Here is a 55,965-nt window from a genome sequence, read left to right as displayed (position 1 = left end):
TTTACGGCAGCGTGGGGCAGGCCGCCACCACCGGGCTGGGATTCCTTCCCATTTATCTGGGCCCAACCCTGGTCTTTCTTCTGGGGCCCTCCCTGCTCAAGCGCCTGGTCTCCTTCTGCCGGGCGGAAGGTGTCACCAGCCTGCCGGACCTCCTCGAAATCCTGTACGGCAAGGGCTGGGCACTGGGCGCCTTGGCCACCACCATGATGGTGATCGGCATCACTCCGTATATCGCCCTCCAACTCAAGGCCATCGGTCATACCTTCGACTTTCTTACAGGAAGAGCCGTGGTCTCGGGGATTCTGGATGATGCGTCCTTCTGGGCGGCCCTCGGCCTGTCCATTTTCGCCGGGCTCTTCGGGGCGAGGAGCCTGGTTGCCACCGAGCGGCACGAGGGAATGGTCGCTGCGATAGCATTCGAGAGCGCGGTGAAGCTGGTGGCCTTCCTGGTGCTCGGCTTCTATATTACCTTCGGCATCGGCGGCGGGCTGACCCAGGTTTTCGAAAGGGCCCAGGCCGACCCCGCCCTCTCTCGTCTCTTCCTGATGGGGGAGGTTTCCGGGACGTCCTTTTCCGCCTGGGTCTCTTTGAGCGTGCTCTCGGCGTCAGCCGTCATCCTTTTGCCCCGCCAGTTTCATATGCTGGCGGTCGAGAACGTTCGGGAGAGCCACCTGCGGACGGCATCGTGGGCATTTCCGGCCTACCTGCTCCTTATCAACCTTCTCGTCCTTCCCGTGGCCCTGGTCGGGCGCCTGTACGGGGGAGATCTGGACCCCGATTTCTACATGATTTCCCTGCCGCTGTTGCGGGGCCATACCGATCTGGCGTTTCTCGCCTTCCTGGGAGGATTCTCCGCCGCAACCGGCATGGTTATCGTTGCCTCGGTCGCTCTGTCGACAATGATACTTCACCATTTCGGGGTTGGACTCCTGGGGAAAATCTTCCCTGCCTTCCGCAATTTAGGGAAGTTGGATCTCGCCCGTCCTCTTTTGAACACCAAGCGGGCCGTCATCTTCGGCATCATTCTCCTGGGTTACGCCTTCAAGCGGTGGATGGGAGAGTCGCACACTCTGGTCGCCACAGGGTTATTGTCCTTCTCTGCCGTAATCCAGTTCGCGCCCGCCGTCCTTCTCGGCCTGTACTGGAAAGGTGGAACCCGGATCGGGGCCCTCGCCGGGCTGGTGGCCGGATTCGCTATATGGGCTTATACCTTGCTTCTGCCCAGTTTCGTCGATTCGGGATGGGCAAGCGCGTCGATCCTGACGGATGGCCCGTGGGGAATAGAACTGCTGAAGCCGCGGGAACTCTTCGGGCTGCAGGGTTTCGACAACTGGAGCCACGCCCTGATCTGGAGCATGGTATTCAATGTAGGGGCCTATTTCTTCTTCAGCTTCCTGACCGCAAAGCTTGCACAGGAGGCCTCGCGTTCCGAGTTGCCCGCGGCCTGGGCCACCAGGGCGGACATGGAAGGACTTCTGGCGCGCTTCGTGGGTGTCCGGACGGCCCGGGATGTGCTGGAGGCTCTTCCCGAGCGCGCCTCCCCCCAACTGCTCCTCGAAGCGACAGAGCGTTGTCTGGCCAGCGCCCTCGGTGCTCAGTCGGCTCGCATGATCATCAACGGCACTCTGGCCTGGCCCAGGGAACGCGCTGTGGAAATCCTGGACGTCTTCGGCGGCGTTTCCAAGACCCTGGCCGAGAGCCGGGATGCCCTGGAGCGACGACTTCGGGAGTTAGTGGTTCTCCACGAGGCCTCGCACGCCCTGTCTCGAAGCCTCGATATCGACACCCTGCTGCAGGAGGTGCTGCTCCTGATCAAGCGGGAGTTCGGCTTCGAGCACCTGGCGGTAAGGCTGCTGGATGAGGACGGAACTTTGAGGATCCGCAGCCACGTAGGCCTCATCTCGGGTTACGTGGCGGAGTCAGCGATGGTCCCCTCCAGGGAGACCTATTTCGGCATGTGTTTCCTGGATGCTCGACCGGTGGTGGTGGGGGACACCCGTGAGATCGACAAGCCCCTGCTCTTCTCCAAGCTGGTCAAGGATGTGCCGGTGAGCGCATTCATCCACGCACCGATGACCTATGAGGGGCGGGTGATCGGAGTGCTCACCGCCTATGCCACCCGCGGTCCCATGCACTTCACCGATGAGTTCATCGAGCTGTTTGCGGCTCTGGCCAATCAACTGGCGATGGCGGCAGTCAATGCCCAGCTCTACACCGAGGTTCAAGCCTACAGCCATGCAATGGAAGAAAAGGTGGCACGGCGCACGGCCGAACTCGAGAAGGCCAACGCCCGGCTCCGCGAACTGGACCGTCTCAAGAGCGATTTCCTCTCCACGGTGAGCCACGAACTGCGGACCCCGCTAACCTCGATCCGTTCCTTTTCCGAGATTCTGCTGCGCTACGATGTGGACGACGTGGAAAAACGCAGGAAGTTCGTGAGCGTCATCAATAACGAGGCGGAGCGGCTCACCCGAATGATCAATGACCTTCTCGATCTTTCAAAGATCGAAGCCGGCCGCCTGGACCTGCATCTAGAACCGATGGAACTTGAGCCGGTCTTCTCCAGGGCACTCGGCACCACTCACCCGCTCTTCGCCGAAAAGAACATCAGAGCGAGCGGCGAAGTCGCAGCCGGCCTCCCACCCGTTTATGCCGACGCGGATTGGCTCCACCAGGTGCTGACAAATCTCCTCTCCAACGCCGTGAAATTCTCCCCGGAGGGAGGGACGATCCGGCTGAGCGGCCGGCAACAGGATGATTTTGCCCTGATCAGCGTAGCGGATGAAGGTCCGGGGATTTCCACAGACCGACTGGAGCAGGTTTTCGAGCGCTTTCAGCAGGCACGGGACCCGCAGAAATCCCATCCGCTCGGCACCGGGCTGGGGCTGACGATCTCCCGGGAGATCGTCGAAAAGATGGGAGGGAAGATCTGGGTCGAAAGCGAGGTGGGAGGCGGCGCGGTGTTTTCCTTCACCATCCCCCTCGCCCGAGGGGCCGCATGACCGGTGACAGCAAAGTTGATAAACCGGGCAATTCTGCACGGCGGACAGCCGGTCGGGACCCGGATGGCGCCGTCGGCTCTTGCACCCCGCTTCTCTTCACTCTCTTTCGGGAGATTGAGACAGCCCCATCCATCGACGCCCTGCGGGGGCTCGGGGTCAGGATGCTCGATCTGGTAAGGATCGCCAGCCGCCCGGGCACCGACCTAAAAACCCTGGTGCCGAAAATCTCTCGACTTAACGACGCCATCACCTTACGCCTCATTGCCCTGCTGGAAAGCACCGAGGGTATTCGCCTCCCCGAGGGGGCCACCTTCCTCGCCCTCGGCAGTGAAGGGCGTGGCGATCAGGTCCTGCGCACCGACCAGGACAGCGCCATCGTCTTCGTCGACGACCTGCCGGAGGACAAACTCCCCGACATTGAGCGCTTCGCAACTCGGTTCGTCGATGCCCTCGAAGAAATCGGCGTCCCCCGCTGCCCCGGCAACATCATGGCCAGCAATCTCCAGTGGCGCCACAGCCTCTCCGAATGGAAGCGGCTTCTCGACCAATGGATCGCTGCCCCCACCCCAGAGAACACACTCAATTTCGGCATGTTTCAGGGCCTTCGCGCTCTCCACGGCGAAAAAGCCATGGAAAAACAATTACACGGCCACATCCTCGCCGCAGTCCGGCACTCCTCCTTATTTTTGACCTACATGGCGCTCCATGCCTTGCGCTTCCCGCCGCCACTCTCCATGTTCGGACGCATCAGAGTCGAGCGCAGAGGCGAACACGCGGGAAAAGTCGACCTCAAGAAAGCCGGTATCTTTGCCATTACCGTTGGCACGAGCGTCCTTGCCCTCGAAGCCGGCTTCATCGGCGGGAGCACCTGGGAAAAGCTGGAACTTCTTGGAAGGCTGGGAGTTCTAGCCCCTGACGACCTTGAAACGATAGAAAAAGCCTTCACCTTCCTGGTCCAATTTCGTCTGCAGTGGCAACTGCGAGAACTGGCCGCGAACGATAAACTCACAAACCATGTCGACCCGCTGGACATGACCGATGATGAGCGGCGCCAGTTCCGTCAAGCACTCAAAGGGGTCACTCCCTTCCTGCGGACCATGAACAACCGTTACCAACTCAACCTTATATCGACATAAGTCTTTCGTTCCGGTATTCCAGACACCTCGGAAAGAGGAGGTAAGCACATTGGCCGCCCTGAAGATGCTCAGGAGTGGTCAGCGGGATTCGACGGGAGAATCAGCAGGGGGTGGGAGGGCAGTTTCCCGCCGCAGATACTGAAGAATTTCCTTAAGGCTCTCGACGATGATCCGCTCGTCTTTGGGAAATTCGTTGGGGAGTAGCTCAAGGGTGAGGGTTTCGCCGTACCCGACGGCACTGAGGTGGTTCAGGAAACGTGTCAGGGGGAGACTGCCACGGCCAGGGAGGAGGTGCTGCCGGCCGTGGCTGTAATCGGAGAAGTGGATGTTCCTGACCCGGCCACTGCTGTAAAAAAGATAGAAGTCACTGATAAAACTGGTCTTCCCCGACCCCGCGTGGGTACAATCAAAAGTCTGGTAGAGGTTCCTCTCGGTGATGAATTGGACCATCTTCTCGCTTCGGGAAAGAATATTCTCGTTGATTTTGAGACTCCCCTCCCAGGGCATATTTTCCAGGGTAAGAAGCACCTCCCCTCCTCCTACCTCTTTCTGAAAGTCCTGGATTCGATACATCCAGCGCCAGAAACCAAATTCGAACTTGGCCCAGGAGGGAGGATGAAAATTGACCAACGGAATCCCGGCGTCGGCGGCCAGCTCCACGGACTTTTTGAGGGAGTCGACCGGGCTCCCCCAGCCGTCCAGGAACATGAATGGGGCATGGATGGAGAGGATAGGCAGGATTCTGGAAAGTTCTCCCACCAATTTCCGCGAATCGACATGCTCGAAATCCTGGTTGATGATCAGCTCCAGGCCGTCGAATCCAGCTTCTGCCGCCATCTCGAAGATCTTCGGGAGCGGAAAGATAAAGAGCGTACCGGTGGAAACGGAGAACAGCATTGTCCCACTCAATCCTGACCGGAAAAAATTGAATACACGACGATTTCCCCCGCATGCACGCTTTGGATGGCTGGATAAGGTCGAAAAGGGAATCAGCGGACGATGTAGACCGATTGACTGGCGTGCAAGGCGACCTTGGTCGAGACGCTTCCCATCAACGTCCGCTTGATACGCCCGGAACCGGAGGAGCCGATGACGATGACGTCGACCTCCTCGCTCTCGGCAAAGGCCATGATCTCCTCAGCGGCGTCACCGTAAACCACCACGCTCTCCAGCAGAACATCGGCCTCGGCGGCGGCCTTTTCAATCACGTAAAAGATCCGCTGGCGCTTCTCTTCCCAATCGGGTCGCTCGGTGGCCGGAGGAGAAGGAAAGAAATCGGTGAATGAAGGCGCCGGCATGCTGGGTAGAACCAGTACGGCAAACACCTTGCTTTTGAAACGCTTGCCGGAGGCGGCCGCCATTCGAACCGCCTCCTCGGCTGCCTTATCGGACTGGGGCGATCCATCGATGGCCACCAGTATCTTCTTACTGAATATCAGCATAAGACCTCATTCACCTGCAGGGCTGAATCAATCTAACGGAAACAAAAGGTACTGTCAACGGTCGGTTCGCAGCGGCATTTCTGAAAAAGCCTTTGATTTTTCGATGCCGATACGGCATCTTGGTTGAACACGTATTACGGGAGAGACGGCATGTTCGGCTTCGGCTATATGGAAATAGGCATCCTCGTCCTGATTCTGATTCTGATCTTCGGGACCCGGCGAGCCGGAAGGATACTTCGTCAGGGCTTCGATACTTACAGGCGGCTCGACAAGACCCGTCAGGACCTGAAGAAGTCCTTCAGCTTCACCAACCTGTTTCGGCGGGACGATAAATAGGCGCATCAATTGAAAAAGCCCCCGCCAGACAGCGGGGGCTTTTTCAATTGGAAACGACACATGCTACAGCAGCTTTTTCGTAGCCGCCAGAGCCGACTCATAATCCGGCTCATCGGTCACCTCGCGCACGATCTCCCGGTACGCCACTTTGCCGTCTTTACCGATGACGAATACCGAGCGGGCCAGCAGCTTCAGCTCCTTGATCAGAACGCCGTAGTTCAAACCGAACGAGCGGTCCTGATAGTCGGACAGAGTCTTTACCTTTTCTATTCCGGCATTGCCGCACCAGCGCTTCTGAGCGAAAGGAAGATCCATGCTGACGGTGTAAACGACGACTTCGTCCGGAAGGCGGGCCGTCTGTTCGTTGAATTTACGGGTCATGGTATCGCACACTCCCGTGTCGAGGGAGGGGACCACCGCGACGAGACTTATCTTCCCCTTGGAATCGGCCAGGCCGACGGGCTGCAGGTCGGTGTTCACCACCCGGAAATCGGGGGCCGAATCGCCCGGCTTTACGTCCGGGCCCAGAAGGGTCATGGGGTTTCCCTTGAAGGTGATTATGCCGGTTCTTTCTTCTGTCATGCACTATCCTCCTTGAGCAAAGATTGTCGGACCGGACATAAGTCTAGCCCGAGAGAGGGGCATGTCAAGGGAAACGGCAAAAAGAAGAGGGATAGGCACCGCAGCTCCGGCAGAACTTCAGGGCCCAAACTGCCCATCTGGGAAGCAGTTTAGATGGGGAGGGATAAAAAATTCAGGGCAGGATTGACGCAGGCTCTATCGACTTTAAGGAGTTCCTCTTGAAGGAAATACCGGATATAATCCTCCACGTAACAGACTGTCTCTGTTTCAGGTCGAGTAAAGCAAACGCCGACTCCCTGCAGATACTTGTTCTCCTCGTTGGGTTCGATAAGGTAAACGACGCGGCCTTCGATCTCCAACTCTTTATTCATTCCCAGAAGCGGGATGCCGATTCTGACCAGATCATTATTTTCAAGTTGGTGCCATCCGGTTTTAATAAACGCTCCACCGGTGCCAAGACTCATGATCTCGGCAACGTGGCAGCCTTCCCCATGACAATAGATTCCAGGAAGACTGGTCTTCAAACGCATATGCTCACGCCTGAAAACTGGTAGGTTCTCCTGAAAAAAGCGGAAAAGCATCGGAAGAACATAAGGGAGTTCAAAGTATTTACTGGGGAAATTTTGATAAATTTTCATATTTCCTGCTTCCGAAATTATGATCACCGGACGATTTTCGATACAGGACAGTAATCTCCCCGATTCAGTTAAAAGGATCAATGCTTCAGCCGATCGGCCGTCGAGAATAATCGCTTCGGACGATGTCTTCTCCGGGGCGGACATGAAATCGGACAGTTTTAAGAACATGCGGACCCGGAAACCAAGAGGCGGCAAAACGGCTTGGAGTTTAATCAAAGCCTCGTTTTCATCCACGATCGTGATCAGCGGCTTTTCCATGGAGGTCGTCCCATTGATAATTAGAACTATTTAAACATCGCCAGGGTGAGAGTCAAGGACAAATCACAATATTTCAAACCGAATACCGTCTTCGCGTTTCTGCAAACTGTTCATTTCCAATGATGAGCAAGGATTATAAGCCCGCTGGTCTGATTTTTCTTTCTCTATCCTGCTCGCTTATCCGCATACTCCGCAGCGCTGGCAGCCCTGCATGCAGCGGGGGGTGAGTTTCCCCTGCAATCCCCGCTGAAATTCCTGCCACAGGTACTCCCGGTCCACCCCGCTGTCCAGGATCTCCCAGGGAAAAACCTCGTCTTCTCCTCGTTCGCGGGTCACGTAAAACTCCGCATCCAGGCCGGTCTCGCGGCAAGCGGCTTTCAGATTTTTGCCCGAAGCAAGGTGCGGCAGCGCCCGCGCGGTCCGGCGATCCCCCCGGGAAAGAAAGGCCTGCACGGTGGCGGCGCGCGGAGATTCGAAGATCACCTCGGTGTTGGGGAGTCTCGCCACGGCGGAGCGCAGGACTTTCATTTTCCGTTCGAGACTTTTCCCTCCCTCCATGGGCGCCCACTGCAGGGGGGTCGAAGGCTTGGGAATAAAAGGGTTCACCGACAGCGTAATGCTCCCCAGCCGGCCCTGTTTTTTTCCTGCCTCCACCCAGATCTCACGAATGCGGCCGGTCAGCTCCAGCATCTCGGCGATGTCCTCTTCCTCCTCACCGGGCAGTCCGATCAGGAAATAGAGCTTCAGGTTGGGGATCCCGTTTTCCGCCAGCAGCCGCACGGCGCGGAGGATTTCATCTTCGGTGAGGTTCTTGTTGACCTGGTTCCGCATTCGCTGGCTTCCCGCCTCGGGCGCCAGCGCCACGGTGCGGTGGCCGGAGTCGCGCAGAGCCTCCACCTCCGGCAGGGTGAGGGAATCGATGCGCAGGCTGGCCACCGAGACCTTTCCCCCCCGCGCAAGGATTTCCCCTTCCAGTTCCCCGATGTGCGAATAATCGGAGATGGCTGCACCCACCAGACCCACTTTTTCACGGTGGCAAAGACCCTGGTCCACCTGATCGATCAGATGCTCCAGGTTTCGCTCCCGGGGCGGCAGGTAAAGGAAACCGGCGGCGCAGAAGCGGCATCCGCGGGAGCAGCCCCGGGAGATCTCCGTGAGGGCCATATCGGAGAACTCCGTCTCCTCCGTCAGGATGAAGGAACGGGTCTCGGCGCTGTTCAGATCAGCCAGCCACTGGCGGCGAACCCGCTCGGGAACCCCCGTCTCCGCCGTATATTTCCTGACGGTGCCGTCCTCGTTGTAATCGACCCGGTACAGAGAAGGGACGTACAGACCGGGGACGGCGGAAAGACGGCGGAGCAGATCCGTCCCGCCGGCTTTTTCCAGCGCCATGGCCTCAAAGAAGGCCGGAAGGAGGACCTCCCCCTCCCCTATGGCGAAGACGTCCATGATCGGCGCCAGCGGCTCGGGGTTGAGAAAAGCGCAGACTCCGCCGCACAGCAGGAGGGGGAAGCGGTCGGCGCGATCCTCGGCATAAAGAGGGAGGCGGCTCAACTCGAAAATGGTGGGCAGATGGATATAGTCGTTTTCGAAGGAAATCGAAAAGGCGATGACGTCGAAATCGGTCAGGTGACGCCCCGATTCTAGAGAGAAGAGAGGGTACCCGGTCTTTCGATGCTCCGCCAGATCCTCGGGATCGGGGAGGAAGAAGCGTTCGCACAGGGCATCCTCGCGGCTGTTGATGTGGTGGTAGATCGAGAGGAATCCCAGGTTGCTCATGGCCTGGTGATAGGTGTTGGGATAGAGCAGGGCCACGGACAGACGTCCGCCCCAGGGATTGGACCGGCAGCCGGTCTCGCCTTCCAGGCGACGGCGGGCCTTATCGATGAGCTTGCGGGACATGGATGTCGATCGCCTCGGGAAGTTGTCGCGCATTCAAATTCAGGAAGGCTCCCGTTCAAGCAGATCCCTGATCTGCTCCACCGAGAGAAACTTCCCGGAGGACTGCAGGGTTCCGTCGATCGCCAGCCCGGGAAGGGAGTGGACTCCGTAAACTGCCAGGACCTCGGGATCGTTGGTCCGCACGACCTCCATCTGTTCGCCGCTTTCAGCCACCGCCCGCAGGACGTTGTCATAGAGAATCCGGCATTTTTTGCACTCGTCGCCGAGAACCTCAATCTTCATGGTCGACCTCACGAAAGATTCCGTATTTTTTCCATTGTATCAGCACCAGGGGGTGTGATGCACGGGCAGTCATCAGAGCTCGGCACAATAATGGAGAACCTGGGCCACATCATAGGTCAGATCGATCACATGGACACATCCCTGCTCTCTGCCGAGGACGTTTGCAAGCTCCTTTTTAGTCATGCCTTTCAGATTGAGTCCCACGAGTTCCTCCATGAAAACAGCGGATTCCTTGCAGACTGCATCGGGGGCCCTGAGCAGGTTGCCTTCGGCCTTCTTCACTTCCATCTCCCGGTCAAGGGTCAGGGCGACCGATACCTGGTGAAAGGAATCGCTGAAGTTTCCGACCAGGAGGAAGGTGTCATTCCCTTGGGAGTAGAGGGTCTGGGTCTTGAAGCGGACAAACAGATTCCCTTCGCGCGTGGTTTCTCCTACATGTTCAAACCAGGTCTGGGTCAGGCGGTCCAGGTTGCTGTAATAGCGGCAGCTGCCTTTGTAAGACTCCTCCCAGCTCTGCTCATACTCCTCGGCCGAAGAGTAGCCGCGCTCTTTCCAGATAAAAGTCTCCGCCTGAATGATCCCCTTGACCGTCTCGGCAAACAGAGGCGCGAGCAGAGGATCGTCCGTGACCGCGGTCAGCTCCCGCAACGCCGGCCCCGCGTTGAAATACGCATCCTTTCCCGTCAGCATCGGAACGGGGTGAACTTTCCTTCCCTCGGGCACCGGCCTCTGTTCTTCCCATTCGGCGTCCCGGATGACAAAATCGGACACCCCGACCCGAAGGCGCGCAACGGATTCCCTGTCCGTATCCAGATAGCTGGTTTCACTTTCAAGCACGTCATCGTCGCCCCGGCGGACGGAGGTATGCCAGTTTCGCCTGAATAGACATTTCATAGTAGCTGCACCTCTTCGTTAAGGTCCGCTCGATCTTATTATGGTCTCCGTTTTATCTCGCAGTATGACGGCTTTGCAGGGACGGATCAAGGATTGAAATGAGGACGGGACGGAGTGGGCAGGGGTGCCAGCTGCCGGTCATGCAGCCTACTCAACAGCGCCAGCGCCAGGATCGCCCCGGCCAGGGCGAGGGCCATGTCGGACTGGGTGTCCCAGATATAGCCCTGCGTTCCCAGGAAGGCCTCCGCCCCCTCTCCTGACGCCAGTGCCACCCACCACTCGATAAGCTCATAGAAGGCGCTCAGGGCGAGGCAGATGCAGGCCACGAGAAAGTTCATCCATCTCCTACCCTTCACCACCTCCAGCCGCAGCAGAAGCTCCCTGGCGATCATGGCCGGAACGAATCCCTGGGCGAAATGCCCGAGCTTGTCGTAGTTGTTCCGCGCCCCGCCCGCCGCATCTCGCAGCCAGTCGAACAGCGGGACCTCGGCGTAGGTATAATGTCCGCCCACCATCAGGATCAGGCAGTGGATCAGGATCAGCAGGTAGGCCAGAGGGGTCAGACGAAAACGCCTCCAGGTCGCCGCCAGCACCGCCAGGCCGATCAGCGCCGGCAGGACCTCGAGGAACCAGGTGAACCGGTCCTTCGGCCCGATGGCGGACCAGAGGAGGACGGCGAAGTAGATCAGGAGCCACGGGAGGACCATGGATGGGAGACGTGATTGCATGGGCTTAATTCTATTGAGGATGATGTTCCCCGCCCCTTTGCTTGGGTTATCTGCCGCGAAATCCGGTCTTTGAGACCCTTCAGAATCTTGATCTCGAATTTATTGCTGGATTGCCTTGACCTCGAGAAATTCCTCGAGGCCGAACCGGCCCATCTCCCGGCCGTATCCCGACTGCTTGTAGCCGCCGAAGGGGGCCAGGAGGTTGAAGCGGCCGCCGTTGATGTCGATCTGACCCGCCCGCAACCTTCTGGCCACGTGCATGGCCCTCTCCTCGTCCCCTGACCAGACGGCCCCGGCCAGTCCGTAGGTGGTGTCGTTGGCGATGCGCACCGCCTCGTCCTCGTCCCGATAGGTGAGAATGACAAGGACCGGGCCGAAAATCTCCTCCCGGGCGATGGTCATCCCGGGAGCGACCCGGCCGAACACGGTGGGCCGCACATAGTAGCCCTTCTCCAGGCCCTCGGGGGGCTCGGGGCCGCCGAGGAGCAGCGCCGCCCCTTCCGCGGTCCCCTGGCGGATGTAGGTCCGTACCCGCTCCCGCTGCACCTCGGAGATCAGCGGCCCGAGGCGGGTCCGCTCGTCGCCGGGATCGCCCGGGGTGAAGGAGCTGGCCGTCTCCACCGCCAGCCGGGCCGCCTCCTCGTAGCGGCTTTCGGGGACCAGCATCCGGGTGTGGGCCGAGCAGGTCTGTCCGGAGTTGAGGAAGCAGGAGTTCACGGTCCCCTTGACCGCGGCCGCAAGGTCGGCGTCCTCCAGAATGACCGCGGCCGACTTCCCCCCCAGTTCCAGCGCCAGTCGCTTCACCGTAGGGGCCGCCAGTTCCGAGATTCTCCGGCCGGCCCGGGTCGAACCGGTGAATGAGATCATGTCCACTTCGGGATGGCGTGCCAGGGCCTCGCCCGCCACCGGGCCGGTGCCGGTGACCAGGTTGAAGACCCCGGGCGGCAGGCCGGCCCCGTCGACGATCTCGGCAAGGATAAAAGCCGTGAGAGGGGCCACCTCGCTCGGCTTGAGCACCACCGTGCAGCCGGCGGCCAGGGCCGGGGCCACCTTCGCCACCACCTGGTTGAGGGGATAGTTCCAGGGGGTGATGCACCCGACGACCCCGACGGGCTCGCGCACCACTAGGGAGTTGCCGACGCGCTCCTCGAAGGAGAAATCTTTGAGGAGACGGGCGTAGCTCTCCATGACCGCCGACGGCAGCCCCGCCTGGACCCGCCGGGAGAGTTTCAGGGGCATGCCCACCTCACCGGTGATGGTGACGGCAATCTCCTCTCCGCGCTCGGTCAGCCCCCGGTGCAGCCTTGTGAGGGCCGCCGCCCGCTCCTCGACCGGGGTGGCCTCCCACCCCTCGAAGGCGCTGCGCGCCGCAGCCACGGCGGCGTCCACATCCTCCGACGTGCCCGCGGGGATGCGCCCCATCACCTCCTCTGTCGACGCATTGACGACGTCGATGAAATCCTTCCCCGTGGATTCAACCCATTGGCCGTTAATGTACAACTTGTCGCGATTCTGCATCGGCACCTCCATGGCGATGAATATGTACTAAGCAGGGTCTGTGGAATGCTTTCGGTCCGATAGCGGACCAGATGAGGACGGCGGAGTAGACCAGAAGCCAGGGGATGGCCATGAGCGGAGTGGGTGACGGCATGGACGTTCGTATTCGACTCATTAATTCTACGACCTTCGCGTTGAGCGCCTGGAACAGCGACTGCGCACCAACGCCTAGGGTGATAACTGAGCAATCCTTATTTGACGTCAGCTCCTCTCTGAACGAGAAGCTCTCTCAACATTGACCGATGGCAACGGGACTCATCCTCGCAATAGCAGCCTATCGACATATTTGTCTGATGAGACAGGGCCGCCAGCAAATCCAGGTCCCTGCTCGTCCCCGGAGCCTTCAGCTCCGCCAGGAACTTCCTTTGGAATGCTTTCCATGACGTCTCATCACCGGCCGCCTGAGCTTCCTTCACCAAGGCCTCGCTGGGAGACAGATTCGGAAACCAGACGTCATAGATGTCCTTTGCGGAGTAGTCTTCCTTTCTCACTCCACGGGGAGGCCGTCTCACCGTTCCTATCCGCAGCCCTTCGCCTTCTTCCCTGGGAGCACCCAATCTCACGATCCTTATGGTCATTTTCTTCTCCGGTTTGGCGATTTGTTAACCAGTTTCCGGCACAGCGGTCACTCCTGCAGAAAGGGAAGTATATCCGTGTGATGGCCGATCATTTTCCATTTCCCATTCTCGTTACGAAAAAGATTTGTCGCGCGAATAGTAACTTTCTGAACCTTTCCATCTGCCGTCACGTTGTGACCTATCTCATAGTTGCTGACAATCGCAAGGTCACGCCCCACCGTGATCCGCATGTCCTTTGGCTCTACCTTGCCACCAAGTTTCAAGTCTGCTTGTGTCTCCCAGTCGGCCAATACGTCCTTCCAGCCGAGACGAAAGCCACCTCCAGGGCCCATATAAGTCACATCATCCTTATGCGACCATACCTCTTTCATTGGCAGCAATTCACCGGTAAACATCACATTGAGAGCAGAGTAGAATTGCTCTGCCGCTGCACGCACTCCTTCTATGTCCTTTTCCGCGGCAAACGCCGGACTCTCGGAAATTACACCGACAACTGAAAACACAACAATCGTGACAAAGATAAGCTGTTTCTTCATCGTTGACTCTCCCTGCTGGGTTCAGGTCGCCACCTTACTCTTAGAGGATATAACAGGGGGTGCCATTTACCAGGCTTCCGCCCCTGTTAACTGAAGCCTCTTAACCCCATTATCATCGCAGAACTTGGCGGATACACTGTTGCCCATCATGGACCGCTTCCCCCAGATCGACGGTATCTCTACGGGTACGGAAGTTGAGAGGTCGACAGAAAGTGCACCTAACTGCAGGGCGAGGAAGTCTCTCGCACCCCGACCTTTTGACTGGGCCGACATAAGGGCACGCGCGTGATTCCAGGCGGCGGGAGGACTCGAAAGAGCCCCGCACAAAAGAGCCTCGATAAGTGTTTGGTGCAGAATTCGTCTGCAACCAGGAAAAAATCCCAAGTCGGAATCGGCAGGTCTTTCGAGGATTCAGTCGCTTGTCAAAGAGCGGAAGGAGTTATTCTTTCTCGTGCGCGGTGGAGTCTACCCCTTGATAAGTGTTAGGCGTTTTTCTTATTAAAGTTGGCACTCTGCGACACCGACAATAGAAGTATTTTCGCCGATGGACATAACCATGTTCCATTTATATAGTTTTGTTAAACTACCATTTTGAGAATTTTCGATGTCTGCCAAATAATATAATTTCCCGGATATTTTTTGGGTAATGCAGTATCCGTTTTCTGTTGGGTGAAAATCGACGTCTAGGCTACCGCCAATAACCCGAGTATTCTCCCATTTTTCAGTTATACAAATAGCAATGTCTTTTGGTTCTTTATTGCTTGTATAAACAGAAACTGGTGCGTCAAGTCTCATCGCCTTGGGTGTCGGTGAGCATGCGGACATTATGATAATTGACACTGTTAAAATTAAGAACTTTGCCATGTCATAATTCCCTTTCGACTGAGTCGTTAATGATGACCGTATTATCTTTTCGACGCCTAACGGTTCGCGATAAGCGGTGGCGACGCGAAAGTTCGGCCTACTACCGCAATTTGATTTTGCTTTTCGAGAAGCACCCAGCTATTTTCCATCCGCTTGATTTGCTTGTTAGCAAGGCCTCTTATTTTTCAATTTCTTTTGGTCCGTAGAAATAACTTGTCTTGTGTTCTTTCTTTGAAACGTAGTCGATATTTGGTTCATTCGAATAATCGAAATGAATCGGTATGCTGTAAAATTCCAACCCTTCAGGCATGCGATAGACTAAATTCATCTCAATGCCTTTTGGCAGTTGAATGGCATTGCCGTTCTGTTCGACGCGGACACCTTCTTCAAGGATTACCGTTTCATTCATGTAGGGAAGGGAAGTTATGTCTACGTCTTTTATCGCCAAAAGTTTGAAGACGACAAAGGCCCCCAGTAAGAACCCGCAGGTGAATATTGATATGAATTTTATTGCTTTCATAATTCGACTTGCTAACGGTGGAGATAAGCGGCGGCGACGCGACCTTACGAACACCACCGAACTATTCAAAATTATTGCTCATGCCCCAACCGTCCGCTTGATTACATGGTTAGGTAATGATTATATTTCTGCTATATAAACCTTGGAATATATATAAAAATCAATGCGAAGATAATTATAACTATGAGAAAAATGCCTTTCTTACATTTTTTTCTTTGGTTTTCTGTCAAAATTGGCATGTCAAAACTTGTTCCCGTTATTTTTGTTATGACATGGCAAAATTTTATTTCATAAAATTCGTGGAAAAATACCTGCAAAATTAGCGTTACAAATACTATAAAGATGATGGATGAAACTCCCAACGCTGCAATGACCCAAAATGCCATTGTTCCAAATTTCAAGTAAAGCAGGAATAGTACAATATTGATAATGATGATTGTAGTTGGCTTATTATTCAATGTAATTACCTAACGATAAAGCTCAGCCGTCGCAAAAGCGCGCAGCGGTTTTGCGGTCGGATGGAGCGACTTGTTAAACGGAACGTTCCTTCTGAAGGGCCGTGACCAATTCCTTAGCCTCATCTCTATAGTCACGCACCTTCTGAATATTTTGAGGGATTAACTCATTTATTCCGACCAGCTCCTGGTCTTCAGCTTGCATTGCATTGACCGCCTGCTCGAGAGCCTGCTTATGAGTGACCCCTTCCTGCCGCAGCTTGATATCGCGAATGATCTCATTCAGCTTTTGCTGGATCACGTACTTACGACTTTGCTGATTTTCAAGAAGATTTATGTGATCTGAGCTTCGGTGGTAATACTTGAAAACCCGCTGCCGAAGATCCTCGGCTTTGACTAAAACCAACCAGTCGCGGTTCTTGAGATAGATCTGCCGCGATTCGCGTAATTCGTTTAGGGTAGTGAACCAAATGGTCCCACTTTTCTCCCATTCATCGATTAGGCGCTCGTACAAACTTACCGACGATTTGAGGTCGTCGACTATGCCGGTGACTAGCAGCGATTTGGTTAGTTTGAGCCGCGACGCCTCAAGCCGCCACTGTAGGAACCAACCCGTCCCTGCAGCTAAAAATCCGCCTACGACCGCAGCTAGGAGCTGTGACATTTTCCCTCCGTTTAACGGATTTGCATCAGCGGCGGCTAGCGACCCTTCAGTCATGTAGAAATTTTTCGAGGACCACTGCTGTCACGCCGCCCGCTGCATGCGAGGGTTAGCTGCGCTTGGTCAATAGATCACATACTGCAAACCAGGTGCTGTCGTTTTGGTTGACGGCCCTTTTCTTCTGACGCGGTCGATCTGCGTAAGGACATACTCGTGCAGAATCTTTGAATCAACTTCCGAGAGGTCAGCTGCCGCTTCATAGGAGACAATTGCCTCTTGGGTTTGTCCAAGCTTCTCACACGAAATGGCATACTTGAAGCGTGCTACGAAGTGGTTCGGGGCTTTCTCTGTGATCTCATTTAGCTTCAAATTAGCTGTTTTTGGATCCCCAAGTTTGTATTCATTTTTAACCTCCTTGAAGTCTGCCCTTAAGGCTGGGTCCCTTTCGGCGGATCTTTCAAGGTATGAATACTCGAATGCCCCCCTGCGGCCCCCAAAGAAGTAGGACAAAACGAAGAACTGGTAAATGAGAGCAAATACGAAGGGGAATGTGATAGGCGGGAGTAGAAAAAATAAAAACCGATCGAACATCATACCCATCACAAAGCCAGTACCGAAGGCCATTGCTGAGTTTATGATCCAGAACCGCAAGTAATGGGAAATGGGTATTTTCATCTTCCCTCAGCAGCTAACTATTGTTTATATGGTTTCCAGATAGATCCGAAATTCAATTTTCCTTCCGGATAAAATTCATTCAGAAAATTAAAAATATATCGATTTTCGGCTATTTACAAGTGGACCGGAATTTTATCCGGTTTCCAAATAAATCTCGTTACGTTGCTCTATAGAGAGTCGATCGGGCTGGGCACTCCCTGTCCTCCCCGATTGAGCACATGAGTGTAAATCATAGTTGTTCGAACATCCTTGTGTCCAAGCAGTTCCTGAACAGTTCGGATATCATGCCCATTTTCCAGCAGATGTGTAGCAAATGAATGCCGCAGTGTATGGCAACTGGCTCTCTTGACGAGGCCCGCTTGGTTTACCGCCCTTTTGAATGCCTTCTGCAAAATGGATTCATCAGCATGGTGTCGGCCCTCTTCTCCAGTTTTCAGGTTTTTCCATCGATTTTCCTGAGGGAATACCCACTGCCAGCGCCACTCTGTAGAGGCATTAGGGTATTTTCGCCCTAACGCCTCGGGCATGCTTGCCTGTCCCCAGCCATGGGATAAATCCTGTTCATGCGTTTTTTTCACCTTGAGAAGGTGAGCCTGAACCGGTGCCGATAAAGTTTGGGGCAACATCGTCCGTCGGTCCTTGCCACCTTTACCATCCCGGATGGTGATCTCGCTCTGTCGAAAATCGATATCCTGCACTCTCAACCGCAGGCACTCCATCAATCGCAATCCGGTCCCGTACATCAAACTGGCCATGAGCCACTTGTCACCCGCTAGATGTCCGAGGACGACTTTAATCTCTTCACGTGTCAAAACGACTGGCAACCGCTTCGGCTTTCTAGCGCGAACGACATCTCCAAACTCTCCGACTTCCCTGCCGATAACGTATTTGTAAAGGTACAGCAAAGCGCATAGCGCTTGGTTCTGGGTCGAGGCGCTGACTTGTCCCTTTACCGCCAGGTGGGTCAGAAACGCGTTGATCTCCGGCTCCGCCATTTCCTTCGGGTGACGCACGCCATGGAAGTAAATGAACCGCTTGACCCAGTGGGAGTAGGCCTCCTCGGTCCTGCGGCTGTAGTGTCGGGTGCGCAACGACTCCCTCAGGCGGTCGAGCAGCTTTGGGCCGCCGGCCCCCTGAACCGGAGTTTTACGACCCTCCTCTCTATTGCCATGCTTGACCAATTCGTCCATCCCCCCTCCAAAAACAAAAAGCCACCCACCGGCTCAAGGCCGGTTCGGCGGCTTAACTCAATTTCTTTCTTTTCCACCCTCCATCGGGTCCCTCCCGAGAAGTCAATGCATCAAAGCAAGTTCGCTCATTGAAAACCTTTTACCTCCTTTTGTCAAGCTCCGTTCCCGCCGGCGGTCCCAAAAGAAAAGGGGACCGCACCAGGCGGTCCCCCGTTGACGAGGGAGTCGACGTCACATAACAGACAGATAGACAGATCCCCCGGTTGCCGGGCGGAGAACCGGCGGGGGTCTGACAGCAGTGAATCAGGAGACGGAGGAGCGCCCGGGCACGGGGCCCGATGCGCAGCCTCAGTCGACGCGCTTGCGCAGGAAGGTGGGGATGTCGAACTCCTCATCCTCGCGCATGGTGGAGCGCAGGGCGCGGGGGTTTTCCTTCTGCCGGTCGCGGATGAAGGTGGGCAGATCGCGGTCGACCTTCCCCATCGTCGTGGCGGCCCGGCTCTTGAGCTCTTCGGCGTGCCGGCGTCCCTTTTCAAAGGAGGCGCCGAAGCCGGTGGCGATGGCGGTGATCTTGATCTGATCCCCCAGATCCTCGTTGATCACCAGGCCGATGATGATGTTGGCGTCTTCGTGCACCTTCTCGTGGATGATGCGGGAAGCCTCGTCGAACTCCTCCATGGTCATGTTGGAGGAGCCGGAGATGTTGACCAGCACCCCCTTGGCCCCGGAGATGTCTATGTCCTCCAGAAGGGGGCTGCTGATGGCCTTCTGGGCCGCCTCGGCCGCCCGTCTTTCCCCTTCGGCGATGCCGATCCCCATCATCGCCATGCCGCGCTCGCTCATAATCGCCTTGACGTCGGCAAAGTCGACGTTGATCAGGCCGCTGGTGGTGATGAGATCGGAGATCCCCTGCACCGCCTGGCGCAGCACGTCGTCCGACGGCTTGAAGGCATCGAGGATGCTCATGTTCTTGCCGGCCAGACCGAGGAGCCGGTCGTTGGGGATGACGATGAGCGAGTCGACCACCCCTTTGAGGCACTCCACCCCCTCGTCGGCCTTCTTCTGGCGCTGTTTTCCTTCGCGGGAGAAGGGTTTGGTCACCACTCCCACGGTCAGGGCTCCAAGCTCCTTGGCCACCTCGGCGATGACCGGAGCGGCCCCGGTTCCGGTTCCGCCTCCCAGGCCGACGGCGATGAACACCATGTCGGCGCCCTGGAGGATCTCGGCGATGCGGGCCTTGTCCTCCATGGCGGCCTCGCGCCCGACCTCGGGATTGGCTCCGGCTCCGAGCCCCTTGGTCAGCTTGCTGCCGAGCTGGATCTTCATCGGCGCCCGGCTGTTCTTGAGCGCCTGCGCATCGGTGTTGGCGGCGATGAACTCCACCCCCTCCACCTGCGACAGGATCATGGTGTTGACCGCGTTGCCTCCTCCGCCGCCGGCGCCGATGACCTTGATCTTGGCCGTCTGATCGATGCTCTCATCAAATTCGAACATGACTCCCTCCCTTCTCCTGTGTGGCCGGAGTGTCTCCGCATCCCCGACCGTTTGTTGAACATCCGATTATATCAATTAGAAAAACTCGCCGAACCATTCCTTCATCCGGCGGACCACCTTGTCGAAAACATTCGTCTGGCCGATGACGAAATTGCGGGACTGCAGGTTCCGGCTGCCGTATTTGACCAGTCCGACGCCCGTGGCGTAGACGGGGGAGTTGACCACGTCGGTCAGCCCGCCGATGTCCTGGGGGACCCCCCGGCGCACCGGAAGATTGAAGATCTGCTCCGCCAGCTCCGGCATCCCGGGCAGGATGCAGGTCCCGCCGGTGATCACCACTCCCGAGGCGATCAGATCCTCGAAACCGCTCTTGACGATCTCCCGGTTCACCAGGGTGAAGATCTCCTCGACCCTGGGCTCCAGGATCTCGGCCAGGAGCTGGCGTGAGAGCACCCGCGGCTCGCGCCCGCCCACCGAGGGGACCTCGATGGTTTCGTCCTTGCCGACCATGGAGGTCAGGCAGCAGCCGAAGCGCTGCTTGATCTTTTCCGCATCGGCCATGGGGGTGCGAAGCCCCACGGCGATGTCGTTGGTCAGATGGTTTCCGCCCAGCGAGAGCACCGAGGTGTGCTTGATGGCGCCGTCGACGAAGATGGCGATGTCGGTGGTGCCGCCGCCGATGTCGATAAGGGCCACCCCTAGTTCCTTCTCGTCTGGGGAGAGGACCGCCTCGGAGGAGGCGAGCTGCTCGAGAACGATATCGGCCACATCAACGCCGCCCCGGTTGCAGCTCTTGATGATGTTCTGGGCGCTGGCCACGGCCCCGGTGACGATGTGCACCTTGGCCTCGAGGCGGACGCCGCTCATCCCGAGAGGCTCCTTGATGCCGTCCTGGTCGTCGATGATGAATTCCTGGGGGAGGATGTGGATCACTTCCCGGTCCATGGGAATGGCGATGGCCTTGGCCGCATCGATCACCCGGCGGATGTCGTCGTTGTTGACCTCCCGGTTCTTGATCGCGATGACCCCCTGGGAATTGAAACCCTTTATGTGGCCTCCGGCGATTCCGGCGAAGACCGACTTGATCTCGCAGCCGGCCATGAGCTCCGCCTCCTGCAGCGCCTTGCGGATCGCCTCGACGGTGCTCTCGATATTGATCACCACCCCTTTTCGCAGCCCTTTGGAAGGACTGGTGCCGATCCCGACAATGTCCAGACCTTCATCGGTAAGGCTCCCGACTATGGCGCAGATCTTGGTGGTGCCGATATCCAGTCCCACGACCAGGTTTTCTTTTCTGTTGCTCATCGTTCTCCCTTTCCCCCTTGAATGCTATCCCTTTTCATTCGGCCCCCTGGCTTCAAGCTTGACGATCACCCGATCGGCGACATTCAGGTCAATGTGCTTGAGGGTCGAGAGTCTCGGTTCCAGGTCCCGGTAAATGCTCTCCAGGCGATCCAGCTTACCGGTAAAATTACCCCACCCCATCCGGACGGGGACTCCGCCGTAATAGGTATAAACAATGAATCCTTCCGTCTGATCGATATGCAGCTCGGAAACATCATCCAGATTGAACCGTTTTCTGTCGGCAAGGTCCTCCAGCAGGACCATGGCCTCCTTCAGGTGGCGGCGGGCCGTTGCCGGATTATCCAGAACGTCGCTCCGGTCCAGACCGGTTACCAGCGGATAATCGAGTCGGTCCTCGGGATCCAGGAGCTTGAAAATTTCCCCCGATTCGTCGGCATAATAGAGATATCCCAGAGACACCACTGCCCGCGGCACCCTTTCGGTCACCTGGATGCTCACCTCCCGGGGGAAAATCCTCTGAACGGAGGCGGTTGAGATCCAGGGGTTCTCTTCGATCTTCCGGCCGATCATCTCCAGATCGAGATTGAAGATGTTCATCCCGGGCTGGATATCGGAGAGGGAAAGAATCTCTTCCCGGCTGACCCTCTGAAGGTCCGCCACCCGGACGCTGTCGATGCGGAAGAAGTCCGAATCGGAAAGCAGGCGGCCCACCAGCACGGTTGCGCTGGCCACGAGGGCGACGCTGCCGGCGAAGATCGAGATGCGCAGAAACCGGTGGAAAAACTTCTTCCAGTCCCGCGCCTCTTTCTTGCGCTTGCGCCGGTTTCCCTTGGTCCGGGTCGGTTTCTGGGATTTCAAATCCCTCACTCTGGAACCTCGAATTTTGTTTTAAGATCTTGATGAATTGTAAAACCTGAGTCTGATAACATTCAAACAATTATTTCCCAAGCGCAGCTCCTTCGAGAATCCGCTGGGTCAGTTCGCCGAAAGAGATCCCGGCATGCGCCGCGGCCTTGGGCAGCAGGCTGGTTTCGGTCATTCCAGGGATCGTATTTACTTCCAGACAGTAGAACTCCCTCTCCCGCACCATGAAATCGACCCGGACCGCTCCGGCGCAGCCAAGCGCCCGGGATGCTTCCACGGCCACCTGGCGAATCCTTTCGTAAAGCGCCCCGTCCAGGGGGGCGGGAAGAATATACTCGGTCTGCCCCCCCGTGTACTTGGCGTTGAAGTCGTAAAATCCCCCCTTGGGCACAACCTGAATAATGGGAAGGGCTTCTCCGCCGAGAACGCCGACCGTGATTTCCATCCCCTTGATGTAATCCTCCACCAGCACGAGGTCATCGCACCGGAGGGCTTCGTCCAGCCCCTGCCCGAGTTCGTCCGCATTGCGGACGATGCTCACTCCGATGGTCGATCCTTCCCTCGCCGGCTTGACCACCAGCGGGTAATGACGGCAGCGACTCATCAGAGCCTGCCGGTCGTCGCCGCGGCGGTAGACTTCGAAGCCGGGGGTGGGGAGTTCATGGTAAAGAAGAATTTTCTTTGTGGTCACTTTGTCCATGGCGACGCTGGAGGCCAGTACTCCGCTGCCGGTATAGGGGATCTGCAGCATCTCCAGAAGTCCTTGAACCGTGCCGTCCTCTCCGTATCTCCCATGAAGGGCGATGAAGGCCACCTCGATTTCTTCTTCGACCAGGCGCGATGCCAGGTTACGGTCCGCGTCCAGGGCGCTGGCTCGGTATCCGGCCTTCTGCAGGGCGTTCAAGACCGCCTGACCGGTGCGCAGGGAGATTTCCCGCTCAGCGGATAGTCCGCCCATCAGAACGGCGATCTTCTTCTTTTTCAATTCATCCCGGGTCATGAAACTTCCTCTCCCACAATCCTCACTTCCGGCTCCAGCTCGATGCCGGTTTGCTTCAGAACCTTTTCCCGGATGCCGTGGATCAGTGCCAGAATGTCGCCGGCCGTCGCGCCTCCGCGGTTGACGATGAAGTTGGCGTGTTTCTGAGCCACCATAGCCCCCCCGGCCGTAAGTCCCCGCAGCCCCGCTTCGTCGATCAGGCGCCAGGCGGAAAGGCCGGGCGGATTCTTGAAGACTGATCCGGCGTTGGGGGCGCCGACGCTCTGCGCATCCCTCCGGAGCGCGATTCGGGTGCGGACCTCCTTCGCCAGCGCCGCGGCATCGGCCGGACGGAAGCGCAGGTGCGCCGCCGTTACCACTTTATCCCCCGGAAGCGCCGAGGAGCGGTAACCGAAATTCAGCCTCTCCGCGGACCACTCATCCTCCCCTTCTTCCCCGGCCAGGATGACCGATCTCAGCACCCCGCTCAGCTCCTGACCGCCGGCGCCGGCGTTCATGGCGACCGCACCGCCGACCGTCCCGGGAATTCCCGCCAGTGCCTCCAGCCCCGCCAGACCCCGGCGGGACGTTTCCCGGATCAGGGTCATCAGGGGCAGACCGGCGCCGGCCCGCACCATCCCCCCGTCTTCCATGTGCAGCTCCCGCAACGCGACCGTGTGGATCACCGCGCCCCGGATGCCTCCGTCCCTGACCAGCAGATTGCTGCCGGCGCCGAGGGGCAGCCACGACACTTGCGCTTCGCGCAGCAGCGCCAGCGCCTTCAGCAGATCACGGTGGTCCGCCGGAACGATGAAGATCCGGGCCGTCCCTCCCACCCGCCACGTGGTGTGGCGGGCAAGGGGTTCGTTCTCCAGAACCTTTCCGGCCAGAGTCCTCTGCAGTTTTTCAATGAATGAACGAGTCACCCTTTTTCCTTCAGATGCCGTATCAGTTGTTCCCCCACCTGCCAGACGTTTCCCGCCCCCAGGGTGATGACGATATCCCCCTCCCGGACAACCGACATCAGATGCGCCGCCACAGCGTCGCGCTCGGCGATGTGGAGCACATGCTTGTGCCCGTGTTCGCCGATTCCTGCTGCCAGTGCTTCGGAACTCACTCCGGGAATCGGCTCCTCTCCCGCCGAATAGACATCCATGACCACCACGTGGTCGGCCTGGTAAAAGGCGGTGAGAAAATCCTCGAACAGGGCCCGGGTGCGGCTGAAGCGATGAGGCTGGAACACCGCCACCACCCTTCGGTCCCAGCCGGATCGGGCCGCCGCCAGGGTCGCTTTGATTTCAGCGGGATGGTGTCCATAATCATCGACCACCATGATTCCCTCTTCGTTGTACTTGACCTGGAAACGCCTCTGCACCCCGCCGAAGTCCTGCATTCCTTCGGCAATCGCGGCGAAGGGGATATCCAGCTCCACGGCCACGGCCACGGCCGCCAGGGCGTTCAGGACATTGTGCCGCCCCGGCATGCGCAGAGTGAGTGAACCCAGGCGCGAGTCGTGATGGTGCACCGAAAAGGTGGTGCGATCCTCCCGGTGCTCGATATCGGTGGCCCTGAAGTCCGCCTGTCCGGCCAACCCGTAGGTCACGAACCGTTTCTTGACCTGGGGCACGATCCCCTGGATGTTGGGATCATCGAGACACAGAACCGCCGTCCCGTAAAAGGGGACCTTGTTGATGAAATCGACGAAGACTTCCTTGATCTCGTCCAGGTCCCGGTAAAAATCAAGGTGGTCGGCATCGATGTTGGTCACCACGGCAATGGTGGGCGAGAGGTGGAGGAAGGAGCCGTCCGACTCGTCCGCCTCGGCCACCAGAAACTTCCCCTGCCCCAGTTTGGCGTTGGAGCCGAGGGAGTCGAGACGGCCTCCGATCACCGCCGTCGGATCAATGCCGGCGTGGGAAAGGATGGTGGCGACCATGCTGGTGGTCGTCGTCTTTCCGTGGGTTCCCGCCACGGCGATGCCGAACTTCATCCTCATCAGCTCCGCCAGCATTTCGGCCCGGGGGATGACGGGGATGAGCCTGCGGTGTGCTTCGAGGACTTCAGGGTTGTCGCCCTTCACCGCGGTGGAGGTGACCACGACGTCCACCTCTCGAACGTTTTCGGCCTGATGTCCGTAGACGATCTCGCCTCCGAGTCCGCCCAGCCTGCGGGTGATCTCCGTTTCCCTGAGATCGGAGCCGGAGACCTGGTAGCCAAGGTTGAGAAGAACTTCAGCTATCCCGCTCATGCCGATGCCGCCGATGCCGATAAAGTGGATTTTTCTTATTTTTCCGTACATATCTAAAATCCGTGATTGGTTATTCGTGATCTGTGATCGGTTGACGATTCGTCGGGGATCGGTTTCTACCTTCACCGATCACTGATCACAGATCACCGTTCCTTCGCTATCGCCCTGCATTCCCTCAGGATGAGGTCGGAAGCCCCTCTTTTTCCCATCGACCGGGCGACGCCGGCCATGTTCAGCAGCCGCTCCCGGTCCCTGAGGAGGTCTCCCGCGATCCGGGCGATGTTCTCTGCCGTAAGCTCGGACTGGGGGAGCATCAACGCCGCTCCCCTGTGGGCCAGGGCCCGGGCATTGGCGCTCTGGTGGTCTCCGGCGGCATGGGGATACGGCACCATGATCGCCGGACGACCGCAGGCGGTCAGTTCGGCCACCGTCGTTGCGCCGGCCCGGCACAGAACAAGGTGGGCCCTGGCGTAGGCGTCGGCCATGTCATTGATGAACGGCACCACCCCGTTCGGGTCCCAGCCGGCCTGTCGATATTCCTCCCGGGTCCATTCCACATCCTCAGCCCCGGTCTGGTGCAGAATGCCGAGCCGCCCCCGGAATTCCTCGAGAAGAGGCAGAGCACGGACCATGGCTTCGTTAATGGCCCTGGCTCCCCGGCTGCCGCCGAAGACCAGGAGCAGCGGGTTATCCGGGGAGATGGGAGGACAATCCTCCATGCCGCGGCGCAACGGATTGCCGGTCAGCACTGTGGCCCCGTGATGGAACGCCCGGTCCGCCTCGGCAAAGGAGAGACAGATCCGCTCCGCCCACCGGGCCAGAAGTCGATTGGTCAGCCCGGGCCAGGCATTCTGCTCGTGAATCAATACCGGGTACCCCTTGAGACGGGCCGCAAGCAGAAGCGGCCCCGATGCGTATCCGCCGACTCCAACCACGACCTGAGGCCGGAAACGGTCGAGAATGCGCAGTGACTGGTGCACGCTTTTAAAGAGCCGGGGAATCAGGGCCAGCTTTCCCCCGATCCCCTTGCCGGCGAACCCGGCGATATCGATGGTCGCCAGTGGAAGGCCGAGTTCCGGCAGGATTCGTGACTCGATCCCCCGTTCGGTGCCGACGAAGAGCACTTCGCTCTCCGGCGTCTGCTCCAGAAGGCGCTGGGCCAGGGCTACGGCCGGGAAGAGATGTCCGCCGGTGCCGCCGCCGGCCAGCAGCATTTTCATCGCAGTTCTCCCGGAGCGTGACTCGATATGTTCAGCAGTATTCCGACCGCCAGCAGAGTGGTCAGCAGGCTCGTTCCCCCGTAGGAGAGAAAGGGCAGGGCCATTCCCTTGGTGGGGAGCATCCCCATGACGACGGCAATATTGACGAACGCCTCCATACCCAGCAGAAGGGTCACGCCGCAGGCGAGGTATCGGCCGAAGTCATCCGGAGCCCCCTGGGCGGCGCGAATACCCCTCATGATCAGCACCAGGAACATGGCAGAGATCACGAATACGCCGACGAATCCGAGCTCCTCCCCCACCACCGAAAAAATGAAATCCGTATGCGCCTCGGGGAGATAGAAAAGTTTCTGTTTTCCTTCCCCCAGGCCGTTGCCGAACAGGCCGCCGCTGCCGAAAGCGATCCAGCTCTGAATGATCTGGAAACCGGTATTGGTCGGATCGTCCCAGGGATTGAGAAAGGATAGAATCCGTTTGCGGCGATAGTCCACATTCATGACCGCGAAATACAGAAACGGCAGGGCCACGATTACCAGGGACACGATATAGGTGAAGCGGGTTCCCGCCACCAGGAGCATCACCATGGCCACAACCCCCATGGTGAGAGCGCTTCCAAGGTCAGGCTGCATCAGCAACAGAACCAGGAGCAGGGCTAATACAACCATGTACGGGATGAACCCGAGTTTGAAGCTTTTGACCTTGTCGCGCTTCTTGGCCAGCGAATGGGCCATGTAAATGATGAGTCCGAGCTTCGCCAGTTCCGAAGGCTGGATCGAGATGCCGCCCAGGCGTATCCAGCGGGAGGCGCCGCCGGCATGGGAACCGATTCCGGGTATGAGCACCGCAGCCAGAAGGACCGCGCAGCCGAGGAAAAAAGGGACCGCCAGCCGCCGCAGGATATGGTAGTCGATGCGCATTGTCACCGCCAGGACCGTGAATCCCGCCAGTGCGTAGAGGCCCTGTCGCTTGAGAAAGTAGAAGCCGTCGGCATAACGCTTGGCGGCCATGACGGAAGAGGAGGAATAAACCATGACCACGCCGAGGCAGGTGAGCACCACCGCCAGCAGGAGAATCGTGGTATCGAATCCTCTCCTCATTTCCATCGTCTAAATCGCCTTCCTCTCCGGCAAGGCCCGCACCGCCCGGGTGAAGACCTCGCCCCGCTGCTCGAAACTCTCGAACATGTCGAAACTCGAACATCCGGGCGACAGAAGAACCGAACCGCCTTCCGGAGTCACTTCCCTGGCCCGCTGGACCGCTTCCTCCAGGGTGCCGGCCATGACCGTATGGGTGAATTCGCCGAGAGCCGACGCCATTCGGGGACCGGCCTGACCTATAAGAATCAGATGCCGAACCTTCGCCCGAACCGGATCGGCCAGCGGAGAGTAATCACCCCCCTTGTCCTTCCCTCCGGCGATCAGGGTCACGGGGGCCGGAAGGCCGGCCAGGCTCTTGACCACGCTGCCGACGTTCGTCCCCTTGGAATCGTTGTACCAGGTTACACCGTCCAGAACCCGCACCGGGGCCATCCGGTGGTCGAGGCCCGCAAAGGCGCAGGCGGTCCGCCAGGCGAGCTCCGGAGGGCAACCCTCCATAAGCGGGGGGATAAGGGCCGCCATGACGTTCTCGATATTGTGCAGCCCCTTGAGCAGCAATTCCCCTGCCGGAAACCGATATTCATCATCGCCCCGGCGCCAGACCATGTCGCCGTCGGCAAACCCCATCCCCGAGGAAAGCTTCCGACGGGAGGAAAACAACACCACCCGGGGCGCGATCCCTTCGGCCGCCTCGATGACCATGGGATCCTCTGCATTCAGCACGGCTACGTCCCCGCCGTCCATGTTCTCGAAAATCCGTACTTTGGCCGCCACATAGGAGTCCATGTCGGGGTAGCGGTCAAGATGGTCCTCGCTGAGGTTGAGCAGCAGGGCATAGCGGGGACGAAATTCATGAATCGCTTCGAGCTGAAAGGAGGAGAGCTCCGCCACCAGCCAGTCCCATTCGCCGTCCACCGCCTCGGTCAGGGGAGTTCCCAGATTTCCCCCGACGAAGGTCTTCTTTCCCCAGGCCTTGAAGATCTCCCCCATCAGGGTGGTGGTGGTCGACTTCCCGTTGGTTCCGGTGATGGCCACGATCGGCGCGAAGACCTCTGAAAAGGCGATCTCGATCTCGCCCAGCACCGGCACTCCTGCGGCGAGGGCAGCCGCCACGGCCGGAGCCGTAAGGGGCACTCCCGGGCTGATGGCCACAAGATCGGCAGAGGTAAAGAGCTCCGGAGTGTGCCCTTCGAGATCCAGGTTGACGCCCTTCCCCTCCAGGGACTGCAGACCGGGAATGCGCGCTGCCGGACGACGGTCCGAGAGAGTGACCTCCGCTCCGCGCCGGAGAAAATAGTCGGCCAGGGCGAGCCCGGTGCGTCCGCCTCCCGTCACGACCACTTTCTTATGGCTGAAATCTCGTTTCATATCACCTCAGCTTCAGGGTCGACAGACCGACCAGGGCAAGGATAATGCTGATGATCCAGAAGCGGACGATGATCTTCGGTTCAGGCCATCCTTTGAGCTCGAAATGGTGATGGATGGGGGCCATGCGGAAGATCCGCTTGCCGTAGAAGCGAAACGATGTCACCTGGAAAATGACCGAGAGCGCCTCCATAACGAATATGCCGCCCACGATGACCAGCACGATTTCCTGCTTGGTGATCACCGCGATGGTCCCCAGGGCTCCGCCGAGGGAGAGACTTCCCACGTCCCCCATGAAGACCTGCGCGGGATAGCTGTTGAACCAGAGAAATCCCAGCCCTGCCCCGACCATCGCACCGCACAGCACCGCCAGCTCTCCGGCGCCCTGCACGCTGCTGATCTGCAGATATTCGGCAAGGCGGGCGTTGCCGGCCAGATAGGCGAAGAGGAGGTAAGTTCCCGTGGCGATGATCATGGGACCGATCGCAAGGCCGTCAAGACCGTCAGTAAGATTGACCGCATTGCCGGCCCCGACGATCACCAGCATGGCAAAGGGGATATAGAACAATCCCAGGTCTGGACGCAATCCTTTGAAAAAGGGGAATACGAGGACGGTCTGGAAGGGTGGATAGGCAAAGAGCGCTACACCCGCCGAAAAAGAGATCAGCAGCAGCCAGAACATCTTCTGGCGGGCCGAAAGGCCCTCGCTGTTCTTCATCTTCACTTTGCGGTAATCGTCGATAAAACCCACCACCCCGAAGCCTACGGTGACCATCAGGGTAATCCAGACATAGATGTTGCCCAGGTCGGCCCAGAGAATGGTCGGCAGAAAGATGGCCAGCAGAATGAGGGTCCCGCCCATGGTCGGCGTCCCTTCCTTCTTGAAATGGGACTCGGGGCCCACCTTGCGAATGCTCTGGCCGATCTGCAGGCTCGAGAGCTTCTGGATCAGCCAGGGGCCAAGAATAAACGAAATCACCAGAGCCGTGATGGTGGCGTAGATGGTTCTGAACGTGATGAAACGAAACACGGTCAGGACCGAAAATTCCGTATGCAGCGGATAGAGGAAATGATACAGCATATTATCCAAGCCTAGCCATGGTTGACCGCAAGCGGCGAGGAAGGCGCCCTCAGGGCGGCTCCGATTTTTTCCATTTTCATCCCGCGGGACCCCTTGATCAGGACCCGATCCCCCGGCCTGAGGATTCTCCTCAGATATTCGGCCGCCTCGTCATGGGAGCCGACAACCCGGACACGGTCGCTCTGCATCCCCCTTTCCCGGGCTCCCGCCGAGGTGTGCTCGGCCATCCCCCCCATCAGCAGGAGATAGTCGCAACGCCTGGCCGCCACCCATCCCGCTTCGCGATGGAAGCCGTCGGAGCCGCTGCCGAGCTCGAGCATGTCTCCCAGCACGGCGACACGCCGTCCGGAGCCCCCCATTTCATCGAGGGCTTCCAGAGCCACGCGCACCGAGAGGGGGTTGGCATTGTAACCGTCCTCGATGAAGAGAACGCCGTCTTCCCCCCGGACAACTTCCATCCGTCCGGAGACGGGGGTGAAGTTCTCCAGCCCCCTGACGATGAGATCGATTCCGACGCCCACAGAGGCCGCCGCCGCCGCGGCGGCCAGGGCATTGGATACGTTATGGCGTCCCGGCACCTTCAGAGTGACGAAACGCTCCCCTTCGGGAACAAGGAGGCGAAAGCAGACCGCCTCTCCGGTCACTTCGATTTCCTCCGCCCGCACCTGCGCTTCCGGGGAAGTCCCGAACAGAAGGCGTCTCACGCCGTTGGCGACGGGCAATTGCGCCACCAGTTCGTCGTCTGCGTTGATGACCGCCGTCCCCCCCGGCTTCAGGGCGGCAAAGAGCTCCCCCTTGGCCCGGGCAACGCCGTCCAGGTTTAAAAGAGTTTCCAGGTGGGCAGGGCCCACATTGGTAATCACCCCGACCGTCGGATCGGCGATCTCGGCAAGACGGGCGATCTCGCGGCGGGCGCTCATCCCCATCTCGAGGATGGCCCACCGGTGCCGCGGCTCAAGACGGAAGAGAGTCAGCGGCAGACCGATCAGGTTATTGAAATTGCCGGCGGTCTTGAGCCCTACATCCGAGAGGGAGAGAATGGCGGAGAGCATTTCCTTGGTCGTGGTCTTGCCGGAGGAACCCGTCACCGCGATGACGGGACCAGAAAAACCCCGGCGCAGCGAAGCCGCCAAATTGCCCAAGGCGGCCAGGGTGTTCTCCACTCGTATGACGGGCACGGGAAAGCCGGAAAGAACTTCCTCGCTCAGGCAGGCGGCCGCCCCCTGGCGGGCTGCCTGGCAAAGAAAATCATGCCCGTCGAACCGGTCGCCGCGCAAGGGGACGAACAATTCCCCCCGGCCGACGGTCCGGCTGTCCGTGGAGATGCCGCTGACGGTCGCCCGGGCGCCGGAGGGGGTAATGTCCGCCCCAAGGATCTGGGCGAGTTGCTGGAGGGTGAGTTTCATGGCTTCCTCTCTCCCCGGGTGAGAGCCCGGCGCAGTTCCTCCCGATCGTCGAAATGACGCCGCTCCCTGCCGATGATCTGATAATCCTCGTGTCCCTTGCCCGCCACCAGCAGAAGTTCGCCCGGGTGAAGGGCCTCGACGGCAAAGGAGATGGCTTCTCGACGATCCGGAATGATCACGAACCCTTTTTCCTCTCCGGCAAGGGCTTCTTTCCGGGTCAATTCCCTCTCGCAGATGCGCCTTACTCCCATACGGATCTCCTCCAGGATGGCAAGAGGATCCTCCGAGCGGGGGTTGTCCGAGGTAAGAACCGTCAAGTCCGAAAATCGGGCGGCGACCTCCCCCATCACCGGACGTTTGCCCCGGTCCCGGTCGCCGCCGCATCCGAAGACGGTAATGATCCGGCGGGGGGAAAGGTCCTGAAGGGTGCTCAGGACCTTCTCCAGAGCGTCGCCCGTATGGGCGTAATCGACCAGTATCAATGCGTCACGGTCGTTCTCTATCCGCTCCATCCGGCCGGGTACCTGCGGCGCACCGGCGAGCCCCTCGGAGATGACCTCCAGGGGAATATCCATCGCCACCGCGGCGCCGGCGGCGCACAGGAGATTCTGCAGATTGAATGTGCCAAGCAGGGGGGATTTCAGGTGGAAGGAGCCGACCGGCGTGTCCACCATTCCTTCAATCCCCCTCAGAGAGACGGTCATCTCGAGAGGCCGGACACGAGCCTTTTCGTCTCGGCCGCAGGTCAGGGAGCCGGGAAGCTCTGAGGCAATCCGTCGGCCGTACTCATCGTCGATGTTGATCACGGCGCGGCCGCCCGCGGACTCCAGCAAATCGGTCAGAAGCCGCCGCTTGGTGGCGAAATACCCTTCCATATCCTGGTGGTAGTCGAGATGTTCAGGGGTGAGATTCGTGAAAATCCCCACACTGAAACGGACCTCCTCCACCCGATGCTGGTCGAGGGCATGGGAGGAGACCTCCATGACCAGGGCGCCGGCTCCCTGACGTCGAAAATCGGCGATGGTCCGGAACAGATCCGTCGATTCGGGGGTCGTGTGCGGCGCCGGGATCTGCGTTACTCCAAAGCGGTAATTGATCGTTCCGATGACGGCCGGACGTCTGCCGGCCACATTCAAAATCGATTCGAGCAGATAAGTGATCGTGGTCTTGCCGTTGGTCCCCGTCACTCCAGCCACGGGAATTCCAGCGGTCGGGTTGCCATAAAATGCGGCCGCGACCCTGCCCATCGCCTGGCGGGCGTCATCGAGCAGAACGCCGACGACACCGTCCGGCAAAGGCCTCTTCTCCTCCATGAAGACTGCGGAGGCACCCCTCGCCAGGGCATCGTCGATGAACCGGTGTCCATCGGTCAATGCGCCGCGCAGGGCGAAAAAAGCTCCCCCGGGCAGCACCTGGCGAGAGTCGTGATAAAGACCCGTGATTTCGGTGTCCGGCGGTCCGTCGACCCGGCGTGGGGTCAGGTTGTCTAGCAGGGCTGAAATCTTCATAGAATCAACTATCTTCCTCCCCTAGCCGATAAAAGTCAAAGGGATTTTTTTCACGCGGGGGGCGCCAGCCTCACCCAAACCTCCGCGCCGAATTTTATGGGTCTGCCGGCAGGTGGCGACTGCTCCACCACCCGACCATTGCCCTTCAGCTTGATATTGAGTCCGGTACGCCCCATCGTCTGCAATACCTGGCGGCTGCTCATGCCGACGCAGTCGGGCATGCGGGGAGCCCCTTCATGCTGTTCCGGCTCCTGCCCCTGAAATGCGACGACCGCCTTGGGCGAAGAGGCGGTTTTTTTCTCCACGTACAGCGGGAGCGGATTTAGCGTTCCGGGTTCTGTCGGCGCGACCCTCAGATAACGCAGGGCCTGGTCGGCGATCCGCGAGAAGACCGGGGCGGCCACGAGTCCTCCATAAGTCTTGCCCGACGGTTCATCCATAATTACGAGAACAACCAGTCGAGGATCTTCGGCGGGAACAAAACCAACGAAGGAAGAAATCCGTTTGTCCACCGAATATCCTCCCGTCACGGGATCGACCTTCTGGGCCGTACCGGTTTTACCCGCAACTCTGAATCCCGGAACGGCGGCAAGAGTTCCGGTTCCTCCTTCTTCAGTGGTCATAGCCATCATTTCGCGCATGCGATGGGCAACTTCCGGGGAGACGACCTGGCGCACCTTCCGGGGTTTCCGACTCTCGGCAGTCTCGCCGAAACTATCGACGACTCGCTCCACCACATAAGGTGCCATAAGGGAGCCTCCGTTCGCAATAGCCGCGGTGGCACTGGCGAGCTGTATCGGAGTGACCGTCATTCCCTGGCCGAAAGAGATGGCGGCAAGATCGACTTCAAACCACCGGGAAGGCTTGCGAAGCACTCCTTCAACCTCACCCGGCAAATCCAGGCCTGACAGATTCCCGAAACCAAAATCGGTCAGATATCGATAGAGCCGCTCACGCTCCAGGGACTTTCCGACTTTCGCTGCCCCGATGTTGGAACTGTACTTGAGGACCTCAGCAATTGTCAGATTGCCGTAGGGGTGGTGGTCGTGAATGACCTTTCCGCCAACCGCGTACGTCCCCTTTTCACAGTCTATCGCCTCGCCGGGTCGAATTGTTTTCTCGTTCAGCGCGGCGGCCAGGACGAAAACCTTCATGGTTGAACCCGGCTCGAAGGTGTCGCACAGAGCCCGATTGCGCCACTGGGCGGGACGGTAATTATAAAAGGCGTTCGGATTATAGTCGGGCTGACTGGCCATGGCCAGAATTTTACCCGTCCTGGGCTCCATCACCACGACGGTTCCTGCCCGCGCCTTCGCCTCGTTCACACCGGCGGCCAATTCTTTCTCAGCGATATACTGGAGATTCTTGTCCAGGGTCAGATGGATATCGCTTCCCCGGCTGCCACCCTTGATCGCCGGACCGCCACCTCCCATCCCCCGCCCAAGCGCATCCCGCTCCGTGACAAGATAACCTTCCTGGCCCAGCATCACCGAGTCGTACCTGAGTTCCAGCCCCTCCAGCCCTTTGGGGTCAAGGCCGGTAAAGCCGAGAACCTGGGCCCCGACCTCCGAATTCGGATAATACCGGCGATGTTCCTTGACAAAATTGATTCCCGGCAGGTTCAGCTCTCGAACTTTCGCGCTCTCCCTCGGCGGGACCTGACGCTTGACCCAGACAAACCCCCGGTTCGAATTCAGCTTGGCCTCGATTGCTGAACGGGGCAGCGAAAGCGCCGCCGCCAGAGGCCCGGCCACGGCCGCGGAGTTCGACATCTTTCGGGGTTCCGCAAAGATGGAATCAACCTCTACGCTCAATGCAAGTTCCTCGCCGTTGCGATCGAAGATGGTACCCCTTTGAGGGGTGAGAGGAATGATCTTCTGGTGCTGGCGTTCGGCCCGCTTCTGCCACTCTTCCTGACCGAGAACCTGGAGTTGGAAAGCCCGCACCGAGATCAGGGCGAACGCTGCGATGAAACAGAATCCGACAAGGCGGATGCGAAAGCGAACCCATTTCTCCTGGGCATCCATCAGTCGACGATAACTACCTGATCGGGAGCAGGCAGGCGCAGCCCCAATTCGCTTACGGCAAACCGTTCTATACGAGCCAGGCTTCGCAGGCTGGCCGCCTCCAGTCGAAGACGCTGAGTTTCCTGCTGCATGCCGCGCATGCGCCCTTCAAGACTGGAGATGTCATAGGCCAGATTGACCACCTGAATGCGGGACCAGACGAAAAAGAGAGAGACCGCCAGCAGGAGGGCGATAAAGGTGAACAGGAACCATAAACGGGGGCGTTGGAGGGAGAAACCGTTAATCTTGGGAATGGGTCTTAAAATAGTATCGGACATGGCATCCTCCTTGATATCAAGGGCAGCGGCGAACAGCCCGAAGAACAGCACTGCGAGCCCGGGGATTGGCTTCCACCTCTTCCTCCGTCGCCCGGACGACCCTGCGGGTCAGAAGTTCGACTCGCGGAGCCTTGTTGCAGACACAGACCGGAAGACGCGGCGGACAGATGCACCCTGCAGCCTCATCCTGAAAAATCCGCTTGACGATGCGATCCTCCAGGGAATGAAAACTGATGACCACCAGCCTGCCTTCCGGCTTTAATAGATCGATTGCCCGGGAGACGCCACGGGAGACATGCTCCAGCTCTCCATTGACGTGAATTCTTAGAGCCTGAAAGACCCGGGTGGCCGGATGAATCCGCGAGGGAATCATTCCGCCGGGGACCGTCTCCCTCACGAAGTCCGCCAGTTGGCGGGTGGTTTCCAGGGGATGCTCACGGCGAGTATCCACAATGCGCCGGGCAATCCGGCGGGCATACCGTTCCTCGCCGTATTCCCTGAAGATCCGGGCCAACTCCTCGGCCCCGGCATCCTTGAGCACCTCCGCCGCCGTCATTCCCGTGGTCGGGTCCATCCGCATGTCCAGCGGTGCATCGACGCGAAAGGAAAATCCCCGTTCGGGCGCATCCAGCTGGTATGAAGAAACCCCCAGGTCCAGAAGCATTCCATCCAGCCCGTCCACTCCGAGCTCAGCCAGGATTTCTGCGGCCTCGGAGAAATTTCCATGCCTCAGAACGGCTCTGCTTCCGAAGGGGGTCAGGACCTCGGCGGCCTTCGCCAGGGCTTCCGGATCCCGGTCCAGCCCGATCAGAAGGCCATCCGGGGCCGCAACTTCGAGGATGAGACGCGCATGCCCCCCGGCGCCGACGGTCCCGTCCAGATAGAGGCCGCCGGGAATAGGGGCGAGAAATGCCATAACCTCGGCGGGCATCACGGATCTATGGATGAATTCCGCTTTTTCCAAGGTTCAGAATCCCAGTTCGGAGACAGCTTGGGACGCGGTCTGAAGGAGTTCCTCGGATTTCCGGGTGACTTCGGCATATTTGAGCTGGCTGTAGATCTCGATCTTTTCAAACAGCCCCACCACTACGATCTCTTTTTCCAGGGCGGCAGAGGTACGCAGGGCGTGGGGAATCTGAATCCTTCCCTGCTTGTCGAAAGTACATTCCGCAGCGGGGGCGATCATCAGACGAATGACGGCGTTTTTTTCCGGGCTGGGTGCGCTTTGGTGCACCCTCTCCACGATCTCGTTCCAGCTGGACAGCGGGTAGGCGGTCAGCCCGTTTTCCAGGTTTTTAGTGACGACAAGGCGTTCATCGCCAAAGGAAGTGCTCAGGACATCCCGAAATTTCGCCGGGATGCTGGCCCTTCCTTTGGGATCAATTGAATTGTTGTACTCACCTTGGAAGTTCATGGAGGCCCTCTTTGGCCCAAATTTACACTTTTTTACACCTTTTGGGGAACTATAACGGCGCACTTGGGCCTTGTCAAGGAGTTTTAACGTTTTTTTTACGTGGATTTAGGTATTTGGAGGAATAAAAAATCCCCTTGGAACAGGGGGTAGGTAGGCGGGCCGAAGAGGCCTCAGGGAAAGGGGGTCATTTCGATGGGGGTGTCGCCAGAAGCATCTCGATTTCCTCCACCCGGCGGTCCTCCACCTTCCGAACAATAAACCGGGTCCCGTCCGATTGACAACTGTCGCCCACCTCCGGGATGCTCCCCATGGTGCGCAGCAGAAAGCCCGCCAGAGTATTGGCATGCTCTTCGGAAAGTTGAAGGCCGAAACGGCGATTGATGCTGCGCAGGGAGGTGCTGCCGTCCACCAGGTAGCGGCCGGGAGCAATTTCCCGGATGAGCACCTCTTCCACATCGTATTCATCCTGTATTTCGCCGACGATCTCCTCGACGATGTCCTCCAGGGTCACGATCCCTTCGACGCCGCCATACTCGTCCACCACCACGGCCAGATGCACCCGTTTTCTTCGAAATGACTGAAGAAGGGTCTCGATCGGTTTGGATTCAGGGACGAAATAAGGGGGGCGGGCAACTTCCCGAATGGAGAATTCCTGGGGCCGGTCGACGTAGTTGAGGATATCCTTCGAGTGAATGATCCCCACCACGTTGTCCAGACTTTCCTCGAAAACAGGAAAACGCGAATGACGGGCCTGCTGGGTCAGACGCAGCACATCCTCGAAAGGAGTGTTCACATCGATCCCCGCCACCTCAGTCCGCGGAATCATCACGTCCCGGACCCGGATCTGGGAGAGCTCGAAGATCCCGTGGAGCATGCGGCGCTGCTCCTTGGCCACCACCCCCGTCTCCTCTCCCACCCGGATGATGCTGCGGATCTCGTCTTCGGAGATGATGGGCCGCTCCTCTTCTCCCTTGATGAAACGTGTGAGGAGGCGCGAAACTCCGGTGACCAGCCAGACGACCGGCATGAGAATCGTCATCCCGAAGATAATCGGCCGCAGCACCATGAAGGAGACCTTTTCCGGATACTGGGCGGCATAGGTCTTGGGACAGACTTCGGACAGGATCAGCAGGAGGGGTGTGAGAATGAGGATGGTGAGAAGCTCTCCCTGCTCTCCGTAGAGGCCGACGAAAAAGGTGGTGGCGAAAACCGAAGCGGCGATGTTGACCAGGTTGTTGCCCACCAGGATGGCGCCCAGCAGATGGTCGGGGCGGGACAGGAGGGCATCGAGCTTCTGCGCCCCCCGGCGATTCTTCTGCACAAGGTACTTGACGCGCAGCTTGTCAATGGACATGAGGGCGGTTTCCGAGCCGGAAAAGAAGGCGGAAAACACGAACAGGATACCCAATCCGATCAGGTGCAGTAGTTGGTCATCTGACATTCAGCTTTTCCCCGCTATGATTACAGAAAAATTTTACAGGAAAATTGGTGGGTGGATTTTACCTCAAGCTTTATCGTAATACAATTGCAGTTTGAGGCGATCTTATTGAAAAGAGGACCTTCTCTGTGCTATAAGGCGCTCTGGCAGATAAAGGTTCCACTCATATTGACAAAATTCGTCCCCGCCTTTTCAGGAGCGTCGATGGAAAAGAGCCAGGCATACCGGCGTCACGCCGAACTGTGCAGCCTGCTGCACCATCATAATTACCTTTATTATGCCCTGGACCGCCCGGAAATCTCTGACTCCGAATATGACCGGCTGTTTCGCGAATTGCAGGAGATCGAGAAGGCCTTTCCCGAGCTGGCCACCGCCGATTCCCCCTCCCGGCGGGTCGGGGCGCCCCCGCTGGAAAAATTCGAACCGGTTCGCCATACCCTTCCCATGCTCTCGCTGGAGAATTCATTCGACGAAAGCGAAATGAGGGAATTCGATGCGCGCATCCGTCGTTTTCTAGCCTCCGATGCGGAAATCGAGTATGCCTGCGAGATGAAGATGGATGGGGTTGCGGTGGAGCTGGTTTATCGCGACGGTTTTCTGGAGACCGGGTCCACCCGGGGCGACGGAATCACCGGCGAGAAGATCACCGAAAACCTCAAGACGATTCCGTCGATTCCTTTGAAACTGCGCTCTTCCTGCCCGCCGCTGCTGGAGGTGCGCGGGGAGGTTTACATGAACCTCAAGGACTTTCAGGCGCTCAATCATGAGCGGGAGGAAGAAGGGCAGCCCGCCTTCGCCAATCCCCGGAATGCCACCGCAGGAAGCCTGCGCCAGCTCGACTCCTCGGTCACCGCACGTCGGCCCCTGCGGATCTTCAGCTACGGAACGGGGCGGGTCGACGGCGATACCCCGCCGACCCACTCCGCACTGCTGGAACGTCTGCGCCAGTGGGGACTCCGGGTCGATCTTGATGGTCTGCGCGTAGTTCGGGGCATCGAGGGGGTCCTCGCCTACTACGGCGAATTAATGGAGCGCCGCGATGAACTCCCCTATGAGATCGACGGCGTGGTGGTGAAGGTCAACGATCTTGCCCTGCAGAGGGAACTGGGGGAAAAGACCCGCACCCCCCGCTGGGCTATCGCCTGCAAATTCCCACCGCGCCAGGCCGTCACACGGGTAGAGGATGTGCAGCTGCAGGTGGGCCGCACGGGGGCCGTCACCCCCGTTGCCCTGCTGCAGCCGGTGGAGGTGAGCGGGGTCACCGTCTCCCGCGCCAGCCTGCACAACTGGGACGAAATCGATCGCTTGGGCGTGATGAGGGGCGACCTTGTGGTCGTGGAGCGGGCCGGGGACGTCATTCCCGATGTGGTCCGGGTGCTCAAGGAAGAACGCACCGGCAAAGAGATTCCCATCGTCCTCCCTGAAAAATGCCCGGAGTGCGGCTCGCCGGTGCAGAAACTGGAGGGTGAAGTCGTCCCCCGCTGTCAGGGACTCTCCTGTCCCGCCCAGATCAAGGAGTCGATCAAACATTTCGTCTCGCGGCGGGGGATGGACATCGAAGGGCTCGGAGACCGCTATATCGACCAGATGCTGAAACTCGGACTCGTCGACAGCGTCGCAGACCTGTACACCCTGACCCGAGAGGAATTGTTTCGCTTCGAACGAATGGGGGAGAAGCTGGCACAGAACCTTCTCAACGCCATCGACCGCAGCAGACGCCAGCCTCTCTCAAGATTCCTGTACGCCCTCGGCATCCGTCATGTCGGTGAACACCTGGCCAAACTTCTCGCCCGCCAGTTCGGATCACTGGATGAACTGGCTTCCGCCTCGGGAGACGATCTGCTGAAGATCCACGAAATCGGGCCCCAGGTGGCCGACAGCGTCACCGCCTTCTTCCGCTCTCCGGAAAATCGTGAGGTCCTCCGCAAACTCCGGGAAGCGGGAGTCGTCCCCGAAGCGGAAGAGCGGCAGGCCGGCGGACCTCTTTCGGGAAAGACCTTCGTCTTCACAGGTGCCCTCAGCCGCTTCTCCCGCAAGGACGCTCAGGAGATGGTGGAAAAGCTCGGCGCCAGGGCCTCCGGTTCGGTGAGCCGCAAAACTGATTTTGTCGTGGCGGGCGAGGACGCAGGGAGCAAGCTTTTGCGGGCCGGAGAGTTGGGCGTCACGGTCCTGAGCGAAGAAGAGTTCCTGCAGATGATGGAAAAGGGAGGGATTTCATGAAGCTCATTCGAGCCACGGTCCGCATCAAGGGAGTGGTCCAGGGGGTCAATTTCCGCTACTTCACCCAGCGCACCGCCCTCGAGCACAACCTGACCGGCTGCGTGCGCAATCTCCCCAACGGGGATGTGGAGGCGATCTTCGAGGGAAGGGAGTCGGACGTCCGCAAGGTGCTGGAATGGTGCCGACAGGGACCGAGCGCGGCCCATGTGAACGAACTCCTCATCGACTGGGAAGACTACCGCGGGGAATTCGACGAGTTCAGGGTGATGCGGTAACATCGCCCCGCACTCAATCCTCGTCTTTCGTCGCCACCCAGATTCGATAGACTTCATCTCTCGGCAGGCCGAACTCCTTCGCCATCTGTTTGACGGCCTGCCTCGGCGGCATTCCCTCGGCGGACAGCTTCCGCAGCGCCTCCTCCAGGGAGCCGGCATCCGCCTTCTCACCTCCAAACTCCGCGTCTACCGCCGGAGCCACCATCAGGACGATTTCCCCCCTCACCCTGCCGGAACCGAAATGATCGAGTGCGCCGGAGGCAGTTCCGCGATAAAGCTCCTCGTGAATCTTGGTCAGCTCCCTGGCGACCGCCACCTCTCGATCCTCGCCCAGTTCCTCCGCCAGATCCCTGAGGGCCGCCGGCAGCCGGTGAGGCGCCTCATAGAAGACCGTGGTCCGGTCTTCCTGGCGCAGGCGGCGCAGCGCTGCGCGCCTCCCTTTGGTTTTGGCGGGGAGAAACCCCTCGAAAGCAAAGCGGTCGGTGGGCAGGCCGGCAATAGAGAGAGCCGTCACCACGGCGGAGGGGCCGGGAACCGCGATCACCGGAATTCCTTCTTCACGGCAGCGGCGCACCAGCAGAAAACCGGGATCGGCGATGGCCGGGGTGCCGGCATCGGAGATCAGCGCCACCGACTTGCCCTGGCGCAGATCCTCAAGGAGCCGCTCTCCCTTGACCGCCTCGTTGTGCTGAAAGAAGGAGGTCAGGGGGGTGCCGATGCCGTAATGGCTGAACAGCTTGCGGCTGTGCCGGGTATCCTCGGCCGCCACCAGGTCCACCTCCCTGAGAATGCGCAGGGCACGGAAGGTCAGATCCTCGAGGTTGCCGATGGGGGTCGCTACGATGTAAAGAGTGCCGCTGGGCATCGGTTCAGGGTCCAGGGATAAAGGGTCTAACCTTCTTTCCCTTCAAGCTTATCGAGTTCCGCCAGCCACAATGCGACACTGGCATCACTGGGCATTCGCCAGTCTCCGCGAGGCGACAGGGCGACGCTCCCTATTTTCGGCCCGTCGGGAAGGCAGGAGCGCTTGAACTGCTGACTGAAAAACCGGCAGCAGAAGATCCGCAGCCATTTCAGGATTTCATCGGCGGCGTACTGGCCGGCGAAGGCGTGCCGGGCCAGGCAATAAATCTTGGCAGGGGCATACTGGAGGCGAACCATGTTGTAGAGAAAAAAATCGTGCAGCAGATAGGGCCCGATCTGGTCTTCGGTGATCTGGCCTATTTCACCGCCTGCCCCCGGAGGAAGCAGTTCGGGGGAAACGGGCGTTTTACAGATGTCCAGGAGAGTGGCCGCAGCCTCTCCCGTGAACTCGGCTTCGGCGCACCAGGCCACCAGGTATCGCACCAGGGTCTTGGGAACGCCTGCGTTGACTGCGTACATGGACATGTGGTCGCCATTATAGGTGCACCAGCCGAGAGCTAGTTCAGAGAGGTCGCCGGTGCCGATCACCAGCCCATGGACCTGGTTGGCCGCATCCATCAGGATCTGGGTCCGCTCCCGGGCTTGGGCGTTTTCGAAGACGATGTCATGCACCTCCTCGCTGTGACCGATGTCCTTGAAATGCTGCCGGACCGCCTTGTCGATCGATACCTCCTTGAAGGTCACCCCCAGCTGCCGGATCAGCGCTTCGGCGTTGGTCCGGGTTCGGCTGGTGGTCCCGAAACCGGGCATGGTGATCGCAATGATTCCCTTTCTGTCCAGCCCCAGCTTGTCGAATGCCTTTGCGGCCACCAGGAGAGCCAGGGTTGAATCGAGGCCGCCGGAGACCCCGATAGCTGCATTTTTTACCCCGGTGTGGCGAAGCCGCTTGGCGAGGCCGGTGGTCTGAAGGGAGAAAATTTCGTGGCAGCGATACGTCTGTTCATCCTCCTCGGAGGGAACAAAGGGGGTCGCGGGAATGACCCTGCACAGCTTGCCGTCACTCACATCTGGAAGGGCAAAAGGGATGATGCGGAAGGAGGTCTTCTGAACCGAGGCGGCAAAGGTGCTGTTCTTGCGCCGTTCGTTGCCCAGATGCTCGATATCGACATCGGCCAGGGCCATCTGCGTGGCAAAGAGGAAGCGATCTGTCTCGGCCAGCACCACCCCGTTTTCGGCAATCAGGGAGTGACCGGAATAGACCAGATCGGTACTCGATTCGCCAGGCCCGGCGGAAGCGTAAGCATAGACGGCCAGACAGCGGGCCGATTGGGACTGGACCAGGGCGCGGCGGTATTCCATCTTCCCCAGCAGCTCCGGACTGGCCGAGAGGTTCAGCAGCACTGTGGCGCCGGCCGTCGCCATCCCGCCGCTCGGCGGATTGACCGACCATACGTCCTCGCAGATTTCGATGCCGATCAGACAATCGGGCATGTCGTCGGCCCGGAACAGCAGGTCCGTTCCGAAGGGAATTCTCTCTCCCCGCCATTCCAGATCCTGCTCCGTAAGGTCTCGGGCCGAGGAGAACCACCGCTCCTCATAAAATTCCTGGGTATTGGGCAGATAGGTTTTCGGGACGACGCCGAGTATCCTGCCGCCGGAGATGAAGACCGCGCAGTTGAACAGGCGCCCCCCCTGAGCGATCGGAGCTCCGACGACAAGAGTCGCTTCCTTTTCGGCAGTCAGGTCGGCAAGCTGCCAGAGTGCTTCTCGCGTCCGTTCAATCAGAAGGGATTGGAAAAAAAGATCGCCGCAGCTGTAGGAGGTGAGACATAGTTCGGGAAAGACGAGGAAGCGGCAATTGCGGCTAAGACCCTCGTCAACGGCCAGCCAGATACGCTCCAGATTGTAGTCGATGTCGGCCACGCGCAGATCGGGGGAAACGACCCCGATCCTCACCAGCCCCAGAGCGGAAAGTGCGGTTTCCATGGCAACCTTCTCCCGAGAAATTCAGTACGTCAATTTCGGCTCATTGTAGAGACGATGGACCAAAAAGGCAAATCGTCATTAGTCCATGGTCATTGGTCATTTGTATCGGATGAATAGCCTTTCTCACAGATGACAAAGGACAAATGACAAAAGACGGTTTTTCACAGCCCGAAAGCATTGGGAATGTGCTCCACAACGGCTCCCGCGGGTCCGGGGCTCACGGCGACAACGTCGAAACGGGGCTGGAGCCCCTTTCCCTTGCCATTGCCGAGATACCACTGGGCGGTGCGGATTATCTGACGCTGCTTGGCGGCGCCGACCGCTTCCTGCGGCGTTCCGAAAGCGTTGCTGCGACGGGTCTTGACCTCGGCAAAAACCAGAGTCTTCCCATGACGGGCGATGAGGTCGATTTCACCCACTGGAGTGCGGAAATTGCGTTCAAGGATTTTCATCCCAAGGCGAATCAGATGCCGGGCGGCTTCCTCCTCTCCCCACCGGCCAAGAGCCAGTCGCTCCTCGGTCATAACCCACCCTCGTTTTTCACCACATGCTCACGGACTCCTCTGAAAGTGAGCCGGTGGAGGGGCGACGGGCCGAGCCGGGCGATGGCCGCCAGGTGTCCGGCGCTGGCATATCCCTTGTTCCGGGCTAAATCGTACCCGGGATAGATCTGGTCGTAACCGGTCATGAGCCGGTCGCGCACCACCTTGGCCAGCACCGAGGCGGCCGCCACCGACAGAGAACGGGAATCCCCCTGCTTGATGGTCTTCTGCTGAAGGGGAAGAGGAACCGGTGTGATGCCGTCGACGAGGAGATAATCGGGGGCGGTCCGCAGGCGCCGCACCGCCAGGGCCATTCCCTTGAGGGTCGCCTGAAGAATGTTCATCCGGTCGATTTCGCCGGCGGACACGATCCCCACTCCGAAGGCCAGCGCCTTCGAACGAATCAGGGGGAGAAGGCGCTCGCGCTGATCGACGGAGAGTTTTTTCGAATCGTCCAGTCCCGGCAGCTCGAAGCCCTCAGGCAGGACGACCGCCGCTGCGACTACCGGCCCGGCCAGAGGGCCCCGACCGGCTTCGTCCACTCCCGCCACCGTCCGGAAGCCCCTGGAAAGGGCCCATTCTTCAAAATGGAGAGGGGACAACGGAAGGGCGGGAAAAAGCTCCAGGGTCATGGGACATCTCCCGAGTCGAATTTACGGCTGGATTTCACCCCGCGCTTCGTATACAATAATTGCTGATTTCCAATGTTCTCGAAAGGAGGAGAAAATTCCATGGTCGTCGTCTTTTTCGTTTTGGCTCTGGCAGGCTATCTCGGTTTCCTGGTCGACTGGAGAGAGTTGAAAGATGTCCTGAGCCAGGGAGGATGGGCCGCTCTGGTCCTGTACGGCATCATCACCGTCCTGATCTATGCCGTCCTGGTTTCCCCTGCCGCAGTAGCCGTCTCAACGCATCACTGATTTTCCCCTCATACCGTCTGACCCGAATAGCCCCGCGGGAATCGGCGCGTTCAAACAGAAAAAGCCCCGGCAGACACCGGGGCTTTTTCTGTTTCGAACATCAGGCCAGACGCTTTTCCCTGATTCGGGCGGCCTTGCCGTAAAGATTGCGCAGGTAGTAAAGCTTGGCGCGGCGCACCTGCCCGACCATCACCACCTCGATCTTCTCAACGGCGGGAGAATGCAGGGAGAAGATCCGCTCCACACCGAAACTGTTGGAAATCTTGCGGACGGTGAAGGTGGATCCGACGCCCCGGTTCACCCTCTTGATGCAGACACCCTGATAGACCTGGATCCGTTGTTTGTCGCCTTCGACGATCTTCACGTGCACCCGCAGGGTATCGCCCGCCTTGAAGGGTGGGATATCTTTCCTGATGTGTTCCATTGCCAGATGGTCAATGATGTTCATGACTTCCTCCTCTATGCTGATCCTTTTCAGATCATCGGCTTTGTTATTTATTGATATGCAAGCCTTGATTCCACAAGCGGCTTCCGACAGATATCCTAAATTCGCTATCCGCCCGTTTTCATCTCTGTTCGCCGGCAAACAGGCGATCCAGGATAATGGCGGCTGCCGCACGGACCGGCAGGTGGTTGTAATCACCGGCTCCCGACACCGGCTCAAGAACAGTCCAGCCACGCTCGAAAACTTCGTCGGCCAGCCCCCACCCGGTCCCGAAGACAAGAAGGAGCGGGTGCTGCTGCACCAGCGCCCGGCAGCGGGCGAATGTGATGCCGTCGGTCCGGGCGGCGCCGGTCAGGACCGGCAGCGGATCATCGCCGGTACGCTGTTGCCATCGGGCAAGAGCCTCGTCGAGGGTCGAAACCGGCTCCACGAGATCAAGGGCCTCACCCCGGTGCGGATTGTAGGAGGCTCCGTGGCCGGTATGCCAGTGCTCCAGAATCCGCTCCACCAGGACCCGCTGTTCGGCAACGGGAGTGACCAGATAGAAACGATCGACACCATAAGTCCGGGCGGTCCGGGCGATATCGTGCAGATCCAGGTTGGTCACGGACGCGGTCACCGTATCGCCCCGGCGGTCACGTATCGGGTGGTGGACCAGAGCTACCGCCATCGGACGCCTGATCATGCTTCCTCGTCCGCCGCATCCTGCTTCAGTTCGGCAAGAAACCGGCGGTCCTCTTCAGAAAGCCGGGCTCCGGGCAGCAGATCCGGCCGCCGCCGCAGCGTGCGCTTCAACTGCTGCCGACGACGCCAGCGCGCGATCTCGGCATGATTGCCTGAGAGAAGAACCTCCGGCACCCGCCGTCCCTCGAACTCGACGGGACGAGTGTAGTGCGGATATTCGAGAAGCCCGTCGGCGAACGAATCGCCCAGGGCGCTTCCGCTGCTCCCCAGCACTCCCGGGATCAGCCGGGCGACGGCGTCAATCATGACCATCGCGGCCAGTTCGCCCCCCGTGAGAACGAAGTCCCCCAGGGAGTACTCGGCGTCCACCATGGACCGGATACGCTCGTCAAATCCCTCATACCGGCCGCACACGAAAATAAGCCCTTCCTCCCGGGAGAGGGCCTGCGCATCGGACTGACGAAAGGGAACGCCCTGGGGAGTCATGAGCAGGACCCTGGCTCCGGGGGAATCCACCTTCAGCTGCGACAAGGCCCGGGCCACCGGCTCCGGCTTCATCACCATTCCGTCTCCGCCGCCGTAAGGGGCGTCATCGGTAACCTTGTGCCGTCCCTCCGCCCAATCCCGAAGGTTGTGGGCGGCAATACGAATCAATCCTTTTTCCACCGCCTTCCCGAGAATGCTCCCGGCAAAGGGGGAGTCGATCATGGCGGGAAAAAGGGTAAGTACATCAAACTTCATCGGGTTCCCGGACCAGTCCTTCGGGAAGATCGACCGACATCCGACGGCCAGGCAGATCGATCTCCACAATGAACTCGCCGACCGCAGGAATCAGGACTTCGCCGAAACGGCCATTGACGACATAGACATCATGGGCCGCCGTCGTAAACAGATCGTCCAGGGTTCCCAGTTCACCGAAGAGCCGGTCGACGACCGTCATTCCCTGCAGGTCCATCCAGTAAACGTCATCTCCCTCGGGCTCCGGCAGGTCGTCACGCCGGATCAGCACTTCGCACCCCACCAGGGATTCAACGTCATTGATGTGGTCCAGCCCCTCAAGGCGAAGCAGATATACCGCCTTGTGGACAGTGGTCCGCACCGGGCTGTACGCGACGGCCGGCTCTCCCGCCCTGCGCAGAAAGATCTGCCGGGCATCGAGAAGGGCCTGGGCATCGGGTGACTGCGGCATAATCTTGAGGTCTCCCCGCAGCCCGTGGGTACCCATCACCATCCCGAGACGAACGAGTTCACCTTCTTCGACGCCCATCACTCCATGATCTGCAGGGTAGCCCGCTTGTTTTCCCTGGTGGCCTTGGCATTGAGCAGGGTGCGCATGGCCTTGGCTGTGCGTCCCTGCTTGCCGATGATCCGCCCCATATCCTCCTGGGCGGCGGCCAGCTTCACGAGGATGCTTCCGTCCTCGCCCTCCTCTTCGGAGATGGTGACCGCCTCGGGATTTTCAACCAGCGACTTGGCGATGAATTCGATGAGTTCTTTCATGGGGTCCGTCCTTCGGTGACAGGGGTGCCAGTTGTCACACTACCGAAGAGCGCTTATACCCCTGCCGGCTGTTTGAACTTGGCCCAGATTCCCTGTTTGCGCAGCAGTTGCCGCACGGTATCGGTGGGTTGGGCTCCCTTGCGCAGCCATTCGAGGGTCCGCTCTTCCTGCAATGCAACCATGGGAGGATCCTGCTTGGGGTCGTACTGTCCCAGATTTTCGATGAAGCGGCCATCACGGGGATAACGCTCGTCGGCAACCACGACCTGATAGAAAGGTTTCTTCTTGGCGCCGCCGCGGGCCAGCCTGATTTTAACGGACATGCTCTGTTCCTCCTGAATATTTTCGGTAGATAGTGGTTTTGAAAGTTCGAACTGGTTTCAAAACGGCAGCCCCCCGCCGCGCCCCATCAATCCTTTGAGGCCTTTGGGGCCGAGTTGCTGCATTTTCTTCATCATTTTCTGCGCCTCAGTGAAGCGCTTGACCAACTGATTCACATCCTGCACCGTCGTCCCGCTTCCCCGGGCGATTCGCAACCGGCGGGAGCCGTTGAGGATACGATGATTTTGCCTTTCGCCAGGAGTCATGGAATTGATGATCGCCTCGATCTTTTTCAATTCCTTATCCGGAAGCTGCATTCCCTTGGCCTCTTTAAGCGCCTTGCCGGCCCCGGGAATCATTTTGAGCAAGGACTCCATGGACCCCATCTTCTTAATGGACTGCAACTGGTCCCGGAAGGTCTCCAGGGTAAAGCCCTCCTTGCGCAGCCTCTGCTCAAGGGCCGCAGCCTGGTCCCGATCGATGACCGCTTCGGCCTTCTCGATCAGGGAGAGGACATCACCCATACCGAGAATGCGCTGCGCCATCCGGTCGGGATGGAAGGTCTCCAGGGCATCCATCTTCTCGCCCATGCCCACCAGCTTAATCGGCTTTCCGGTCACTGCACGAATGGAAAGAGCCGCTCCGCCGCGGGCATCTCCGTCGAGTTTAGTGAGGATGACGCCGCTGATATCGAGCTTCTCGTCAAAGCTCTGGGCCACATTCACCGCATCCTGGCCGGTCATGGCATCGGCGACGAACAGCACCTCGCGAGGGGCGAGGGAAGCCTTGATCCGGACCAGCTCCTGCATCAGCTCTTCATCGACGTGCAGACGCCCCGCCGTATCCAGGATCAGGGTGTCGTAACCGTTCAACTCGGCGAAGCGTCGGGCTTCCTCGCAGATCCTCACCGGATCCTGTCCGGGCAAGGAGTCGAACACCGCGATGCCGAGCTGACGTCCAACCGTCTTGAGCTGCTCGATGGCCGCCGGCCTGTAGATGTCGGCAGGAACCAGCAGGGGGTTCCGTTTCTCCTTGCGAAGCTTCAGCGCCAGTTTGCCGCAGGTGGTGGTCTTTCCCGCCCCCTGCAGACCGCACAGCATGATCGGCACAGGGGGACGCGACGCAAGATCGAGGCGGTTTTCGTTATCCTCCCCCATCAGGCGACCAAGCTCGTCACGGACGATCTTGATGACCTGCTGGGCCGGAGTGAGGCTTTTCAGGACATCCTGCCCCACCGCCCGCTCGCGGACGGAGGAGACGAAATCCTTCACCACCCGGAAATTGACGTCTGCCTCCAGAAGGACCAGACGGACTTCCCGCAGGGCCTCCTGTATATTCTCTTCGTTCAGCCGTCCATGGCCGCGAAGCTTCTTGAATACCGAATCAAATTTTTCGGTCAGATTGTCAAACATTGCTTACCTTGCACACCATTCTTGGAGTGTAGCAAAACATGGACTATAGTGAAGCGGATTTTCTTTGTCAAGGGAAAAACCGGCGGGAATGCCGTACTTACGGCTCCAGCCGGATATATCCTTTTCCTTCCCGCCTGTAAAGCTCCGCCGGCTGAAGCCCCTCCGAATCCAGAACAGCCTCAACCTTGTTCTGCTCCTGTTTCGTATAGCGGATGGCCAGGCCGCAGTCGGAGGCGAGCTGCCTGGGGACGGGGATAAGAAGAAAATCGGCGCCGGCCAGTTTGAGCACCTTCTCGGCCTTCATCACCCGGTGGATGGAGTGAAAAATAGCCACAATATCCTTGTCCCGAACCATGCTTCACCTTTTCCGCAGATTTCGTTTCATGATGCCACTTTTATCCTTACCGTGCAAGGTCGTCGTGCAAAGCCTCTTTCAATTGACATTTCAACCGATTCCCGGATAGACTATGGCGATTATCCGTCAATCCCCACTACCATCCCGATCCGGTCCGGTCATCACGCCGGGTATCCGACCGATGATATCCGAGGTAAATATTGACTCTCCCTCAGGCGCTGAATCTCGCCAATCTTCTTTTCTTTGCCTTCATCGCGAACCTTCCCCTGGGATTCCTCAGAGAACCCTCACGTAAATACTCCCTGCGATGGTTCATCTATATTCACCTGTCCATCCCCTTCATCATCTTCATCCGCCTGGCTTATGGCTTCGGATGGGACATTATTCCCTACTCCGTACTCTGTGCCGTGGCAGGGCAAATCGTGGGGGGGAGCATTTACCGGCGGAGTCGGAAATGAAGGACAAGCGACGCCCCCCCATGAAAAACGCCGCGTCAGTCGGAAACCTGATTCAAAGCGTTCTGCGTCAGCACGGACTGGACGGGAAACTGCGGGAATATCGTGCCTGGCAGGTATGGGACGCGGTGGTGGGTCCACAGATTGCCGCAAAGGCCCGCCCGATAAGAATCCGGGAAGGGATACTGGAGGTGCGTGTCGAGCAGCCGGCATGGATGCAGCAGTTGCAGCTGCTGAAGCCGAAAATCCTCGCACGGCTTAACGAACGGCTTGAGGGAGCAGCCATCAAGGATCTTTATTTGCGGCGAGGCAAAATAGAAAGGGAGTCGACCGAAGCAGAAACGCCACCGCCTCCCTCCTGGCAGTCCGCTTGCCTCACGAAAGAGGAAGAGTCCCACATCGAAGCGGCCCTGGCCCCTCTTGCGGACCAGGAGTTGCGGCAGAGTTTGAGAGCCATCCTCGTCCGCCAGGCGAAGGTGGAGAAAAACAGGACCGAGGCCGAGTAATTCCCAGGTCCCCAGTCCTCAGTCCCGCGACTCCGCATAGATGGCCAGCACCTCTTCCGTATACTTTTCACCGTCATAGATGAAGAGAGGGGGCTCTATCGAAAGCCCTTCCCCACCGCCCTTGCGGGCCTCGACAAGCACCATGCGTCCCCGCTCCCCCACCCGTGAATGCACGCAGCGCAGCCGCTTCGGTTCAAGCCGCTCCCTACGCATCTTATCCAGCAGTTCCGCCAGGCGCTCCGCCAGATAGACGATATAAAACCTTCCGCCGTGCCTCAGCATGAAGACCGCCGCCCTGAGAAAATCCTCAAGCCCTCCGGCCAGTTCGTGGCGCGCTGCCGCCCGCTCGGCCGCGGGCGCCTTGCGGCCTGTCCCGGTCCGGCGGTAGGGAGGGTTGGAAAGGACCACATCAAAAGAGTGAGGGGCAAAGCTTTTCGGCAGAACACGCAGGTCGCCCTCCAGTATCTCCACCTTCTCCTCAAGCCTGTTAAGGAGCACGCTGCGTCGTGCGCGGTCCGCCAGTTCCGGCTGAAGTTCCAACCCGACAATTCTCTTTGGTTCAGTCTTGACGGCCAGAAGAAGAGGGATCACCCCGGACCCGGTGCCCAGATCCGCAACCGTATCACCCTCTTCAATCCAGGCAAAGGCACATAGCAGGATCGGGTCAAGAGAGAAACGATAACCGCCGGATTTCTGGATGATTTTCAGCCCTCCCGGACGGAGATCATCCAGAGTTTCGTCGGCGTATACAAGAGAGTCTGCTTCCAAGCGATTCCTGCTGTTCAAGGAGTTTTTCAGAAAGGTTCAGCTGAAGGAGGCTGCCTGAAAGGGCATCGAAGGGTCTCGCGCACCGCCCGGGGAATTGGTCTCGGGACAGGAGGCTGACACAGCCATCTGCAAAAACAGAGCGAGGCCCTGCCAATGCAGGGCCTCGTTGGCAAAGACGGTATCGAGGAGAATCAATAATTTACGACAGGTAATTAAATGCGCCTCCGACTGAAGAATCTCAGCGCCTTTTATCCCCCATAGGAATGCAGCCCGGAGAGGACCAGATTCACTCCCAGATAACAGAAAATGGTAGCGGCAAAGCCGACGATGGACAGCCATGCGGCCCTTCTTCCCACCCATCCTCGCGTGAAGCGGGCATGAAGAAAAGCTGCGTAAATGAACCACACGATAAGGCTCCAGGTTTCCTTGGGATCCCAACTCCAGTAGGTTCCCCAGGCATAATTGGCCCAGGCTGCTCCGGTGATGATCCCGAGAGTAAGCAGGGGGAAGCCGATCATGATGGATTTATAATTGATATCATCGAGTATTTTGGCGCTGGGGAATACCGCCAGAATACCTCCGGCGGGAGAATTTCCGGAACCCTTATCCTCCTTGCCCACCTTGATGAGGTACATGATGGAAACCCCGCAGGCGACGGCGAAGGCGGCATAGCCAAGAAAACAAGTGATGACGTGGTAAGTGAGCCAGTTGCTCTGAAGGGCCGGTACCAGGGGCTCGATAGCATCGTCGAGGCTGAGCTGGGCCCAGGTCATCGAGAGAAAGGCGAAGGGGAGAACGAAAGCCCCCACTGCTGGCTGACGGTACTTCAGATCAATGATCATGTAGATGAGAACGATGGTCCAGGCGAAGAAAACCACCGACTCATAGAGATTGGACAGGGGAGCATGGCCGACACCGCCGGGGATCTGGTAGGATTCGTACCAGCGCAGACCGATGGCGGCGGTATGAGCCAGCAACCCGCCGTAGGCCGCGATGCTGGCGATCAGGGAAACCCCTTTGCTGCGGGTCGCCAGATAGATGATGAACAGAACCATGGAGGAGAAATAGGCGATGGTAACGATATTGAAAAGTTGCGTACTGGACATGTTTTTTGAGCCTCCGTACAGAGAGAGGGTTCGATTCTAATCGAGCGAAGAACTATTCCGAGATTTAGATCTTCCGTCTTCTCCGCCCTAGTCCCTGGCTACAAGTTCTGCCTTGAGGTTCTTCTTGAAATCGTCGAAAAACAATTCAAAGGCCGGTTGGTTGCGGTGGGCGCTTCCACCGAGCTTGATGCCGGTTTTGCCGCCGACCGGCATGATGGTGATCCAGATGCGCCTGTGCGACAGGAAAAAGGCGATCATGGAGCCGAGCACCATCAGTGTGCATCCCAGCCAGACGACCCAGACTCCGGGGTCCTTGGCCACCTGTAGACCGGTATAAAAACGCTGCTTGAAATCAACCAGAGTGAAGCTGTAGACGCCGCCCCGCTGTGCGTCGAAGTCAGGGAAAGCCTGCAGGACGATGAAGGAGTTTCGCTTGCCGCTTTCGGTGAAGACCTCCAGCCGGGCTCCGGGGCCGAAATTCTGGTACGATGGGGTGAAGTCGACAACCCGGAAGGCGCCGCCCCCTGGCAGCTGAACCCTCTGGCCCTGCCGCGCCGTAATGTTCGCCACCTCACCAGTTTCCTTGACCCGGACCTTGAAGTTGAAGACCGGTTCGCCGGCGGGTCCGTAGCTCGACTGGTAAAAAGTAATTCCCTCGTAGGTGAGGGGATCGTTGACCACAACCGGTCTCTTCTCGGTAATGGTCCGCCCTTCGTCGATGACGGTGAGAAGGCTCTTGAACTCCCTGGGGCGGCTCGATCCCTCGTAATAGGAGACCGAAAACTCGTCGCAGCGAACTGAAAAACCGAGGTCGATGGGTTCGTTGGAACCTCGCGGCCAGACCTTGTCGGTAGCGGTCCCCTCGACGATATTGACAAAGGCCTTGTATCCCCAGAGGGTTCCGATGATGGCGCCGATGAAGATGATCAGGATGGAGATATGAGTGACGTAGACGCCGAAGCGGGCGTAGGCCGCCTTCTGCGCGAAAAGGTGCACCTTGCCGCTTTCTTCGGTCACCACGGGTGTGGAGAAATGGGAGCTTGTGAAATCGGCGACCTTCTTCCTGACCTCGTCGACGGAAGCCGGGATGACTATCTCCTCCATGTTTGAGAAGGTGCGATAGAGCGTCTCATCCGGCACCAGCACCGGTTCTTTGACCGTCTTCCATACCCGGGGGAAGCGCTTGATGGAACAGGAGATGAGGTTTATGGAAAAAATACCGAGGAGTGCCAGAAACCACCAGGAGTGATACATGTCGAAAAACTTCAGGGTATTAAGGATCCTGTAGGTGGTCTCGCTGTAGACTTGGAGGTATTCTTCAGGGGTGCGGTTCTGCTGAATGACAGTCCCGATAATCGAAGTAGCGGCCAGTAGAATCAGAGTGACGATGGTCAGCTTCAAGGAACAGAAAAAATCCCAGAGAGCCGTGGCAGGATTACGGTCTTTTGCGTTCAAATCAGATCTCCCGGAGTGGCGACAACCACTTCTCTATTAAATGGACGCTGCTGAACGACCGCAAAAGTCGGGTGATGTCAGCAGATCCCTGAACATGAGAAAAAAATACGATAGGCGGGATTACAGAAAAATAAATCAATCGAAACCAACCCTGTTCGGCCTCAAATCGAAATGGATGAACCCAGACGAAGTTAATATAGGGCAACTTTACCTGTCAAGAAAAATCGCCCCCGATCCCACTCGCTCCTGTCCTGGCGCTATCCTTCAACTCCTTGTAAATATTAAAATTTCTCTTTAGACAAACGCTCTTGGAGGGCCTCGGCTCTGACTGCCACTCCCGCCGCCAGCTCTTCCTTGTATGCGGAAAGTTTTTCGGAAAGAACGGAGTCACCAAGGGCGAGAAGCTGGACGGCGAAAATCCCCGCGTTTCTGGCTCCGGCCTTGCCGATCGCCATGGTGGCCACCGGAATGCCTGCGGGCATCTGCACCGTCGCCAGAAGGGAATCCAGACCCTTGAGGGACGAGGAATCGATGGGAACACCGATGACCGGCAGGGTCGTCTCGGCGGCCACCACGCCGGCCAGGTGAGCGGCGGCTCCGGCGCCGGCGATCAGCACCTTGATACCTCTGCCGCGCGCTTCGCGGACATATCCGGCGGTACGCTTGGGAGTACGGTGGGCGCTGGAGACGTTCATCTCGAAGGGGACTCCGAAGCTCTTCAGAGCACGCCCTGCCTCAATCATCACCTCGTAATCGTTATCGCTTCCCATGAGTATTCCAACCAGGGGCTTTTGTTCGCTCATTTGATGCCTCCAATTTTTTTAAATAGGTCCTATAGGACATAGAGGACCTATAAGACTCAGACTTAACTTTATCGGCCCAGCGCCTTCTTGCCGATGTCCGTCCGGTAGTGAGCCCCTTCCCAGGAGATCACCTTCACTCCGCGGTAGGCCTTGTCGATGGCGGCGGCTACGGTTTCGCCCAGCCCCGTGACGCCCAGAACCCGACCGCCGGAGTTGACGATCCGTCCGTCATTGAGGGCGGTTCCGGCATGGAAGACCATCAGGTCGTCGATAGTGGACGCTTCCTCGAGTCCGCGGATCTCATATCCCTTCTCGAACGAGCCTGGATAGCCGCCGGAGGCTATGACGACGCAGACGGCCGCCTTGTCGTGCCAGTCGAGGGAAACCCCTTCCAGGCTTCCCCGGGCGCAGGCCAGAAGGACGGGCACGAGGTCCGACTTGAGGCGCGCCAGCAGCGGCTGGGCCTCGGGATCGCCGAAGCGTGCATTGAATTCGAGAACCTGGATATCGCCGTTCTTGATCATCAGACCGGCATAGAGAATGCCGCTGTAGGGACATCCTTCGCTGGCCATTCCGTCGATTATCGGCCGAAGCACGGTCTCGATGATCCGTTCATGCAGCTCCGCCGTCACCACGGGAGCGGGCGAGTAGGCCCCCATGCCGCCAGTGTTCGGCCCCTGGTCGCCGTCAAAAACGGGCTTATGGTCCTGCGCCGAGGCCAGAGGCAGAATCGTCTTGCCGTCGGTGAAGGCGAGAAAGGAAGCCTCCTCCCCTTCCAGGAACTCCTCGATGACCACCTGGCTGCCGGCTTCACCGAAAGCGCCTTCCAGCAGAATCGAATCGACGGCCGAGATCGCTTCCTCTTCGGTGCGGGCGACGATCACCCCTTTCCCCGCCGCCAGACCGTCGGCCTTGACCACGATCGGAGCACCGTGGCTCATGATGAAGTCGACCGCCTGCCGATGGTCGGTGAAGGTGCCGTAAGCCGCGGTGGGAACGCCGTGCCTGGCCATCAGGTCCTTGGCAAACGCTTTGCTCCCTTCGATCTGCGCCGCCTTGCGGTCAGCGCCGAAGATGGTGAGCCCTGCGTCCCGGAACCGGTCAACGATACCGAGGGTGAGCGGAAGCTCGGGGCCGACCACGGTCAGGCCGATCTCCCTCTCCCGTGCAAAGGCCAGAAGTCTTTCGACATCATCCACCGCCAGCGGAACGCACTCGGCCTGCCTGGCAATGCCGGGGTTTCCGGGAGCGCAGTAGATCCGCTCCACCAGCGGAGACTGGGCTATTTTCCAAACCAGGGCGTGCTCGCGGCCGCCCCCGCCGATCACCAGAACCTTCATGATAAAACCTTC

Annotated in this window: 58 protein-coding genes (1 of these 58 cut by a window edge); 8 read left to right on the top strand and 50 right to left on the bottom strand. The window is 58.8% G+C overall.

Annotation, left to right across the window (positions count from 1 at the left end):
* Together DTF_RS23750 and DTF_RS23745 are read left to right on the top strand one after the other, a co-directional pair.
* Window positions 1-3,002, top strand: partial view of an ATP-binding protein gene (locus tag DTF_RS23750; protein WP_051361332.1) — the 3' portion only. Its footprint begins 163 nt before the window's first position; the window shows 3,002 of its 3,165 coding nt (coding positions 164-3,165); the start codon falls outside the window, past its left edge; the stop codon is at window positions 3,000-3,002.
* Window positions 2,999-4,138, top strand: a complete 1,140-nt coding sequence (locus DTF_RS23745; RefSeq protein WP_051361331.1) for a putative nucleotidyltransferase substrate binding domain-containing protein — start codon at window positions 2,999-3,001, stop codon at window positions 4,136-4,138. The genes DTF_RS23750 and DTF_RS23745 overlap by 4 nt, the downstream gene beginning before the upstream one ends.
* A 78-nt stretch (window positions 4,139-4,216) precedes the next feature.
* On the opposite strand, the gene DTF_RS0114825 is transcribed toward DTF_RS23745, so the two are convergent.
* Entirely contained in the window at window positions 4,217-5,035 is an 819-nt protein-coding gene (locus DTF_RS0114825; protein ID WP_027715955.1) for a sugar phosphate isomerase/epimerase, read from the bottom strand.
* Window positions 5,036-5,127: 92 nt separating this feature from the next.
* Window positions 5,128-5,580, bottom strand: coding sequence for a universal stress protein (locus DTF_RS0114820; RefSeq protein ID WP_027715954.1), 453 nt, complete (start codon window positions 5,578-5,580; stop codon window positions 5,128-5,130).
* A gap of 150 nt (window positions 5,581-5,730) precedes the next feature.
* Here DTF_RS0114820 and DTF_RS0114815 point away from each other — a divergent pair, with 150 nt between their 5' ends.
* Window positions 5,731-5,916, top strand: a complete 186-nt coding sequence (locus tag DTF_RS0114815; protein ID WP_027715953.1) for a hypothetical protein — start codon at window positions 5,731-5,733, stop codon at window positions 5,914-5,916.
* A 63-nt stretch (window positions 5,917-5,979) separates the two neighbouring features.
* Here the strand turns inward: DTF_RS0114815 and tpx are convergent, their stop codons facing one another.
* From tpx to DTF_RS0114655, 31 genes are all read right to left on the bottom strand, one after another.
* Entirely contained in the window at window positions 5,980-6,498 is a 519-nt protein-coding gene (gene tpx / locus DTF_RS0114810; protein WP_027715952.1) for a thiol peroxidase, read from the bottom strand.
* A gap of 149 nt (window positions 6,499-6,647) precedes the next feature.
* A complete protein-coding gene (locus DTF_RS0114805) occupies window positions 6,648-7,394 on the bottom strand; it encodes a PilZ domain-containing protein (protein WP_027715951.1) in 747 nt (248 codons plus the stop codon).
* 177 nt (window positions 7,395-7,571) lie between these two features.
* Window positions 7,572-9,296 carry a radical SAM protein gene (locus tag DTF_RS0114800; RefSeq protein WP_027715950.1) on the bottom strand — a complete coding sequence of 575 codons (1,725 nt, stop codon included), beginning with the start codon at window positions 9,294-9,296 and terminating at the stop codon, window positions 7,572-7,574.
* A 39-nt stretch (window positions 9,297-9,335) separates the two neighbouring features.
* On the bottom strand, window positions 9,336-9,578 hold the full coding sequence (locus DTF_RS0114795; RefSeq protein ID WP_027715949.1) for a thioredoxin family protein: 243 nt from the start codon (window positions 9,576-9,578) through the stop codon (window positions 9,336-9,338).
* A gap of 72 nt (window positions 9,579-9,650) precedes the next feature.
* A complete protein-coding gene (locus tag DTF_RS0114790; protein WP_027715948.1) occupies window positions 9,651-10,472 on the bottom strand; it encodes a DUF2889 domain-containing protein in 822 nt (273 codons plus the stop codon).
* An 86-nt stretch (window positions 10,473-10,558) separates the two neighbouring features.
* The gene (locus DTF_RS0114785) at window positions 10,559-11,200 is read right to left on the bottom strand and encodes a DUF2238 domain-containing protein (protein WP_027715947.1); all 642 of its coding nucleotides are present in this window, start codon (window positions 11,198-11,200) and stop codon (window positions 10,559-10,561) included.
* Between the two features lie 99 nt (window positions 11,201-11,299).
* Window positions 11,300-12,718 (bottom strand): aldehyde dehydrogenase family protein, encoded by a 1,419-nt coding sequence (locus tag DTF_RS0114780; RefSeq protein WP_027715946.1) that lies wholly within the window; start codon window positions 12,716-12,718, stop codon window positions 11,300-11,302.
* 230 nt (window positions 12,719-12,948) lie between these two features.
* Window positions 12,949-13,335: a DUF488 domain-containing protein gene (locus DTF_RS0114775; RefSeq protein ID WP_027715945.1), complete on the bottom strand. Its 387-nt coding sequence runs from the start codon at window positions 13,333-13,335 to the stop codon at window positions 12,949-12,951.
* A 47-nt stretch (window positions 13,336-13,382) separates the two neighbouring features.
* Entirely contained in the window at window positions 13,383-13,871 is a 489-nt protein-coding gene (locus tag DTF_RS0114770) for a nuclear transport factor 2 family protein (RefSeq protein WP_027715944.1), read from the bottom strand.
* Between the two features lie 498 nt (window positions 13,872-14,369).
* Window positions 14,370-14,735 (bottom strand): hypothetical protein, encoded by a 366-nt coding sequence (locus tag DTF_RS26650; protein WP_155890832.1) that lies wholly within the window; start codon window positions 14,733-14,735, stop codon window positions 14,370-14,372.
* Window positions 14,736-14,913: 178 nt separating this feature from the next.
* On the bottom strand, window positions 14,914-15,255 hold the full coding sequence (locus DTF_RS0114760; RefSeq protein WP_027715942.1) for a hypothetical protein: 342 nt from the start codon (window positions 15,253-15,255) through the stop codon (window positions 14,914-14,916).
* A 531-nt stretch (window positions 15,256-15,786) separates the two neighbouring features.
* On the bottom strand, window positions 15,787-16,374 hold the full coding sequence (locus tag DTF_RS0114750) for a hypothetical protein (RefSeq protein ID WP_027715940.1): 588 nt from the start codon (window positions 16,372-16,374) through the stop codon (window positions 15,787-15,789).
* 120 nt (window positions 16,375-16,494) lie between these two features.
* A complete protein-coding gene (locus DTF_RS0114745) occupies window positions 16,495-17,046 on the bottom strand; it encodes a hypothetical protein (RefSeq protein ID WP_027715939.1) in 552 nt (183 codons plus the stop codon).
* Between the two features lie 167 nt (window positions 17,047-17,213).
* Window positions 17,214-18,236: an integron integrase gene (locus tag DTF_RS0114740; protein ID WP_081702989.1), complete on the bottom strand. Its 1,023-nt coding sequence runs from the start codon at window positions 18,234-18,236 to the stop codon at window positions 17,214-17,216.
* 348 nt (window positions 18,237-18,584) lie between these two features.
* The gene (gene ftsZ, locus DTF_RS0114735) at window positions 18,585-19,730 is read right to left on the bottom strand and encodes a cell division protein FtsZ (RefSeq protein ID WP_027715937.1); all 1,146 of its coding nucleotides are present in this window, start codon (window positions 19,728-19,730) and stop codon (window positions 18,585-18,587) included.
* A 75-nt stretch (window positions 19,731-19,805) separates the two neighbouring features.
* On the bottom strand, window positions 19,806-21,035 hold the full coding sequence (ftsA, locus tag DTF_RS0114730; RefSeq protein WP_027715936.1) for a cell division protein FtsA: 1,230 nt from the start codon (window positions 21,033-21,035) through the stop codon (window positions 19,806-19,808).
* Between the two features lie 24 nt (window positions 21,036-21,059).
* Entirely contained in the window at window positions 21,060-21,893 is an 834-nt protein-coding gene (locus tag DTF_RS0114725; protein ID WP_051361330.1) for a cell division protein FtsQ/DivIB, read from the bottom strand.
* 79 nt (window positions 21,894-21,972) lie between these two features.
* Window positions 21,973-22,899: a D-alanine--D-alanine ligase gene (locus tag DTF_RS0114720; protein ID WP_027715934.1), complete on the bottom strand. Its 927-nt coding sequence runs from the start codon at window positions 22,897-22,899 to the stop codon at window positions 21,973-21,975.
* On the bottom strand, window positions 22,896-23,804 hold the full coding sequence (gene murB, locus DTF_RS0114715) for a UDP-N-acetylmuramate dehydrogenase (protein WP_027715933.1): 909 nt from the start codon (window positions 23,802-23,804) through the stop codon (window positions 22,896-22,898). Before murB ends, DTF_RS0114720 begins: the two co-directional genes overlap by 4 nt.
* Window positions 23,801-25,177 carry a UDP-N-acetylmuramate--L-alanine ligase gene (murC, locus tag DTF_RS0114710; protein ID WP_027715932.1) on the bottom strand — a complete coding sequence of 459 codons (1,377 nt, stop codon included), beginning with the start codon at window positions 25,175-25,177 and terminating at the stop codon, window positions 23,801-23,803. The genes murB and murC overlap by 4 nt, the downstream gene beginning before the upstream one ends.
* 92 nt (window positions 25,178-25,269) lie before the next feature.
* Window positions 25,270-26,346: an undecaprenyldiphospho-muramoylpentapeptide beta-N-acetylglucosaminyltransferase gene (murG, locus tag DTF_RS0114705; protein WP_027715931.1), complete on the bottom strand. Its 1,077-nt coding sequence runs from the start codon at window positions 26,344-26,346 to the stop codon at window positions 25,270-25,272.
* A complete protein-coding gene (ftsW, locus tag DTF_RS0114700) occupies window positions 26,343-27,449 on the bottom strand; it encodes a putative lipid II flippase FtsW (protein WP_027715930.1) in 1,107 nt (368 codons plus the stop codon). The genes murG and ftsW overlap by 4 nt, the downstream gene beginning before the upstream one ends.
* A gap of 3 nt (window positions 27,450-27,452) precedes the next feature.
* Window positions 27,453-28,811, bottom strand: a complete 1,359-nt coding sequence (gene murD / locus DTF_RS0114695; RefSeq protein ID WP_027715929.1) for a UDP-N-acetylmuramoyl-L-alanine--D-glutamate ligase — start codon at window positions 28,809-28,811, stop codon at window positions 27,453-27,455.
* Window position 28,812: 1 nt separating this feature from the next.
* A complete protein-coding gene (mraY, locus tag DTF_RS0114690) occupies window positions 28,813-29,889 on the bottom strand; it encodes a phospho-N-acetylmuramoyl-pentapeptide-transferase (RefSeq protein WP_027715928.1) in 1,077 nt (358 codons plus the stop codon).
* An 11-nt stretch (window positions 29,890-29,900) separates the two neighbouring features.
* Complete coding sequence (gene murF, locus DTF_RS0114685) at window positions 29,901-31,295, bottom strand: UDP-N-acetylmuramoyl-tripeptide--D-alanyl-D-alanine ligase (RefSeq protein ID WP_027715927.1); 1,395 nt, start codon at window positions 31,293-31,295, stop codon at window positions 29,901-29,903.
* The gene (locus DTF_RS0114680; protein ID WP_027715926.1) at window positions 31,292-32,803 is read right to left on the bottom strand and encodes a UDP-N-acetylmuramoyl-L-alanyl-D-glutamate--2,6-diaminopimelate ligase; all 1,512 of its coding nucleotides are present in this window, start codon (window positions 32,801-32,803) and stop codon (window positions 31,292-31,294) included. The genes murF and DTF_RS0114680 overlap by 4 nt, the downstream gene beginning before the upstream one ends.
* A gap of 50 nt (window positions 32,804-32,853) precedes the next feature.
* Entirely contained in the window at window positions 32,854-34,830 is a 1,977-nt protein-coding gene (locus DTF_RS0114675; protein ID WP_035057136.1) for a penicillin-binding protein, read from the bottom strand.
* On the bottom strand, window positions 34,830-35,147 hold the full coding sequence (gene ftsL, locus DTF_RS0114670; protein WP_155890831.1) for a cell division protein FtsL: 318 nt from the start codon (window positions 35,145-35,147) through the stop codon (window positions 34,830-34,832). Before ftsL ends, DTF_RS0114675 begins: the two co-directional genes overlap by 1 nt.
* Before the next feature lie 16 nt (window positions 35,148-35,163).
* A complete protein-coding gene (gene rsmH / locus DTF_RS0114665) occupies window positions 35,164-36,111 on the bottom strand; it encodes a 16S rRNA (cytosine(1402)-N(4))-methyltransferase RsmH (RefSeq protein WP_027715923.1) in 948 nt (315 codons plus the stop codon).
* 3 nt (window positions 36,112-36,114) lie between these two features.
* Window positions 36,115-36,561 carry a division/cell wall cluster transcriptional repressor MraZ gene (gene mraZ, locus DTF_RS0114660; RefSeq protein ID WP_027715922.1) on the bottom strand — a complete coding sequence of 149 codons (447 nt, stop codon included), beginning with the start codon at window positions 36,559-36,561 and terminating at the stop codon, window positions 36,115-36,117.
* Between the two features lie 184 nt (window positions 36,562-36,745).
* Window positions 36,746-38,002: an HlyC/CorC family transporter gene (locus DTF_RS0114655; RefSeq protein ID WP_027715921.1), complete on the bottom strand. Its 1,257-nt coding sequence runs from the start codon at window positions 38,000-38,002 to the stop codon at window positions 36,746-36,748.
* A gap of 201 nt (window positions 38,003-38,203) precedes the next feature.
* Here DTF_RS0114655 and ligA point away from each other — a divergent pair, with 201 nt between their 5' ends.
* Both ligA and DTF_RS0114645 read left to right on the top strand, forming a co-directional pair.
* The gene (gene ligA / locus DTF_RS0114650) at window positions 38,204-40,219 is read left to right on the top strand and encodes an NAD-dependent DNA ligase LigA (RefSeq protein WP_027715920.1); all 2,016 of its coding nucleotides are present in this window, start codon (window positions 38,204-38,206) and stop codon (window positions 40,217-40,219) included.
* On the top strand, window positions 40,216-40,494 hold the full coding sequence (locus tag DTF_RS0114645; protein ID WP_027715919.1) for an acylphosphatase: 279 nt from the start codon (window positions 40,216-40,218) through the stop codon (window positions 40,492-40,494). The genes ligA and DTF_RS0114645 overlap by 4 nt, the downstream gene beginning before the upstream one ends.
* A gap of 13 nt (window positions 40,495-40,507) precedes the next feature.
* On the opposite strand, the gene rsmI is transcribed toward DTF_RS0114645, so the two are convergent.
* The 4 genes from rsmI to DTF_RS0114625 form a co-directional block, all read right to left on the bottom strand.
* The gene (rsmI, locus tag DTF_RS0114640; RefSeq protein ID WP_027715918.1) at window positions 40,508-41,359 is read right to left on the bottom strand and encodes a 16S rRNA (cytidine(1402)-2'-O)-methyltransferase; all 852 of its coding nucleotides are present in this window, start codon (window positions 41,357-41,359) and stop codon (window positions 40,508-40,510) included.
* A 26-nt stretch (window positions 41,360-41,385) separates the two neighbouring features.
* A complete protein-coding gene (locus DTF_RS0114635; RefSeq protein WP_027715917.1) occupies window positions 41,386-43,344 on the bottom strand; it encodes an NAD(+) synthase in 1,959 nt (652 codons plus the stop codon).
* A 161-nt stretch (window positions 43,345-43,505) separates the two neighbouring features.
* The gene (locus DTF_RS0114630) at window positions 43,506-43,868 is read right to left on the bottom strand and encodes a YraN family protein (RefSeq protein ID WP_027715916.1); all 363 of its coding nucleotides are present in this window, start codon (window positions 43,866-43,868) and stop codon (window positions 43,506-43,508) included.
* Window positions 43,865-44,518 (bottom strand): ribonuclease HII, encoded by a 654-nt coding sequence (locus DTF_RS0114625; RefSeq protein WP_027715915.1) that lies wholly within the window; start codon window positions 44,516-44,518, stop codon window positions 43,865-43,867. The genes DTF_RS0114630 and DTF_RS0114625 overlap by 4 nt, the downstream gene beginning before the upstream one ends.
* Before the next feature lie 99 nt (window positions 44,519-44,617).
* Here DTF_RS0114625 and DTF_RS0114620 point away from each other — a divergent pair, with 99 nt between their 5' ends.
* A complete protein-coding gene (locus tag DTF_RS0114620; RefSeq protein ID WP_027715914.1) occupies window positions 44,618-44,803 on the top strand; it encodes a hypothetical protein in 186 nt (61 codons plus the stop codon).
* Window positions 44,804-44,903: 100 nt separating this feature from the next.
* Here the strand turns inward: DTF_RS0114620 and rplS are convergent, their stop codons facing one another.
* From rplS to DTF_RS0114580, 8 genes are all read right to left on the bottom strand, one after another.
* On the bottom strand, window positions 44,904-45,251 hold the full coding sequence (gene rplS, locus DTF_RS0114615; RefSeq protein ID WP_027715913.1) for a 50S ribosomal protein L19: 348 nt from the start codon (window positions 45,249-45,251) through the stop codon (window positions 44,904-44,906).
* A 118-nt stretch (window positions 45,252-45,369) separates the two neighbouring features.
* The gene (locus DTF_RS0114610) at window positions 45,370-45,933 is read right to left on the bottom strand and encodes an RNA methyltransferase (protein WP_035057131.1); all 564 of its coding nucleotides are present in this window, start codon (window positions 45,931-45,933) and stop codon (window positions 45,370-45,372) included.
* Window positions 45,930-46,673, bottom strand: coding sequence for a tRNA (guanosine(37)-N1)-methyltransferase TrmD (gene trmD / locus DTF_RS0114605; protein WP_027715911.1), 744 nt, complete (start codon window positions 46,671-46,673; stop codon window positions 45,930-45,932). Before trmD ends, DTF_RS0114610 begins: the two co-directional genes overlap by 4 nt.
* Window positions 46,663-47,199: a ribosome maturation factor RimM gene (gene rimM, locus DTF_RS25645; protein ID WP_051361328.1), complete on the bottom strand. Its 537-nt coding sequence runs from the start codon at window positions 47,197-47,199 to the stop codon at window positions 46,663-46,665. The genes trmD and rimM overlap by 11 nt, the downstream gene beginning before the upstream one ends.
* On the bottom strand, window positions 47,199-47,432 hold the full coding sequence (locus DTF_RS0114595; protein WP_027715910.1) for a KH domain-containing protein: 234 nt from the start codon (window positions 47,430-47,432) through the stop codon (window positions 47,199-47,201). Before DTF_RS0114595 ends, rimM begins: the two co-directional genes overlap by 1 nt.
* Before the next feature lie 53 nt (window positions 47,433-47,485).
* Window positions 47,486-47,755 carry a 30S ribosomal protein S16 gene (rpsP, locus tag DTF_RS0114590; protein ID WP_027715909.1) on the bottom strand — a complete coding sequence of 90 codons (270 nt, stop codon included), beginning with the start codon at window positions 47,753-47,755 and terminating at the stop codon, window positions 47,486-47,488.
* A gap of 57 nt (window positions 47,756-47,812) precedes the next feature.
* Window positions 47,813-49,165 (bottom strand): signal recognition particle protein, encoded by a 1,353-nt coding sequence (gene ffh, locus DTF_RS0114585; protein ID WP_027715908.1) that lies wholly within the window; start codon window positions 49,163-49,165, stop codon window positions 47,813-47,815.
* A 97-nt stretch (window positions 49,166-49,262) separates the two neighbouring features.
* A complete protein-coding gene (locus DTF_RS0114580; RefSeq protein WP_027715907.1) occupies window positions 49,263-49,520 on the bottom strand; it encodes a DUF3343 domain-containing protein in 258 nt (85 codons plus the stop codon).
* A gap of 200 nt (window positions 49,521-49,720) precedes the next feature.
* On the opposite strand from DTF_RS0114580, the gene DTF_RS0114575 reads away from it, so the two are divergent.
* Window positions 49,721-49,978 carry a hypothetical protein gene (locus DTF_RS0114575; protein WP_027715906.1) on the top strand — a complete coding sequence of 86 codons (258 nt, stop codon included), beginning with the start codon at window positions 49,721-49,723 and terminating at the stop codon, window positions 49,976-49,978.
* Window positions 49,975-50,481, top strand: coding sequence for a DciA family protein (locus tag DTF_RS25640; RefSeq protein ID WP_051361327.1), 507 nt, complete (start codon window positions 49,975-49,977; stop codon window positions 50,479-50,481). Before DTF_RS0114575 ends, DTF_RS25640 begins: the two co-directional genes overlap by 4 nt.
* Window positions 50,482-50,499: 18 nt before the next feature.
* On the opposite strand, the gene DTF_RS0114565 is transcribed toward DTF_RS25640, so the two are convergent.
* From DTF_RS0114565 to purD, 5 genes are all read right to left on the bottom strand, one after another.
* Entirely contained in the window at window positions 50,500-51,249 is a 750-nt protein-coding gene (locus DTF_RS0114565; protein ID WP_035057126.1) for a tRNA1(Val) (adenine(37)-N6)-methyltransferase, read from the bottom strand.
* Window positions 51,250-51,497: 248 nt separating this feature from the next.
* Window positions 51,498-52,355 carry a c-type cytochrome biogenesis protein CcsB gene (gene ccsB / locus DTF_RS0114555; protein ID WP_027715904.1) on the bottom strand — a complete coding sequence of 286 codons (858 nt, stop codon included), beginning with the start codon at window positions 52,353-52,355 and terminating at the stop codon, window positions 51,498-51,500.
* An 87-nt stretch (window positions 52,356-52,442) separates the two neighbouring features.
* Entirely contained in the window at window positions 52,443-53,810 is a 1,368-nt protein-coding gene (locus tag DTF_RS0114550) for a cytochrome c biogenesis protein ResB (RefSeq protein ID WP_027715903.1), read from the bottom strand.
* 281 nt (window positions 53,811-54,091) lie between these two features.
* A complete protein-coding gene (purE, locus tag DTF_RS0114545; RefSeq protein ID WP_027715902.1) occupies window positions 54,092-54,613 on the bottom strand; it encodes a 5-(carboxyamino)imidazole ribonucleotide mutase in 522 nt (173 codons plus the stop codon).
* A 68-nt stretch (window positions 54,614-54,681) separates the two neighbouring features.
* The gene (gene purD, locus DTF_RS0114540; RefSeq protein WP_027715901.1) at window positions 54,682-55,953 is read right to left on the bottom strand and encodes a phosphoribosylamine--glycine ligase; all 1,272 of its coding nucleotides are present in this window, start codon (window positions 55,951-55,953) and stop codon (window positions 54,682-54,684) included.
* Between the last annotated feature and the right edge of the window lie 12 nt (window positions 55,954-55,965).

Origin of the sequence: Desulfuromonas sp. TF, from assembly GCF_000472285.1 — a bacterium.
Lineage (GTDB): Bacteria > Desulfobacterota > Desulfuromonadia > Desulfuromonadales > ATBO01 > ATBO01.
This window is presented reverse-complemented; position numbering and strand designations above follow the sequence as displayed.

Excerpts from the sequence above, each read along its gene's own strand:
- DTF_RS23745 (WP_051361331.1), top strand. The coding sequence starts at position 2,999 with ATGACCGGTGACAGCAAAGTTGATAAACCGGGCAATTCTGCACGGCGG.
- DTF_RS0114825 (WP_027715955.1), bottom strand. The coding sequence starts at position 5,035 with ATGCTGTTCTCCGTTTCCACCGGTACGCTCTTTATCTTTCCGCTCCCG.
- DTF_RS0114820 (WP_027715954.1), bottom strand. The coding sequence starts at position 5,580 with ATGCTGATATTCAGTAAGAAGATACTGGTGGCCATCGATGGATCGCCC.
- DTF_RS0114815 (WP_027715953.1), top strand. The coding sequence starts at position 5,731 with ATGTTCGGCTTCGGCTATATGGAAATAGGCATCCTCGTCCTGATTCTG.
- tpx (WP_027715952.1), bottom strand. The coding sequence starts at position 6,498 with ATGACAGAAGAAAGAACCGGCATAATCACCTTCAAGGGAAACCCCATG.
- DTF_RS0114805 (WP_027715951.1), bottom strand. The coding sequence starts at position 7,394 with ATGGAAAAGCCGCTGATCACGATCGTGGATGAAAACGAGGCTTTGATT.
- DTF_RS0114800 (WP_027715950.1), bottom strand. The coding sequence starts at position 9,296 with ATGTCCCGCAAGCTCATCGATAAGGCCCGCCGTCGCCTGGAAGGCGAG.
- DTF_RS0114795 (WP_027715949.1), bottom strand. The coding sequence starts at position 9,578 with ATGAAGATTGAGGTTCTCGGCGACGAGTGCAAAAAATGCCGGATTCTC.
- DTF_RS0114790 (WP_027715948.1), bottom strand. The coding sequence starts at position 10,472 with ATGAAATGTCTATTCAGGCGAAACTGGCATACCTCCGTCCGCCGGGGC.
- DTF_RS0114785 (WP_027715947.1), bottom strand. The coding sequence starts at position 11,200 with ATGCAATCACGTCTCCCATCCATGGTCCTCCCGTGGCTCCTGATCTAC.
- DTF_RS0114780 (WP_027715946.1), bottom strand. The coding sequence starts at position 12,718 with ATGCAGAATCGCGACAAGTTGTACATTAACGGCCAATGGGTTGAATCC.
- DTF_RS0114775 (WP_027715945.1), bottom strand. The coding sequence starts at position 13,335 with ATGACCATAAGGATCGTGAGATTGGGTGCTCCCAGGGAAGAAGGCGAA.
- DTF_RS0114770 (WP_027715944.1), bottom strand. The coding sequence starts at position 13,871 with ATGAAGAAACAGCTTATCTTTGTCACGATTGTTGTGTTTTCAGTTGTC.
- DTF_RS26650 (WP_155890832.1), bottom strand. The coding sequence starts at position 14,735 with ATGGCAAAGTTCTTAATTTTAACAGTGTCAATTATCATAATGTCCGCA.
- DTF_RS0114760 (WP_027715942.1), bottom strand. The coding sequence starts at position 15,255 with ATGAAAGCAATAAAATTCATATCAATATTCACCTGCGGGTTCTTACTG.
- DTF_RS0114750 (WP_027715940.1), bottom strand. The coding sequence starts at position 16,374 with ATGTCACAGCTCCTAGCTGCGGTCGTAGGCGGATTTTTAGCTGCAGGG.
- DTF_RS0114745 (WP_027715939.1), bottom strand. The coding sequence starts at position 17,046 with ATGAAAATACCCATTTCCCATTACTTGCGGTTCTGGATCATAAACTCA.
- DTF_RS0114740 (WP_081702989.1), bottom strand. The coding sequence starts at position 18,236 with ATGGACGAATTGGTCAAGCATGGCAATAGAGAGGAGGGTCGTAAAACT.
- ftsZ (WP_027715937.1), bottom strand. The coding sequence starts at position 19,730 with ATGTTCGAATTTGATGAGAGCATCGATCAGACGGCCAAGATCAAGGTC.
- ftsA (WP_027715936.1), bottom strand. The coding sequence starts at position 21,035 with ATGAGCAACAGAAAAGAAAACCTGGTCGTGGGACTGGATATCGGCACC.
- DTF_RS0114720 (WP_027715934.1), bottom strand. The coding sequence starts at position 22,899 with ATGACCCGGGATGAATTGAAAAAGAAGAAGATCGCCGTTCTGATGGGC.
- murC (WP_027715932.1), bottom strand. The coding sequence starts at position 25,177 with ATGTACGGAAAAATAAGAAAAATCCACTTTATCGGCATCGGCGGCATC.
- murG (WP_027715931.1), bottom strand. The coding sequence starts at position 26,346 with ATGAAAATGCTGCTGGCCGGCGGCGGCACCGGCGGACATCTCTTCCCG.
- ftsW (WP_027715930.1), bottom strand. The coding sequence starts at position 27,449 with ATGGAAATGAGGAGAGGATTCGATACCACGATTCTCCTGCTGGCGGTG.
- murD (WP_027715929.1), bottom strand. The coding sequence starts at position 28,811 with ATGAAACGAGATTTCAGCCATAAGAAAGTGGTCGTGACGGGAGGCGGA.
- mraY (WP_027715928.1), bottom strand. The coding sequence starts at position 29,889 with ATGCTGTATCATTTCCTCTATCCGCTGCATACGGAATTTTCGGTCCTG.
- murF (WP_027715927.1), bottom strand. The coding sequence starts at position 31,295 with ATGAAACTCACCCTCCAGCAACTCGCCCAGATCCTTGGGGCGGACATT.
- DTF_RS0114680 (WP_027715926.1), bottom strand. The coding sequence starts at position 32,803 with ATGAAGATTTCAGCCCTGCTAGACAACCTGACCCCACGCCGGGTCGAC.
- DTF_RS0114675 (WP_035057136.1), bottom strand. The coding sequence starts at position 34,830 with ATGGATGCCCAGGAGAAATGGGTTCGCTTTCGCATCCGCCTTGTCGGA.
- ftsL (WP_155890831.1), bottom strand. The coding sequence starts at position 35,147 with ATGTCCGATACTATTTTAAGACCCATTCCCAAGATTAACGGTTTCTCC.
- mraZ (WP_027715922.1), bottom strand. The coding sequence starts at position 36,561 with ATGAACTTCCAAGGTGAGTACAACAATTCAATTGATCCCAAAGGAAGG.
- DTF_RS0114655 (WP_027715921.1), bottom strand. The coding sequence starts at position 38,002 with ATGTCAGATGACCAACTACTGCACCTGATCGGATTGGGTATCCTGTTC.
- ligA (WP_027715920.1), top strand. The coding sequence starts at position 38,204 with ATGGAAAAGAGCCAGGCATACCGGCGTCACGCCGAACTGTGCAGCCTG.
- DTF_RS0114645 (WP_027715919.1), top strand. The coding sequence starts at position 40,216 with ATGAAGCTCATTCGAGCCACGGTCCGCATCAAGGGAGTGGTCCAGGGG.
- rsmI (WP_027715918.1), bottom strand. The coding sequence starts at position 41,359 with ATGCCCAGCGGCACTCTTTACATCGTAGCGACCCCCATCGGCAACCTC.
- DTF_RS0114635 (WP_027715917.1), bottom strand. The coding sequence starts at position 43,344 with ATGGAAACCGCACTTTCCGCTCTGGGGCTGGTGAGGATCGGGGTCGTT.
- DTF_RS0114630 (WP_027715916.1), bottom strand. The coding sequence starts at position 43,868 with ATGACCGAGGAGCGACTGGCTCTTGGCCGGTGGGGAGAGGAGGAAGCC.
- DTF_RS0114625 (WP_027715915.1), bottom strand. The coding sequence starts at position 44,518 with ATGACCCTGGAGCTTTTTCCCGCCCTTCCGTTGTCCCCTCTCCATTTT.
- DTF_RS0114620 (WP_027715914.1), top strand. The coding sequence starts at position 44,618 with ATGGTCGTCGTCTTTTTCGTTTTGGCTCTGGCAGGCTATCTCGGTTTC.
- rplS (WP_027715913.1), bottom strand. The coding sequence starts at position 45,251 with ATGAACATCATTGACCATCTGGCAATGGAACACATCAGGAAAGATATC.
- DTF_RS0114610 (WP_035057131.1), bottom strand. The coding sequence starts at position 45,933 with ATGATCAGGCGTCCGATGGCGGTAGCTCTGGTCCACCACCCGATACGT.
- trmD (WP_027715911.1), bottom strand. The coding sequence starts at position 46,673 with ATGAAGTTTGATGTACTTACCCTTTTTCCCGCCATGATCGACTCCCCC.
- rimM (WP_051361328.1), bottom strand. The coding sequence starts at position 47,199 with ATGGGCGTCGAAGAAGGTGAACTCGTTCGTCTCGGGATGGTGATGGGT.
- DTF_RS0114595 (WP_027715910.1), bottom strand. The coding sequence starts at position 47,432 with ATGAAAGAACTCATCGAATTCATCGCCAAGTCGCTGGTTGAAAATCCC.
- rpsP (WP_027715909.1), bottom strand. The coding sequence starts at position 47,755 with ATGTCCGTTAAAATCAGGCTGGCCCGCGGCGGCGCCAAGAAGAAACCT.
- ffh (WP_027715908.1), bottom strand. The coding sequence starts at position 49,165 with ATGTTTGACAATCTGACCGAAAAATTTGATTCGGTATTCAAGAAGCTT.
- DTF_RS0114580 (WP_027715907.1), bottom strand. The coding sequence starts at position 49,520 with ATGGTTCGGGACAAGGATATTGTGGCTATTTTTCACTCCATCCACCGG.
- DTF_RS25640 (WP_051361327.1), top strand. The coding sequence starts at position 49,975 with ATGAAGGACAAGCGACGCCCCCCCATGAAAAACGCCGCGTCAGTCGGA.
- ccsB (WP_027715904.1), bottom strand. The coding sequence starts at position 52,355 with ATGTCCAGTACGCAACTTTTCAATATCGTTACCATCGCCTATTTCTCC.
- purE (WP_027715902.1), bottom strand. The coding sequence starts at position 54,613 with ATGAGCGAACAAAAGCCCCTGGTTGGAATACTCATGGGAAGCGATAAC.
- purD (WP_027715901.1), bottom strand. The coding sequence starts at position 55,953 with ATGAAGGTTCTGGTGATCGGCGGGGGCGGCCGCGAGCACGCCCTGGTT.